Below are 57671 nucleotides of genomic sequence, written 5' to 3' on the forward strand. Positions count from 1 at the left end.
GCCGTTATCAATAATGCCGATAATCCTAACAGCGCGGTAGCTGTTTCTACCCCAAATGTTGGCCAGGTTCATTATTACAGGTTTAATGAAGCCGGCGGAACCAAAATCCTCGATTCCTGGAGCGCCGTGCATGGCAGTATGGCAACTGCGGCAGTAAGACAGGCCGGTTATATTGATCAGTCGCTTTATTTAAATGGTACTTCAACCGCCTACGCTACGCTGCCTGCGGGGTTTGTAAGTACCCTGAACAACTTTACTATAGCGGCATGGGTAAAAATGGATGCCCTTTCAAACTGGATGCGGGTATTTGACTTTGGTTCAAGCACCACTAATTATATGTTTTTAACCGTGCAAACAGGCGTTACCGGTGGCAAATCAATTGTGGGGTACGGTATAAAAAACGGCGCACCGGCCGAATTGAACCTGAGGTATAACTATACTTTCCCGTTAAATACCTGGACACACCTTGCCGTTACGCAATCCGGCAACACGCTTAGTATGTTCATTAACGGCGCGCTTGTGGCAACAAGTACCACAATCACCATCAAACCCGCCGACCTGGGCAATACAACCCAGAACTACCTGGGCAAATCGCAGTTTAACGACCCGATGTTTAAAGGGGCTATTGACGATTTCAGGATTTACGGCCGCGCATTAAGTACAGCCGAAATAGCCGGTTTAACCGGAAAAGACCAGTCCATTACCTTTGCTGCCATGCCGGTCAAATTTGTTGGCGATGCGGATTTTGACCCTGCCGCCACGGCTTCTTCCGGCCTGCCGGTTTTGTATACCAGTTCTGATACTTCGGTAGTTTCGGTAGTTAACGGAAAGTTACATATCATCAAGGCCGATACTGTCAGCATAACGGCTTCCCAGGCTGGTTTTGATCTTTTCCGTCCGGCTGTACCGGTTTCCCAAACGTTAATCGTCAGTAAAAAAACGCAGCAAATCACTTTTAATCCAATCAGTGTTAAGCGCCTTGGCGACGCTGATTTTACCGTAACAGCATCATCCACCTCTTCGCTTCCGGTTACTTTTATCAGCTCAAATCCTGGGGTGGCTGCTGTTAACAATGGGCTTGTACACCTTGTGGGGCCTGGTACTGTTACTATTACCGCCATGCAGCAGGGTAATTTTCAATATGATTCGGCCGCGGTAAGTCAGCAGTTTAAGGTATTGCCTGTTCAATTAAAAGTATTATATAAAGACGGCGAAAACGGACAACTAACAAATAACACCATCAAGCCTTATTTGATGATAGCCAGCACAGATAGCCTTGGCGTAGCTTACAGCGAGCTAACCGCCCGGTACTGGATAACCGCCGAAAATTACGCGGGAATAAATTTTTACGTGGATTACGCGCAAATGGGTGCCAGCAAAATTAAGGGCCGGTATGTTCCACTTACCCAGCCAAGGAATAACGCTTTTGGGTATATTGAATATTCGTTTGATAATGGTACGGCTATGCTTTCACCGCAAACCAATACCGGGGCTATCCAAACACGGGTGGCCAATTCAGATTGGTCGTTATTTGATGAAAGTAATGATTATTCATATCAGCCGGGCACAGCTTATGCCGAGAATAGCAAGTTTACCCTGTACCGAAACAATGTTTTAATTTGGGGCACCGAACCTTCGCTCATTCAGCCTTCAACAGCCGTTACCGTTTTTACACAAAGTATAGCAGCAGGCAGCAGCACCATAAGTACTTATTTAAGGATTGATAATACCGGCAACACAGCCTTAAGCTACAAGGATATTAAGGTCCGCTATTTTTTCACAAAGGATTCTAACGCCGGCCTTAACTATTTTATCGATTATGCTAAACTGGGCGCCACAAAGATCAGCGGACAGTTTTATGGCCTCAGCCCATCCTATAGCACCGCCGATTCGGAACTGGAACTGAAGATAGATTCAACGGCCGGGCAGCTGTACCCGCTCACCAGTTCGGGAAATATCCAGTACCGGATAGCAAAGACAGATTGGTCGGCGCTTAACCAGGCTAATGATTACTCGTACCAAACAGGCGCAATGAGCGCCAATAACCACGTTTGCGTTTACTATAAAGGCAGCTTGATATACGGAACCGAGCCGGGCAATTACCAGCCGGCATCATTTGCCCTGAGTTTGGCCGGGAATAATGCTATGGAATTCCAAAAGCCGGTTACGGAGAATCCCGGTTTTGTAACCTATCCAAACCCGGTGGTAAACGGACATTTCACCGTACGTACAACGCCAATTATTCCGGATGGTAATGTGCAGCTTACCATCACCGATTTTTATGGTAAGGTGGTATACAAAAAATCTGCAACAAAATCCGGGAACATATTGCCCGTACAATTGAATACAAACATACCTTCAGGTAATTATATCTTGCAACTAAATAACCAGTACGCCGTAAAAATCATTATCAACTGATTTTGATAATGACTACTGGCGATTTATGCGGCGTTACATGAAAATAAGGTATTAACCCGGATGGGGTGCATGTTTGCGCCCCATTTTTGCTTTAAGACAGATAACGGGCAGATAAAATAAGTGTTAAAAAAACAATCATTTATTGGAGATAAAAAATTTAATAATTGCTAAATTAGTACACCATTAATAAATCGCCTTAAACAGGTAAATTCTGTCGCTAAAAATAGCACCATAGCCTGCAGCATTTTATGAAGAAATTGCTTTTTATAACCGCGTTTTTACTGTTAAAGTATAATGCAGATTCGGCCCCGCTTCCCATGTCGTACCTGGGGATTGAGCAGGGCCTGTCAAACAATACCGTAACCACCATTTTTAAAGATAAATTTGGGTTTATGTGGTTTGGTACCCTCGACGGCCTTAACAGGTTTGACGGCTATACCTTTAAAAAATTCAGGAACAAAATAAATGACCCGGCAAGTTTGCCCGAAAACACCATCACCGCCCTGGAGCAGGACCAGCTGGACCAGATTTGGGTTGGCACGCGTTTGGGCATCGGAATATTAGATAGTAAAACGCTTCATTTTTCGCAGATAACCTACAAATCCGGCCCGGCGGGCACTTTGGCACCCATGCCGGTTGATAAAGTGATTAACGTGTTGAAAAAGGATTTGTCGGGCAATATGATGATCGGGGCAACAGATGCCGGTTTAATGATCTATTATAAAAATGCGGCTTTTGCTGTTGAGGTACCCTTGTTAAATGCCGAAAAAAAACAGCAATGGAAATACACTGTAACCGCGCTTGCAATCCTTAACGACCGCAGTATTTGGCTGGTTGTTGATAATATTGGTTTATGCAGGTTTTTACCCGGCAAAAATATAGTGGCGCCGGTTAGCGGCCCGCTTCCGCTGGCTAACCGCATGAAGCAAGGGCCCGATGGTAACCTTTGGATAAGCACAAACGGGGGCATGTTTTCTTTTAATACTGCAACCAGCCAGCTTAAGCACCAGGTTTTTGGTAACAAGGCGCTTGATAATATCAAAGTATTTGATTTTTACTTTGATAAATCTAAAAGCCTATGGCTGGCAACTGATGGTTTGGGTGTGGGCACTGTAAACGTATTTGGCGGGGGCCAGTGCACCCTTATCCAGCAGCAGGATGCCGGCACGCTTTCAAGTAACTCGGTTTATTCCCTTTACGAGGATAACCAAAGCCGTAAATGGATTGGCACGTTAAGGGGAGGGATTAGTGTTATCGACCCAAAGAAAAACCAGTTCATAACCGTTGTTCATCAGCCTTATAATAAAAACAGCCTGGTATCTAATTTTACATTTTCGTTTGGTGAGGATGCAGGCCATAACATCTGGATTGGCACAGATGGTTCGGGTATTAGTGTATGGAACAGGGGCAAAAATACATTCACTACCTTCCAGCACGATGATAATAATCCGAGATCGCTAAGCAGTAACCGGGTTTCATCAATTATTAAAGATAAACAAAACCAGGTATGGGTAGCCACATTTGGGGGCGGGGTTGATATTTATGATCCGGGCGCTCATTTGTTTAAAAACGTACCGTTTCAAAAAAGTGCGAACAGCAGGAAATCCGTTTGGAAAATTTACCAGGATGCCGGCGACAAAATTTGGGCTACGCTTTTAAGGGGCGAAAAAGCAGGGGTTGAGCGCGAAAGGCTTTTTTATTTTGATAAGGCAGCCGGAGAATTTGTTTCGGCAGGTTTTGATGTTAAAGACGACGTGCTGTCGATGACCGATGACGGTGAGGGCAATTTGTGGCTGGGCAGTTTTAAAAACCTGGTGCGGGTTAATAAACAAACCGGGCAGTCGGTGGTAATACAGTCAAATATTGCAGTACGCAGTTTGCTTGTTGCCCATGGCACCTTATTTATTGGTACCCACGGCAAAGGTTTAATGACATATGAACTGGCTACCGGGAAAATAGCCTTTTATAATGAAAACAACGGGCTGCCCAACAACACGATATTAAACATCGAAAACGATGCAAAGGGAAATATATGGATGAGCACCTTCAACGGCTTATCAAAATTAAAGCTCGCGACAAAAAAATTCGAAAATTACTATGGGTCAGACGGGCTGCAATCCAGCCAGTTTTATTTTAATGCATCCGGAAAATTGGCGTCGGGCGAGTTGCTTTTTGGCGGGATAAAAGGGTTTAATATTTTTCACCCGGATAGCATCAGGCGTTTTTACAACTTTCCGGATTTGCTGATAACGCAGGTTAATATTGAAAATGAAAACGTTAACGCCAATAATGCCTATATAAAAAACGCGGTTAATATTTACGATATCGATAAAATACAGTTACCGTATGATAAAGCCGTACTTTCTATGGAGTATGTGGCCCTGGAGTATTCGCTTCCCGAAAAAATACAGTATGCCTATTACCTGCAAGGCTGGGATAAAAGTTGGAACTACGTTAATAACGCGCGGGTTTTAAATTATTCAAGATTAAGCGAAGGCAATTACACCCTGCATATTAAAGCCACCAACGGCTATGGGGTATGGAATACAAAAGAAAAAATAGTATCCATTACCGTACTGCCGCCATGGTTCAGGAGCTGGTGGGCTTATTTGCTTTATATGGGTATGATATCCGCATCGGTTTACGGGTACATTTATTACCACAAAAAGGAAAACCAGCTGCACTATGAAGTTAAACTGGCCAACCTGAAGGTAGAACAGGAAAAGGAGCTTAATGAAAAGAAGATAGCTTTTTTTACCAATATTTCGCACGAATTCCGCACCCCGCTCACACTTATTGCCAACCCGATAAAGGAATTACTACAAAATAACGGCAAAAACATCGACTTGATAGACCTGAGTTCGGTATACCGGAATGCCAGGAGGCTGCTGGGCCTTGTAGACCGGTTGCTGCTTTTCCGGTCGACAGATAATGAACTAACCGAATTGAAAAAAGAATGGGTAAGCCTGTCGGACATTGCCCGCGAGGTCTTTTCGTGCTTTAACAACCAGGCTAAGGCAAAGCATCTTGATTATCAATTGCATATAGACCAGGAGATACTGGCCTGCATCGACAGGGAAAAAATTGAGATTGTGTTATTTAACTTACTTTCCAACGCCCTGAAATTCACGCCCGATCATGGTAACGTGGCCATGTATATCCGGGAGGTAAATGATAAGGTTGAAATAGAGGTACGTGACAGCGGGCACGGAATTTCTGCAGAAACAGGCGACCGCCTTTTTGAAAAGTTTTACCGCGAGGAAGCAACGGACAGGGCCAACCAAAGCGGATTTGGTATCGGTTTATTCCTTGCCAAAAAATATGTTGATATTCATAACGGCCATTTATCATACACCAGCACGCCGGGGGATGGAACAGTTTTCAAAATTGAGTTGCCAGGGGCAGATGCGATAACAAAACCCCTCGAGGTGACTAAACCGGTTTTTCATTCATCGGCGTTTGAGATCCTGAACGAAGCCATCATAGATCATGAACCCGGACTGCTAAAAGAGCCGGAAAAACCAGATCATGTAAGCGAATTGATGGAAAGCATTGTAAAGGACAAGCCATCGGTACTGATTATTGATGATGACGGCGATATCCGCCAGTACCTTCGCAAGCTGCTTAAAGATTCCTACAACGTTTATGAAGCAAAAGATACTGTTGAGGGACTTGAGATTGTAATGCAGGCAGATCCTGACATCATTGTTTGCGATGTGGTAATCAAGGAATTCAGCGGGATTGAGTTTTGTTCTAAATTAAAAGACTCACCCTCGTTTAGCCATATCCCGGTAATCCTTTTAACCGGCAGCTCTTCGCCCGAAATAAAGTTAAAGGGTGTTGAATGCGGTGCTGATGATTATATCACTAAGCCCTTTGAAAACGACCTGCTGGTAGCCCGTATTAAGAGTATTTTAAAAGGCAGGAATACACTTAAGCAGTTTTTCCTGAACGAAGTGACGTTGAAGAGTAACAACCTGAAAATTCCGGAGGAATACAGCTATTTTTTAACAAAGTGTATTTCTTTGATCGAAAAACATTTGGATGATGAAAACTTTTCGGTATCCGTGTTCACCAGGGAAATGGGAATGAGCAGGTCTAATTTGTTCCGGAAGGTAAAGGCGATATCTGGTTTAAATATTTCCGAATTTATCAGGCATATCAAGCTCAGGAAAGCTGCCGAACTGATGATCCAAAGCGATTTGCAAATTAAAGAGGTGGCCTACAAAATTGGTTTCCAGGATGTAAGGTATTTCAGGGAACAATTTTGCAAGCTTTTTGAAATGAATCCGTCAGATTTTATCCGCAAATACCGGAAAACCTTTGTTAAAAGTTACAACCTGGGCGCCGGAATGGCGCCCGAAAATACGAGGTAGGCTGGCAGGCGGCCCAATGTACAAAGCGCCTGTATTTCAATCTAACCCGGTTTAGGAACTGCTTCCTGGCCGGGTTTTTATTTAAAATGTTTTTTGCCGCGCCCGGTAAAACGGCGGCAATCCGGCCAATTGCTTTAATTGGCGTTTTATAGCCCTTTTTGAGCTTAAATATGCAAATCTACCGCCGTTGTTTGGCCGTTTAGCCGCCTCCAAAAGATCGGTTTTCAATCGAGATTAGCACTCGAAATCCTGTCAGCACCCAATTTGGCCGGACCGAAATCCAATTATTTAAACTTTTAAATCCAAAATTATGAGAGATTTTACTTTCCGTATCCGATGGCTGCTAACCATCATTTTTTTGTGTTTTTTTACCGCGCTTGCCAGCGCCCAGGACAAGCTGGTTTCTGGTAAAGTTGTCGACGCCGGGAACGGAACCCCACTGGTTGGCGTATCGGTAATGGTTACTGGCACAGCAAACGGTGTTGCTACCGATGCCGATGGCAAATTTACTATCAGCGTACCCCAAAAGGCAATTTTAAGGTTCCAGAGCATGGGTTATGCCGCCGTTAATATGGCGGCCGATTTTAGCGGCCCTATGGTAGTTAAAATGGCGTCGGCCGGTAAAACCCTTGATGAAGTGGTTGTGGTAGGGTACGGCGTTCAGCGTAAATCAGACCTTACAGGCTCGGTAACAAGCATTAAGGCGGCCGATATTACCAAAATTGGCGGTAGCAATGCTGCCGAAGCTTTACAAGGCAAGGCGCCAGGCGTACAAATACTAAACCAGGGCGGCCCGGGCACGGCCCCATCTGTATTTATCAGGGGCTTAGGTACCAACGGTGATGCAAGCCCGCTTTATGTTGTTGATGGTATGATGGTGGCCAACATTACTTTCCTGGCGCCCGGAGATATAGAATCGATGGAAATATTAAAGGATGCTTCGTCTACGGCCATCTATGGTTCGCGCGGCGCAAACGGTGTTATCCTGGTTACTACCAAAAAAGGCAAAACAGGTAAACCGGTCATTAACTTTACTACCTCTCATGGCTTCCAGTTTCTGACACGTAAATACGATGTTGCCAACGGTAAAGAGTACGCGCAGCTGGTAAACCTGTTTAAAACCAATTCCGGCGCATCCCCGGTTTATAATAACCTGGATACCATTGGTGCCGGTACCGATTGGATTAAAGAGGTAACCCAAAAAGGAATGGTGAGCGATTATGGCCTTTCGGTAGGCGGCGGTAACGAAAATGTAAATTATAATATCAGCGCCAGCTACCACAAAGAAGAAGGTGTTTTAAAATACACCGATTATAACCGCCTTACCCTGCGGGCCGATAACGGGTATAAATTGAGCAACAGGTTGTCTATAGGGCACAACCTTTCACTGGCCAGCAGCAACTATAATGGCGATGGTGTTTCAAACACCGGCCGCGGAATAAACTCTATTTCCCGCATCTCGCCATTGTTACCGGTTTATAACCGCGACGGGTCTTTTTCAAAAGGACAGGATATTGATATTGTAAACCCTTTTGCCGAGTTGTATTATCATAAAGATAATAAAGTACATCCCTTGCAATTTGTAGGCAACGGTTACCTGAACTACAATTTGCTTGATGGCCTGGTATTCCGCAGCAGTTACGGGGTAGATTATACACAAAACAAAATAAACAAGTATACGCCATCTTACAATTTGGGGGCAAATCAGTCAAACCAAACCACTATCGAAAACGGGTATACAACCGTGTCATCGTGGTTATGGGAAAATACCCTTACTTACAACAAGCAAATTGGCAAACACCATATTAATTTGTTGGGTGGCTACACAGCGCAAAATACCAATTACGGCGGGGTTGATGTAACCGCCAGCGGACCGCTAACCACAACCGACCCCAATTACCGCTACATTCAGGTGTATCCAACCACCAGCATCAATTCATTAGGTGCATTGCCTTCCAGCGAATCAATTCTGTCCTATCTTTTCAGGGCAAATTATAGCTTCATGGACCGTTACCTGCTAACGGCTTCATTCAGGAGTGATGGTTCTTCAAAATTTGCTGATGGCAACAGATGGGGATATTTCCCTTCGGTAGCATTGGGCTGGCGGGTATCCCAGGAAAAATTCATGGAAAATGTAACCTGGATCAGTAATCTTAAACTCCGCGGCAGCTGGGGGCAAACAGGAAGCAATAAAATTGCCAACTATCAAACCTATAGCACACTTAACCAGGAAACAACTTACGATGGCGTTTTTAACGGGGTATTTTATCCAATGGCAACCATAATTGCCGCTGCCAACCGCGATATTACCTGGGAAGTTTCACAACAATCCGATCTTGGTTTGGAGTTTACCACGCTTAACGACCGCCTGCGGATTGAAGCCGATTACTACAGGCGCGATACCAAAAACCTGCTCCTGGTGTTACCCATCCCCGGCGGTTCTACAGGAACAAGCGCTGCTTACTCAAATGCCGGAACAGTACGCAACAGCGGCTTTGAGTTCCAGGCAAGCTGGAACGACAGGGTTGGACAGTTTAAATATGGTGTAACAGTTACCGGAAGCGCCAACAAAAATAAAATTCTTGATTTTAAAGGGTTAACATCTTACGCTTCAGATTTTATGGTGCCATCTACCCACATATCTAAACAGGGTTTTCCAATTGGCGATTTTTACGGATATAAATCGGCAGGGATAGTTCAAAGCCAGGCGCAAATTGATCAGTTAAATGCTGATGCGGCTACCAAAAGTGGTGTCGCCGGCAAACAATACTGGTCGGGCCTTAAACCGGGCGACCTGCTATTTAAAGATATCAATGGCGATGGCTTTATTGATGGCAACGACAAAACAGATATCGGCTCGCCCTATGCAAAATTTGTTGGCGGTATTTCAATAACAGCTGCCTACAAAGGGTTTGATATCGCCATTGATATGATGGGTAGCTTTGGCGGGAAGATTTATAACGATTCGCGTAACCAGTTTGTAAGCTCGGGCCTTTCTAACCTTAATGTAGAGTGGCTTGACTCCTGGACCCCGACACATACCAATACCAGCATTCCCCGTTATGCCGTAAATACTTCAACAACACAATCGTCTGATTTCAACATTTTCGATGGTACTTACATTAAAGCGCGGTACATGGAATTAGGGTATACTTTTGGTAAAGCGGTAGTAAGCAAGCTGGGCATTTCAAGCCTGCGGATATACGTTAATGCAACCAATCCTTTTTATATCACAAAATACAAAGGGTTTTCGCCCGAGGTATCCAACGCTTACGGAGTATCAACCATCGGCGACGACTTCCGCACGTATCCTGTTTCGGGAACTGCAAGGCTGGGTATAAACTTAAATTTTTAAAAGCTTTCAGAATTTGAATTATGAAAAATATAGTAAAGATATTAATGCTGCTCAACCTGCTGGCTTTATGGTCGTGCAAAAAAAGCTTTCTTGATAAGCAGCCTTTAGGAGTGCTTTCCAGCGCTACCTTCTCTTCAGATACAACTACGCTTGGGTTGGCTGTTAACCGGCTGTACGGCTCAATTGCCTGGCGCGAATTCAGGATAGGCCAGCACCAGTATTCAACCAAAGAGATGTGCGGTGATGATTTTATAGTAGGCACCAACGCCGATTTTAGCGTATTCCAGAATTATAGTTTTTTAGCCGATAACTATATGATTGAAAGGTATTGGGGCAGGGCGTATGAAAATATTCACTATTGTAATGTGGTTATTGACCGTACGCCTACATTTGCCGCCCGCTATTCGGCCGAGTTGTATGAGGCGCAGGCTAAATATTTCCGCGCGTATTACAATTTTGATTTAACCAATGTTTTTGGCGATGCCCCTTTACGTGATCACGACCCGGTAACCCCTGCGGAGTACAACATTCCAAAAAGCTCGCATGCCGATATTATTAAACTGGTGATATCCGATTTAAAATATGCCATAGCTCATTTGCCCACCCGTTCACAATGGGGAACTGCCAACCTGGGCCGTGTTACCAAAGGTACGGCGCAAGGTTTATTGGCCAAAGTGTACCTGTATGATCAGGACTACGCCAATGCCAAAACTTATGCAGAGATGGTTATAAACGGCGGCGAATACAGCCTGTATAACGATTACCGGAATTTATTCAGCCCCGACCACTTGTACTCATCTGAAAACATGATGCCGGGCGGCCTGATTTATAACGCGTCGTTGCCTGCGGGCCGTCAGTATGCACCTTACCTGCAATACCAGGGTTTGCCTTCGTTGGGTGCAAATGGTGCTATATATCCATCGCCAAACCTGGCCAGCAATTACGAAAGCGGCGATCCGCGTTTTGCCGCCACGTTTTTTACCCGGACGGATATTATCCCCGGCTACAATAACAACCAGCCTGTGGTTTTCCCGTCAAATACCGATTACGCTAATAAAAAAGTAATATGGCCTTTTGCCTATTGGAATGCCGGAAACTTTAATTTTCAAAGTGTTAATCCGATGTACCTGCGCTATGCCGATATTATTTTAATAGATGCAGAAGCAAGCAACGAATTGGGTAACACTGCCGATGCGCTGAAATATTTAGAAATGATAAGGTACCGGGCCCGCGGTAATAAAACCTTTGCCGCATCGATAGCTGCCGGCGATAACGGCGGCGCCGGGATACTGCCTCAAATTATAACAACCGATAAAACAGCCCTGCGTTTAGCAATCTGGCATGAACGGCGTATTGAGCTGGCGCTGGAATTTAACAGGTGGTATGATTTGGTACGTTACAATAAAGTAGCCGCCGCAAACGGAAGCAGCGGAACGGGTTACACCGAAAACCTGCTGAAGAACGTTTATGGAAGAACAAACTTTAACTACACCAAGTTTAGCCATTTCCCAATACCGCAAACTTTTATAACCTCATCAAACGGTGTGCTTACCCAAAATAGCGCATGGTAAAAGTTAGGATGTAAAACATTAATATCCAATAAAAAAGCGGGGCCGCCAATAAAGGTAACCCCGCTTTTTTTATTACTGGGTGTATTAACTCAGCATGACGTGTTTCGGTATTATCCAAACATTGGCTTTGAACGCTGACTAAGACTCACCCGGCCGACGCTGCGCTGGGCCACCCTCTCTCCGGTTGAAGCCGCAAAGAGGGTTGAAGCTCTATTCTTTTGCCCCTCTATGCGGCTTCAGCCGGAGAGAGGGGCGACGGGCGAAGCCTCGTCGGGGTGAGTCGTCTCCGCCATACGATAAACGCCATTTTGCCGGGAAATTACATCTAAAGAATTGCTTTAAAACAATTCCCCGGTATTAACTATGGCCGGTAATAATGCACTGGCCAGATCCGCTGCTGGGCAAATGAAAATAATAATTTACCCCGCCGATATTCATCGTGTAGGTTTGATTAGGTAGCAATGTATATGCGCTGCCAATCCATAAAATATATGAACTTGTATGAGGGTCGACACTTTGTGTGTTGCCTTTAAATGTAAACGGTACAGGCCCAAGAAATGGGTTGTCAACCAGCGACCAGTTGAGTGAAACCCAGGGGTTGCTGGAATCATAACCGATAGTCCAGGTATAGCCTGTCGGAAAAGTTGCGTAGGGTTTTTTAAAGGCAACTTTCGCTTTGTGCGGTTTATGTGCTTTAGGCACAACGGTACTGGCATGCAACGATGTTGCAAGCGATAAACAAAATACTGCTGCAACAGCAGTAAGGCTGAAGAATTTTTTCATATGGTTATTTTTTTAAATTTTAGCTAAAATAAATGATGCTGCTGTTGTTGCACCTCTTAGCCAAAAATGGCGCAAACGATTGTTTTATAGAAAGTTATTAACAATTTGTCTGTCAGCGGTAGTCTACCGCCGACGCGCCGGATTTTAATTGTGCGCCTGTCGGTCTGAACCTGTAGAAGATGTGCGCGGAGAGGCCTTTGCCCGCTATGGTTCCGCTACCCATTACATGTTGTGTTTTCGAAGTGCGCGGCCTGTCACCCTGACTTGGGAAATTTTGCGGATTCTGAAGGTGGGAATGATATTCAAAAATAAAAGACTGTCATGCTGAGGTACGAAGCAGCTATTCGCGAACTTTTCCATCGGTCATGCATAGCTGATAGATCCTTCGTGCCTCAGGATGACAGGGGAATTGAACATGTGATGGGTAGCCTGTTGAAGACCCGCGGGTGAGGCCTCTGCCTGCTATGTTCAACAAGCTCACGATGATAGCCCTTTTATGTCGTCAATCCCCGTTTCAGAACTTCCCCAATTTTCCTTTGCCCACGTGATGTGCCCGGATCCAAATGATACTGTTAGCTTTTTTTACTCGTGGCCACCCCATCCTTAACGCTCCCCGGCATTGCGATAAAATTTATGCTATAATCAAAAAAATGGCGGCAAAATGAGTATCCAACCGGTATTTCAATGTCTTTACTATACTAATTAATAGCCGGGCAATAAAAATAAACCAATGGATTAAATGGCCTAAAGCCAGCATTAAATCAAAATTATGAACAATAAAACCAACACTTTATGAATGTTTTTTACCAAACAAAACACCATGTACTACGGCTGTTTGCTGTACTCGTGTTAATTGCCTGCTGGGCGACAGCATCGGCCCAAAACAAGGCCGTTACCGGTAAAATTATCGACGCCGGCACCGGCGAAGCCGTCATAGGCGCAACCGTACTGGCCGTAGGTACATCAAATGGGGTAGCCGCCGATTTGAACGGAACTTTTAAAATTGTAGTGCCCGCTAATGCATCGCTGCAGTTCAAGAGCATTGGCTATACATCAGTTACCGTGGCAGCCGATTTTGATAAGCCAATGATCATTAAACTGGAGCCATCAAACAAAGGCCTGGAAGAGGTGGTTGTGGTAGGGTACGGCCAGCAAAAACGTGCTACCGTTTCCGGAGCCGTTGCAACCGTATCCTCAAAGGTTTTCCAGGACAGGGGGCCTATAAACAACCCGCTTGAATCATTGCAGGGCCAGGTTCCGGGTGTTGTGGTTACCCGCACGTCTGCCCAGCCGGGCCGCGAAAACTGGAACTTCCAGATCCGCGGGGCCACATCAACCAACACGCAGGATCCGCTTATTGTGCTGGATGGTGTAGCGCTGGTTAACAATGCCGAACTGAACTCCATCAACCCGAATGATATTGATAATATATCTTTCCTGAAAGATGCCGCCGCATCTATTTACGGTGCACGCGCGGCTTTTGGCGTAGTGCTTATCACCACCAAAAAAGCAAAGGCCGGCAAAATGGATGTTCAATATCTTTCTACCATATCGCAAAAGCGACTTGGCCTTCAGCCTATTTTGATCAATAACCGGCAGTGGGGCCAAAGTTTAAAAGAGGCCTTAACTAACGATAACTATGGCGTGGCCCCTACCAACTATCTTTGGTACCAACTGGCCGACCTGGCCACCCATCCGCCTGATTCCCTGTACATCGATATTACCAAATTACCAGGCTACGCCGGATCAGCCAATGGTGTTTTATATAACGGCACGCCGCTGCCATCGTTTGGCGATGTTAAGGACTTTACCTTTTTTGATACCAACATGCAAAAAATGTTATGGGGAAATGCTACATCAACCCAGCAGGACCTAAGCTTTTCGGGATCGGGCGATCGTGGCGGTTACCGCGTATCTTTAGGCTACCTTAACGATGGAAGCCAGTTAAAATGGGGATTAAATGGAAACCAGCGTTATAACCTGCGTTTAAACCATAGCTATAAGTTTAGCGACAGGGTAAACCTGGAAACCAACATATCCCTTGAAAGGAATAATATACAGCAGCCTACACTATACAGCTATGGGGGCTACAGTGCACTAAGTAATTACGGCCAGCCTGGCTTGCCCGCGTTTACCTCAAAAGGGCAGCCCTACGCCTGGGGAACCGTTTACAGCGCCCCGGCATTGCTTAAATATGGTGGCGATAACAAAGAGTCGAACAGCAGGGCCCTGTTAAATTCAACTTTTACTTACAATTTTGCAAAACACCTTACATTTACCGCGGTAACCGGCTATCATGTATGGTACCAGGACAGCAGGATACAGCAAAAGCAGGTACAGTTTTACAACTATGCCGGTAACCTGTTGATACAAACCAACCCTATAGCAGGCGGCAGCGGCGGCAACAGTACATTTTATAACCGCAGCAATATCACCGAGCCTTATTATAACCTTGCAGGCAGGGTATCGTACGATAACGTGTTTAACAAGGTTCACGCGGTAGGGGTAATGCTCGGAAGCTCCTATGAGCGCGATGAGTATAATTATTTTACCACGCGTACTTACAACCTGGGCAGCGATGATATCCCGTCGTTAGGTACCGGTGTTACCAGCGGTACTGCCGGCTTTGTAACCAATGGCGAAACCCAGAATCATTATGCCCTGGGATCGTATTTTGGTCGTGCAACATATACCTACAACAGCAAATATAACCTGGAGGTACAGGGCCGTTATGACGGTTCATCAAAATTTATTGCCGATAAAAGGTGGAAGATATTTGGTTCGGTACTGGGTTCATGGCTTATATCCGAAGAGTCGTTTGTTAAAAACCTTAACCTCTTCTCTACCCTTAAATTGCGGGCAAGTTACGGAACCACCGGCAGCCAGAGCGGCATTGGTTTGTATGATTACTTACAGTCGCTTAATGTAAACAGTGGCGGCGCATTACTTGGCAATAACCTGGCTACCTCTGTAACCACTACAGGAAACCTGGTTTCCCTTAACAGGACCTGGGAAACTGTTGTTAAAAAGAACCTGGCATTGGATTTCGGCATTTTAAACGACCACTTTTCGGGCTCTTTTGACATCTACAGAAATGAAAACAATAATATGCTGCTTGGCCAGCTATACCCGGGTGTACTTGGAGCCGGCGCACCGGCACAAAACATAGGAACCTTACATACCTGGGGTTATGAGGGCAGCCTTACCTGGCGGTCAAACATTGGTAAATTAACCTACTCGGTTAGCGGTACAATTACCGATAACCAAAATAAACTGGTCCATTATGGCGGGGCAAATGTTATTGGCCCGGGTTATAATTACACTGTAGAAGGGTATCCCCTGGGGTCGTATTTTGGCTTAAAATATGGAGGCAAGCTTCAAACCCAGGCCGAAGTTGATGCTTATAACGCCCAATACGCGCCTGCCGGAAGCACTAATAACGTTGGCCTTCCCATACCATCGGCGCTTGCCAATCCGGCCGGCCAGATGAGCGGCCTGCGCCCCGGCGATAATAAGTTTGTGGATGTTAACGGTGACGGTAAATTGAGTATAGGCGGCACTACAGCCGATAAGGGCGACCTTGTTTACCTGGGATCGGATAACCCGAGGTACAGTTACGGGCTTAACCTTGGCTTGCAGTGGAATGGTTTTGATTTTTACTCCATTTTCCAGGGAGTTGGCAAACGGGCTGTATTGCGTACCGGGTCAACAGCAAATTTCAGCGTGCCTTTCCTGTCTATTTTCCAGGGTCAAACAACGTCATATTTGGGCAATGTATGGTCGCCCGAAAATCCGGACGCTTATTATCCAAACCTGCATTCGGCACAAAACAATGGTATCAACAACTATAATTATCAGCCATCAACCTGGCGTGTGCAAAACGGCGCTTATGTACGGCTTAAAAACGTGGTGCTTGGCTACACCATACCTAAAAGCCTGCTTGCACACACACATGCCATAAAAGGGCTCCGGATTTATTTTTCGGGCAGCGACCTGTGGGAAAAAACCTATATACATGACGGCTGGGACCCTGAAGTTACCCGGACAGTGGCCGGTAACGAAAGGTACCCCTTTTACCGTTACATCACCCTTGGCGTAAACGTGACTTTTTAATTTAAAAAACGATATCAAATGAAGACGAAATATATCAAGTTCATGTCGGTTATAGGGGTTGCCTTTGGCTTTACTATAATGTCATGTAATAAAACGCTCAACTTAAAGCCGCTTGACCAATTATCAGATGCGGCCTACTTTAAATCACCAACAGATTATAAAACTTTTGCCAACCAGTATTACGGTTATCTTAAAAACTTTACCACCATTAATGGCTTGTCTGACAATCCACATTCCGACGGACGATCGGACCTGTTTGGCGGCGGTGGCGTGTACGGCTCGGGAACCAACATTGTACCGGTTACCGAAGCAAATTTTGGAAATGCCGGAAACTGGAACGTAGACTATGGCCGGATAAGGGCTACCAATTACCTGCTGGATAAGGCCGCATCATACCCAAGGCCAGCCGAAATAGCCCAATATGTGGCTGAAGCAAAATTCTTCCGCGCCTATATCTATTTTGATCTTTTGCAGCAATATGGTGGTGTGCCACTGATTACCAAACCGCTTGACCTTACCTCGCCGGAGTTGTTCGGCGCCAGGGCCACCCGCGATCAGATAGCCGATTTGATTATAGCCGATCTGCAGGCCGCCATACCAGACCTACCGGTTTCGCTACCGGCCAACTCGGCAAATTTTGGCCGTGTAACCCAGATGGCAGCCCAGGCATTTTTAAGTCGCGTTGCACTTTATGAAGGTACGTGGCAAAAATTCAGGTCGGGCGATGCGGCACGGTATAATGCCTTGCTTGATAAATCTATAGCAGCAAGCACCGCCGTTATGGCCAGTAACCAGTATGCATTGTTTGGCACGGCAGCTTCAAACGCGCTTGGCGGCAACAGCACCATACTGGGCGACTCCTGCCTGAAATATTTATTTATACTTGAAAACATCAAATCAAACCCGGCCGGTATAACCAAAACCGCTAACCATGAATACATACTTTCGACCAGGTACGATGACGTGCTGAAGCCGATTAACGTATTTGTGAGCCGTAGCAGTACGGCAACCGGTGTGGGGCAAAAATTTGTAAATATGTTTTTGTGTAACGATGGCCTGCCGGTTGAAAAATCGCCGCAATTTGGCGGCTTTCAAACCTATTTATCAGAATTCCAGAACCGCGATAACCGTTTAAAATACACCATTAAAATTACTTACCAGTATTACTGGTACAGCATAAATGGTCGCGTTAACTGGACCGGAGATGCGGCCGACAGGGCAAATTCGCTGGGGCCGGCAAAACCTTACGGCTATGGCAATCAAAAATGGATATCAGAAAGACAATTGGTAGATGGTCAGGAATCGGAAGATTACCCGGTAATCCGCTACGCCGAAGTATTGCTTAACTATGCCGAAGCGGTATATGAGCGAAACGGAATGATTTCTGATGCTGACCTCAACAAATCTGTAAACCTTGTCCGCCTGCGCTGCAACTCCACCAACGGCATGCCGGGGCTTAGCAACGCCCTGGTAAATGCCAATAACCTGGATATGCGTACCGAAATAAGAAGAGAGCGTACGATAGAACTTTATGACGAAGATTTTAGGTTTGACGATATTAAGCGCTGGCACAGCGGCACAACGGACCTGGTAACCAACATAGGCGGTACCGCTTATGACAATGCTGCCGGTTTTGTAAGCCCATGGCCGGTATCGTATAAATACACAGGCACCCAGGCACAATTAGGCCCTGATGCTGTAAAACCAGTACCCACAAACGCCAAAGACGCCAATGGCAACCTGATCATCGATCAAACGGCCAGGTTATTTGCCGAAAAAAATTATTTATACCCCCTTCCATCCCAACAAATTACGTTAAACCCCCAACTAACCCAAAATCCGGGTTGGTAACTGAGTTGCGGGGGCCCTGCCCCCGCAATTTTTTTTAATGACAGGTGATGCAGGTTTACTGTGATTATATAAAACCGGTTAATTAATTTAATGGATGATGCTATTTATTAAACAGAATATCAGGATATTAGCGTAAGTTTTGTACAGGCCGATATTAAAAACAAACACCATAGAATAATAAAGGTTAAACCCGGTTTCCGGGTAAGCTATTTAGGGGCCTAAAAATATTTTAAGATGGAGAAAAAGAAACCTGACGAATTTGAACCAGCTTTCCATATCAGGAAACCCGAGGTTAGCCAGCTCCGGATTAAGCGGCACTGGGAGTCAATTTTACCCTTGCTTAAACAAAAAAAAGATCCGCCTGCACCAAAAGGGAAGCCCTGAGCTGCTCCTGATTTTATATGCCATCCGCTGCCCCATAGTCTGCGCCTCTCCATGCCCTTCCCCAATAGTTTGATGCTTTGCCAATTATCATAACAAGGCCGCTGATTGCCTTGTGCGCTAAGTTAAGGCTGAATTGTACCCCTGATATCAAAAAAATGCTTCTAAACCGGTTTTTTAGGCTTTTTTGGCTGGTTTACGTATGTCGATTGGTTATTTTATAGCCTTTCTATCGCCCAAAATCCACTCATATTAGCTACTGTAAACCAATTATACGACAATCGAAAAATGCCCGGGCCTATTTTTTTTCAGCCTGATTTTATGTGGCCGTTTTCCGGGAGTTGCAGGAACTAATATCAATTATAACCAAGCATTTTTATGAACAAGAATGACCAGTTAGCAATACGTTGGGAAAAAACCCGGCAGGGTGATGTCAGTGAATTCGGGGCTATTCACCATGAGTTGTACCCGCTGCTTTATCATTACCTGCTGAAAATTACCCGCGACGAAATTGTATCAGAAGACCTGCTGCAGGAACTGTTTATAAAAATGTGGGAACGTAAAGAAAGGCTTGGCCCCATACATAATGTGAAGGTGTACTTTTTTAAGGCGGCGCGGTCGCTCGCACTCAATTATTTTAAGCGTCAAAAGAATCATTTATCAATAACCGACGATCAGCGCGAAATTGATCTTGCTTTTTCCCAGGAAGAAATTTGGGTGAACAGCGAAAATGACCTTGAATTTAACAGGCTGCTCGCCCTTGCCCTGAATGCTTTGCCCAAAAGGCAAAAAGAAATGGTGTTTTTAAAATATTTTGACGGCTGGACCTACGAACAGATAGCCGAAGTAACCGGTATAAATTACCAATCGGTAGTAAACCACATACACCGGGCTATGCAGCAGCTGCGCAATAACCTGGTGTATGATAAACGGGTACAATCCTGTCGTGTAGCAGTTTAAACGCTGCCGTTAGGTGCGATAACTGCAAGTTCCTGTCCCCGCGGGGTCTCTTTGAAAAAGGCCCCAGCGGTTGTACAAAGCCGGTCATAATCCTGAAGCCACGTTGATGTAAGATGATCGGGTACCTCAGGGCCCTCTACCGAGAAATCCTGAGGGGACGGTGAAGGCGAGGGGAACGCTTATTCTTTTGCTTTTTCGTTTCCGCAGGATACCATACATGTACCAGGAACTCATTTATCCGCAGCGCTGCGATTTTCATTTTATCCCCCTTTAAACTTAACTATTGATTAATCTGTAACCTCTTTTTGGTTAATCATCCCCCTTCCGCAGAAGTTTATATAACAGAGATTTGTAATCAGTTACTAACCATCTGCCATTATAAACCGAAGCCTGCCCTGTTTGCAGGAAGTATTTAATTGTGCAACAACACAGTTAAGCTGTGCTATGGCAGCTGGTGCTTACATGCAATTAATTAAACCAATAATACTTAACCATTTATTATGAAATCAAAATTGCTATTACTGTTTTGTTTTTTTTGCCTGCTTCCTTTCTGGAGCTGCAGGAAATCAGCAAATCCTGCCGCAACTATTGCAGACAGTGTTAAAACCGGGAAATCGTCAAAATTAAAGGTAGCTGCCATCAGCCCTTTTGTTCATCCGGGCCTGCTGCACACCGAGGCCGATTTTATCCGCATGCAAACCATGGTATCGGCGGGTACCGAACCCTGGCTTTCGGGCTGGAACAAGCTTACCGCAAACTCCCACTCCTCATCAACTTATGTGATGAAAGGGCCGGTAGATACCGTATACAGGGGTTCCGGCTCGCCCGAAAATTATTCTAAACTATACAATGATGTGGCGGCAGCGTATCAAAACGCCCTGCGTTGGAAAATTAACGGCGATGTGGCCTGTGGCAATAATGCCGTGGCTATTATGAATGCCTGGTCATCTACGCTCAAGGCCATATCGGGCAGTGCCGATAGGTGGCTTGCCGCCGGTATTTATGGCTATGAGTTTGCCAACGCCGCCGAAATTATGCGCTCGTACAGCGGGTGGGCGGCGGCCGACTTTACCCGGTTTCAAACCATGATGCTTACGGTGTTTTACCCCATGAACCACGATTTCCTGGTGAACCATAACGGTGCCTGCATTACCAATTACTGGGCAAACTGGGACCTTTGCAGCATGGCCTCCATCTTGTCTATCGGCATCCTGTGCGATGATGCCGCCAAGTACAATGAGGCCGTTACTTATTTTAAAACCGGTGCAGGCAATGGCGCTATTGATCATGCAGTACCTTTCTTATACACAGGCGGCCTTGGCCAGGGCCAGGAAAGTGGCCGCGACCAGGGCCACCAGTGCCTTGATATTGCCCTGCTTGGCCCGTTTTGCCAAATGGCCTTTAACCAGGGCGATGACCTGTTTGGTTACGAAAGCAACAAGACACTGGCGGTAAGCGAATATACAGCCAGCTATAACCTGGGCAATACCGTGCCGTTTACAACCTACAACTGGGGTAGTGGCACTACCTGCGCGGCAAATTCGCAAACGGTAATTTCCGAGTCGGGGAGGGGCAATATCCGGCCGTCGTGGGAGTTGATTTATAACCATTTTGCCAATGTAGCCGGGGTTACGGCCACCTATAGTGCCCAATATGCCACCAACATGAGGCCCGAAGGCGGGGGCGGTGATTATGGCAGCACAAGCGGCGGCTATGATCAGCTCGGGTTTGGCACCCTTACTTTTACAACAACCACACAGCCGGTTGCCAATGGTACCTATCACCTCCTGAACCGGGCAAGCGGCAAATACCTGGATAACCTGGGCGCCACCACCAATGCTGCAAATGTAGGGCAGTGGGCCAGCAGCACTTCCGGTAATCAAAAATGGGCGCTATCCTATAGCGGCGGATATTACAAGCTTACCTGCGTATCCAGCAGTAAATGTTTGGATAGCAATGCCAATACTGCCGATGGCTCAAATGTTACCCAATGGTCAAGCGGTACGTCGCCAAACCAGCAATGGGTAATTGTACCGGTAGGGTCATACTACAAAGTTGTAAACCGTACCAACGGCAAATGCCTTGATACCGGCGGCGGTACCGCCAATGGCTCCATTATGCAGTTTTGGGGCAGCAACAGCAGTCTTAACCAGCAGTGGTCTATTGTGCCGTAAGTGGTGAGAAGTGAGTGGTGAGTGGTGAGTAGTGAGTGGTGAGTAGTGAGTGAATGAGTGGTGAGTGTTGAGTGGTGGGTGAATGAGTGTCTGAAGTTCTGAGTCTCAAGTTCTAAGTCTGAAGCAGGGTTTGCCCTTTTTTTAACTTAGGGCTTCTGGCTTAGGACTTCAGACTTTAAGCATGATTTATTGAGTATTAAAACCGCGGTTGGTTGTCATTGCATCAGGTAGTTTAACTTTTAAACCGGTTAACCATTGTAACCTGCTATTAAACCTGATGAAAAAATTAGTTATAAAAGATATTGCCGAACAATTGCAGGTGTCAAAATCAACCATTTCATTTGTTTTGAACGGTAAAGCCCGGCAGCATGGCATTAGTATTAAGCTGGAAAATAAAATATTAAAGTATGTTGAAAAGGTAGGCTACCAGCCAAGCCGGATTGCCGTGGGGCTTAGTACCGGCAAAAGCAAAACAATAGGTATGCTTGTTGAAGATATTTCGGACCCGTTTTTCTCTTCAATCGCCCGCGTTGTTGAACGGTCGGCCCTCTCGTCGGGTTACCGGGTTATTTATGGCAGTACCGAAAACGATACCGTACAGGCTATCGACCTGTTGCAGGCTTTTCGTAACCATAACGTAGATGGCTATATTATTGCGCCGCCGCCCGGGATAGAAAATTACATCCAGGAACTGATAACCGATGGCTTTCCCGTTGTTGTATTTGACCGCGACCTGCCCGGCCTTAACTGCGATAAGGTGCTGATTGATAATTTCGACGGTGCTTTGCAGGCTGTAGAACACCTGGTGGCCCGGCAGTTTAAAAATATTGCCATGGTTACCCTGTTATCGAGGCAAAACCAGATGGAAGAGCGCACCAACGGCTATTTAAAGACGATAGATGATGCGGGACTGGCTAAAAAGATTAAACAAATTCCCTACGACCTGGAAAAGCCAAAATGTGTCGAGGTTATCAGGAAGTTTTTAGCGGGCCAAAAAACTATCGATGCGGTTTTTTTTTCCACCAACTACCTTGCCCTGAGTGGCATAGAAGCCATCAGGCAGCTTGGGCTGCGGGTTGCCGAAGATATAGGCATTATTGTTTTTGATGATAACACCAATTTCGAATTATTCAGCCCGTCCATTTCGGCTGTTGCCCAGCCTGTAAAACAAATAGGGGAGCAGGTAACCCAAATAATGCTTAACCGCCTGCAAGCAAACACCCAGGCCGGTTTTGAGCGGGTGGTTTTAAAAACCACATTAATAGCCAGGGAATCGACGGTGAATGAGGTGCCGGCACTCGTTAAATAGCATTGGCAGGAGAAAATGCCCGTCGTTACCAAATCCCTTACCGCGTTAACAGGCATTTTTTTTGACTTTTGACTTTTAACTTAAACCATGGCGTACGCCGCCGATAGAGGCGGCGCCAGGCTTTTTGTTCATACTGCACAGGCCTTATTCACATTGGCCGGTATCCACGCCAATCCTTTACGCGAACTGCCGGGTATACAAAAAACTCCCGGATGCAATTAAACATCCGGGAGTTTTGTCCTCCCGATAGGCAGCGGCAAAAAAGTAGTTATAAACTGCAGGCATAGCCGCCGGGGATTTGCTTTTTTTTCTGATTTCTGTTAGCTTTAACCTACTGCCTGAACTATCATAAAAAAAGTATCATGAAAAAAATTTTAATGAGCGCGGTTGCCTTAACGGTTTTCTCGCTGTCGATCATCTTATTTCAAATAAGTTGTAAAAAAGATGTCCTTGCCGATGTAACGCCAGGTTCGTCGTCTATCAAGGGACTGTGGATTGGCACTTATACCACTGATACACATCCCGACCTTGGCGAGCAATATTTTAGCTTGATTATTAAGCCTGACGGCACCATGATTGCCGATACCAAGGGCGAGGCACAGCAGCATTTAGCCCCCGGTACCTGGACATTAAAAGGCGACACCCTTACCTGTACCTTTACATGTGTTTATGGAATTGCCTCCAATATCGGGATAACCGAAACTGCCGTTGCCGTTTGGGATAAAACCACCAAATTACACGGCATATGGAAAAGTTCTCCTACCCCTATCGGATCAGGAATTATTACTTTGACTAAGGTTGACTAAGGGTAGATGCGAGATTCTTTGATCCTGGTTAAAAATGGCGTAGGCCCGCAACGAAGTTAATTCTTTATCAGGTAGTCCGTCTTAAACTACGTAAAACTACCTACGTAAATACCGTATTTTAACGGGCATAACCGGTAAAAATATTATTGATATTTATTAAAACATTTAATACGTATCGTCATAACCTTAAACCAGATTAACATGCCCGCATTACCTCTTATCAAACTGAACAGCAAAGGCCAGGCTGTAGAAAACTGGCAGGATTTTTTAATTGGCCAGGATTTATTAGATGAACCTTCCGACGGGGATTTCGGCCCTTTAACTTTAGCTGCTACCATCGCGTTTCAAAAAATGGCAGGCCTGCAGCCTGATGGCGTGGTTGGTAATAAAACCTACGGCGCAGCCATGCAAATGGGCTTTAATGGCGTACAGGACGATAGGACAGGCAAGGAAGGCGCCAACTGGCCGCCAAAACCCGATTTTAAGCCATTAGTAAGCAATGCCGAGCGCCAGGCTGTTTTTGGTGAGTTTAAATTTGTGGCCGATCCGCAACCGGGCGACAAAGAACATATCAGGGTAACGGATAACTGGGCAAAGGATAATATTATTATGGTGCCGGTGCCGCAATTAAAAAACATTAGCGGCGGTTCGCATATCCAGTTTCATCAACTGGGGGCCAAACAGCTCATGAAACTCTGGGCAGATTGGGAACGGGCAGGTTTGCTCCACCTGATCCTTATTTGGGACGGATCATATAACCCAAGGTTCGTTAGGGGTAGCACCAAAACTTTAAGTAACCATGCATTTGGGTCGGCGTTTGATATCAATGCAAAATGGAACGCGTTCGGTTCGCAACCTGCATTGGTAGGCCAAAAAGGATGCGTGAGGGAGTTAGTAACCATAGCCAATGACAACGGTTTTTATTGGGGAGGACATTTTACCAGACCAGACGGAATGCATTTTGAAGTGGCCCGTATCCTGCCGTAGTTGCTCTTTAGCCTTTTCAGGGCAGTATTTAACCTAAACCACTGCCTTTAGTACATGCCTTGTGCCGGCTCATTTTTGCTGCACAAACCCTGGCTCAAGGGAAGGCCTAAAAAAGCTGTCGCTTACCGGCGACAGCTTTTTTGCTTGGCAAAAATGTGCTTAAGCTTCAATAAAAGCCAAAAGGTCTTTATTAATGGTGTCGGCTTCTGTGGCCGGCATACCGTGAGGGAAACCCGGATATGAAATCAATGTGCCGTTTTTCAATAATTTAGCTGCCTTTGCACCCGAAATAGGGAAGGGGACAATCTGGTCGTCTTCGCCATGCAAAACCAAAACAGGGATGTCTACGCTTTTAAGGTCTTCGGTAAAATCTGTTTCAGAGAAAGCTTTGATGCCGTCGTGCTGTGCCTTTACGCCGCCCATCATGCCCTGGCGCCACCAGTTGTCTTGTATGCCCGGTTTTATATTGGCGCCTTCGCGGTTATAGCCATAAAACGGTACGGTAAAATCTTTAAAGTATTGGGCGCGGTTAAATGCTGTGCCCTGGCGTATCTCATCAAATATTGCCATCGGAACGCCGTCTGGGTTGCTGTCAGTTTGAACCATCAGTGGCGTAACCGCGCTGATGAGTACTACTTTGGCCACACGGCCTTTGCCCAGGTTGGCTGCATAATGGATAGCTTCGCCGCCACCTGTTGAATGGCCTATGTGTACGGCATCTTTTAAATCAAGGGCCTCGGTAAGTGCGGCCACATCGGCTGCATAGGTGTCCATATCATGTCCGCCGGCAACCTGGGTAGATCTGCCGTGACCGCGGCGGTCATGGGCAATTACCCGGTAGCCTTTTTTAAGGAAAAACATCATCTGCGCATCCCAGTCATCGCCAGATAATGGCCAGCCATGATGAAATACCAGTGGTTTTCCTGTACCCCAGTCTTTGTAATAAATTTCGGTTCCGTCTTTTGTGGTGATAGTGCTCATGTTTTCAATTTTTAAGTGATGTATTTGTTTTGTGATACAAATGTGCAGCTTTTTGGGTTTAGCTGCACTTGATATAGATTAAGAAATGAAAATTTGTGTGCGAAATTCATCCTGTATTTAGCGTAAGGCTTGAGTGCCGGAAATGTGCGATGGCAGACTTATGAGGGGAAATTTGCATCTGAGTATCTAAGAACCTGTCTAAATTTGATTTAGATTATTTATGTATCCTATAAAAATCATTGCCGTTGACTTTAGTCAACGGAATAATGACTAAAAGGCGAATGGCTTTAGCCAAATTCCACTGAATAATTTGGCTAAAGCCAGCAGCGATACTATCTATTACCGTTGACTAAAGTCAACGGCAATAAATAAATCTCGTTTTTAAACAGCTTCTAAGGTTCGTTTCATTTCTATGACATTGTGATTAAATAAGCTAAATTTATTGCTTTAAATATATAATTATGGCCTTATCCAAAAGTCGGTGTTATTGGTTGAAAGGAACATGTGTCTTAAACCTATTCGTTTTTTTACTCGGCATATGTTGTTTATTCGGCTATTTATCCTGCAAAAAAAACACTGCCGATTCCTCTTCTCCAGATAAAAAACCAGTAATACCATCAATACTTGCTATAACCAGCCTAAGTAATAGTTCAGGGCCGTTCAACACCGTTGTGACCATAAGAGGCACCGGATTCGGCAAAGACACAACGCAGAATAAGGTTACTTTTAACGGTAAGCCCGGAAAAATATTAAAAGTAACCGACACAGCCATTACCGTAACAGTGCCCAAGGGCGCAGGCACAGGAGTGGTGGCTGTAGTGTTAAAAAATTCAAAGGCAACAGGGCCGGTATTTACTTATCAATATACAATAACTAATGTATACACTTTTGTAGGGAATAGCAGCGACGTATCGGTTGACGGGACAGGAACAAATGCTTCATTCCATGGCTTTAGAAGTATCACAGCCGACAAGCTCGGGAATATTTACATAAGCGATCCATCAGACCATATCATCCGCAAAATCACCGCAAACGCGGTGGTAACTACTTTAGCGGGCAGTGGTAAAGCTGGATTTGCTAATGGAAAAGGACGACTGGCTTCGTTTAGTACGCCCTCTGGTATCGTAGCCGACAGTATAGGCAATGTGTTTGTTAATGACTTGGGCAATCGCCTTATCAGGAAAATCGCCCCGGACGGCACCGTAACAACCCTTGCTGGCAGCATTACTAATCCTGTTGTCGATGGAAAGGGGCCGGCGGCCGGGTTTTCAGGACAATTAAATGCAATCACCATTGATCAATACAATAACTTGTATGTGCTGGACGACAATAACTTCCGTAAAATAACCTCGGAGGGCGTGGTTACCACCTTACCGCCAAAGTTTCCGGGAAACGCAGTAACCGGTCTTGCTATTGATAAAAACGGAGTGTTTTACATGAGCGCTGGCCATACTATCATTAAAATTTTGCCTTCGGACCCGGTAAGCCTTTTTGCAGGTACCGACCTGCAAGGTGCGCGAAACGGCCCGGGCCTGCAGGCCGCATTTTATTTTCCAACAGGTATCGCCTTTGACAAAGCAGGCAATCTCATGGTAGCAGATACAGACAACTGGATGATCCGGATGATAAGCCCTTCGGCCTATGTGACCACTTTAACCGGCAGACCGAACAGTGGCTACCCAACCGTAGACGGCCCGGCAGACGTTGCAACCTTTTATGCACCGTTTACAATAGCTTTCGATGCATCTGGTAACCTCTTTATTGCTGACCAGGATCACCGAATAAAGAAGGCTGTGTTTGAATAACTAAAACAAAGTATACAGGGTATCTGAATCGCAAGGAACATATTACAGAGCTGGTAAAAAAGGCATGGCTTTACCGAAAGGTTTTAGGCTTAATGACACTCATCATGTTTTTCTGAAGAACGTCACAAGTCCGCCGTCACTCACCTCCACTACGCAGGGCGTGCGCCGAGGGTGATTAGCCTGTCGTCTTGTTCATTTCCATTTTGCTACACGCTAAAGGACAATGGTATTAATTAAGAAGAACAGAAAAACAAAAAAGGAGAGGCTTACCTACCCCTCCTTTTAATTTTTATTAATAACCCGGATTTTGGTACATCTTAACAGGGTTAAGTTTATACTCATCAAACGGAATAGGATAATAACGGTCTTTTGTACTAAAGTTGGCTACCTGGGCCAAACCGAAGTCGGTTTGTTTTTTGGCTTTAAAGTAAGCTACCAACTCATCGGTAGTAAATGTACGCAGCAAATCAAACCAGCGGTGGTGCTCAAAGGCCAGCTCAACACGGCGCTCGTGTAAAATAGCCAGCTTAAGCGTAGGGTATCTTGAAGCATAATCGCTATTTGTCATTGATACGGCATAGGTTGGCATGCCTGCGCGGGTACGTACCTGGTCTAAGAATCCGGTTGCAGTTGCTGCATCACCAAGATAGTTGTTTACTTCGGCAAGCGACAGGATTACATCGGCATAGCGCATCAAAATCCAGTCGTTACCACCATAGCCATTAACACCGGCAGCGTTGCTAACATCCCTGAATTTGGTAACAAACCAATCTTTAACAATAGGGTCGTTAGCGTATTTAACAGAAAAGGTCATTCGTGGATCGTTAGTTTCGTACTCATTTATCAAATCGTGGGTGACATTATAGCCCGCGCCAGATGATGGTTTTTGCGAGTTGATAGTTTCGCCTTTCGCCTGGAAATTGGCAGCTATTGCTGAACTGTAGTTAAGATCACCCTGGATGTTCACAATCTGGAAGATCAGCTCCGGGCAGGTTGTTTTCTTACTTACATCAAAAACATCGGTATAAGGTATGCTGTTTAAATCGCCAAAATTACGCATGTTGTAAGCAGCCATTAAGGCAGCTTTGGCGTTGTTTAAATTAGTGGTTCGGTTAGCCTGATCTAAAGTGGTAGCCATGGTAAGGTATGCCTGGCCCAACAGGAAATTAGCGGCCGCTTTTGATACCCTGCCGGTTGACGCTTGCAGGTTTGGAAGCGGGCTGTTAACAACGTCAGTTAAATCGGCTATTATTTGCTGGTAAACTGCATCCTGTTTTACCCTGAAAGTTGAGGCGGCCACATCGGCGGCAGATGATAGTTGTTTGGTTACCAAAGGTACATCACCCCAAAGGCGCACCAGTTCAAAATAAGTAAATGCACGCAAGAATTTGGCCTCGGCAGCATACTTCAACTTTAAGTTATTATCTGGAAAGCTAACCTGGTCGATGTGCGATAACACCACATTGGCGCGGCTAACAGTGGTATACAATGATACCCAGTGGGCTTTTAAATAGGTATTGCTTGGCAGGATAGAAAAGTTGTTGAACTGGAAGGGCTCGCCGGCGTTTGACTGGTTATCGTTAGTGCCGGTATCATCCGAACGCTGATCTGTCCACAAATCACTTCCCTCGCCAACATTGTTACCGCTGCGCATTGATTGATAAATGCCGTTTACAGCCAGCAACACGTCGTTGGGTGTTTTGTAGCTTGCGTCAACGGTTACGGCGTTGGGGTCGCTTTCATTTAAAAAGTCTTTTTTACAAGACGGGCTTATGGCCACAACCGCAGCAAGGCAGGCGATGGCTAAAAATTTCTTATTCATTTTTATATCTCTTAAAAAAATTATCAAAAAGTAACGTTTACACCTAAGTTGTATGACCTAACCAGCGGATAGGTACCATAATCGATACCAGGTGCAAGGTTGGCTGGTTGCGTGTTGTTTGATGCGGCACCAGAGTAGTTATAATCTACATCGGGGTTATAGCCTTTATATTTGGTTATAGTAAACGCGTTAACTACGCTTGCAAAAACACGTGCCTTGGTAAGGCCCAAAGTGTTTTGCAAAAAGCCCGGCAGGGTGTAACCTAATGTTAAGTTGGTACAACGCAGGTACGAGCCGCTTTGCAGGTAAAAGGTTGATAAACGGGTACTGTTACTTTGCGTACCGGCACGTGAAGCGCGGTAAAACGAGCCATCGCCCGGGTTTTCTGCATTCCTGTACCTGTTGGCTACGTTGGCGTATTGATTGCCCGAGCCTTCACCATTATACAGGTAATAGTCCTGTCCGTCCAAAATCTGGTTGCCGTATGATCCGTTGAAGGCAGCGCTTAAATCAAAATGTTTATAAGTACTGTTCAATGCAAAGCCGTAAGTAAATTTGGCATATGGCGAACCGATAATGCCTTTATCGGCATCGTTTACAATACCATCGTGATTGGTATCAACAAACCAGAGGTCGCCTATTTTAGCAGGGTTGGTTTGTGAGGCAGACGGTGCGGTTTTACCTAAATTATCGGCAGTAATTATACCACCAACTTTAAAGCCATAAAACATCCCAATTGGCTGCCCTTGTGTAGTGATGCTGGTAAGGTATGATCGCTCGGCACCGTTTATGATCAGGGTGTTGTTTGATGGTAGTTTAACAACTTTATTCCGGTTTAATGAAATATTACCGCTTGCACCAAAAGTGAAATCCTTATTGTTAATGATCTTTCCGTCTACCTGGAAATCAAAACCGCTGTTACGGATTTTGGAATCGCGCAGGTTGGTTAGTATCGTTGTACTGCCCGATATTGCCGAAATTGGCTGGTTATACAACAGGTTGTATGAATAACTCAGGTAATAGTTGGCAATAATTGAAAGGCGACCTTTGAACAGGGAGATATCGGTACCAAAGTTATACTGCGAGGTAGTTTCCCAGCTTAAGGTATTATCTTTTATCCCACCCGGATAGGTTGCTGTTACAGCGCTGTTACCATCAAGCACAGTGCCTGTAGGTGTTGCCAAAGTTTGTTGTATGGCGTAGTTAGGGATATTGAAGTTACCGCTTTTGCCCCAGCTTGCGCGGATTTTAACAGTTGATTGATCGCCAAGGAAGTTATGGTAAAAATCTTCGTCGGACAAATTCCAGCCGGCAGCAACCGATGGGAAGTAGCCATACTTATTTGCCGGCCCAAAACGTGATGAACCATCGGCACGGAACGATGCGGTTAAAAAGTATTTACCTGCGTAGTTATAGTTAGCACGGCCAAGGTATGATAACAGCGTATATTCACTCTTATAAGCAGAGTTTAAAGCAAAGTTAGCTGCAAGGGCGCCCCTGTTTGATATTTCGGGAATCGCATCATTTTGGAAACCGTTTGCTTTTACGCTGATATAATCGGCAGAGGTAATTTGCGCGGTGTAACCAGCCAGGGCGTCAAAGTGGTGCCTGCCAATTTGCTTGTTGTAATTTAAGGTAAACTCGGCAAGCCTGTCAACAGTTACCAGGTTTGAAGCCTGCGCATTAGCGGCCAAAATTGATTGTTGTGATCCCGGAGGGAAAGCACCACTGCTTAACGTGGTTGGATAATAATAATCATACTTCTCGGTATAGGTTTCGGTACCCAGGTTTGTTTTAAAATCAAGGCCATTCAATATGTGGTAAGTTGCTGCCGCGTTATAATGGCCGCGGTAGCCTTTCCTGTTAATTTTAATACGCTCGGCAAGTGCCACCGGGTTTTCAATGCCCTGGTAACCATACTGGGTTGAACCGGCAACTTCGGCATTGGTGGCCAATGAGCCATCGGCATTATAAGCAGGCAGGTAAGGCATGTAAATAAGCGCGCCAAGAATTGGGCTGTGGTCAAAACGACCTTCCTGTGTTTCCTGGTTGGTATTTTGGGTGTAAGCTACATTGGCCGCAATGTGGATGCGCTTGCTTACATCGCCATCAATATTTGCGCGGAAGTTATAGCGCTGCTGGCCGGTACTTTGAATAATACCCGGCTGGTTTTGGTATGAACCGCTCACATAGTAACGGATATCACTTGATGCGCCCGAAAACGACAGCGTATGCTTTTGCATAAAAGTATTGCGGTACAACTCATCCTGCCAATCGGTATTTACGGCTTGTTTAATAGGGGTTTGCGTAGCGAAATTATACAAGCCATCGGGGATACTTACGCTGCCGGTGTTACCAACATTGGCTACACGGGTTGCATTCGGGTCAGAATACATGGCATCATTCCAGGTGTGGCCGGTGTTAACCCAAAGGTCATGATAGGCGTTGTTGCGACCATCTATTACCAGAAGTGCAGCCTGGTCGGCATTCAATAGTTTTACTTTATGGGCCAGCTGGTCAATTCCGGTTTGCACATCGTATTCAAAACGGCCTTTGCCCTGTTTACCTTTTTTGGTAGTGATTAATACCACGCCGCCGGATGCGCGCGAACCGTAAATAGCGGCCGATGCAGCATCTTTTAATACGTCGATACTTTCCACATCTTCCGGATTAATGTAGATGTCATTTGATGGGTAACCGTCGATAACGTACAAAGGATCAGAACTGGCATTGAAGGAGCCGATGCCCCTAACCCTGATTTTGGGGCTGGTATATGGCGCACCGCCTGTTTGCGATACCTGTACACCCGATACCTTGCCAACAAGCGCCTGCCCCAATGAAGGAGAAGAAAGATTTAAATCGCTTGATTTTACGCTGGCAACCGAACCGGTAACATCGCTTTTACGGATGGTTTGGTAACCAATGGCTACAACCTCATTAAGCATGTTGGCCTGTGGCACCAGTTTAACATTTATATTGGCCTGGTTGCCAACGGTTATTTCCTTTGGCAGGTACCCAATAAATTTAAAAACCAGCACGGCTCCCGGCTCTGCAGCAATGCTATATTTTCCGCTCACATCTGTTGATGTACCTTTATTGGTGTTTTTGATCATTATTGATACACCAGGCAGGGGTTGGTTGGTTTCGTCGGTTACGGTACCGGATACTTGAGTTGCCTGGTTAACCGCAATTTTAATAAGGGTTGCAGCGTTTGAGTTAAACGCGGTTGCCATGATCATGAGGCAGGTAAAAGGTTTTAGCAAAAACCTTCCAAAAAGATCACGGATAATCTTTTTATTCATATTTTTAAAAGTTGATTGTTAGGAAATGACAGTAAAGCTTTCGACCGCTTTTTTAGTTTTTTGACAATTATTCCGGGAGCCGTGTGAATGTTAGCGCATTCACCGGTTTCTATGTTTTATCGCCGGCTATCGATGTTAAGTTTAAATTAATGTTACATAGGCATTTAAATTAAAATACATGGCAGATTTTAATATTATCACAATAATTATTGCCTTGTGATAATATAATATTAATTATAGATTATTAATATTGAAGTAATGGCAACAAAATTAAACCAGCTATCTTAACACCGGGCTACTTAAACGTTAAGTTTGTGTTAATAAAAAAGGCAACCGGGTGTACGCCGGCGCCTGTAAGCTGGCACATTTCGCCGGTTTTTACCAGCTTGTTTTAGTGAAATTTACATTGCCTTTTCGTGATGATGTTACCGCAATTCCCTTTTCATCGTTGCCAATAAATGAAAATCCTTCCAGCTCATCGGCCCGGTTAATATCATCAACCTGGCTAAGTACCACCTGCTTACCGGCTTCTATCGATTTTTTGAGGTCGACGTAGGTAAAACGCCATTGCCGTCCCTCAATTTTATTTTGGATAAGCACCAGCACGCCTTTATCGGCTATCCAGTGCAGGTTTTGCACCCAGGGCGTGCACGTAAATTTTTTGTAAAGTACACCCGCCTCTTTTGTGTTTGCTGCTTTTGCCAGCTTCTGCGGATCATATAATCTTACCTCGTTTCCATGGTCGCCATAATCGGCGGTGGCCACATACCACTTATTATTATATTTAACATACTCGGGGCGCGTGCCTTGTATACAGGCGTCATCATCAATGGTATTGAGCAGGCTGGCATCAAGCGTACCGGTGCTCAACAGTGCTTTCCAATCAACACAATAAATAACGGCTCGCCATTTGGTGCCTTCGGCGTTAAGGCGGATGGAGTTACCAATAAAAGTTGGGCCAACGCCGTTATAGGCTATCCCGGTAGGGTGGTTAATTACATCCTGCCCGTTTTTGGTAAGCTTTACTTCTTTATGCTGATAAACCAGGCTATCGCCCTCCATTGTAAACTCGCGGATCATGCCTGTCTCCCGGTCTCCGTATAAAAATATCCGGCCGTTTTGGTACGATATCCCCTGGCAAGCGCCCAACGAATCGATAGTGATTGAGCGTTGGAGCTGATGATCAATATTGCCGGTTGTCAGGCTCCCGATACCTAATATTACAGCGACTATGGTTAAAGTAATTTTTTGCATATGTTGAATGTTTATCGTGGGTCAAGTGGCTCGTCGGGATCGATTTGTTTGGCATCTTCAACCGGGTAGTATTCAACCTCGGTTTCCGAGTTACGTTTGGCCAGTTTGTAAGGCACGTAGTTCAGTTCCTTTTGACAGCGGGCATCCATCGTCATAATAAAATCGGTTTGCGATTTATCTGTTACCACAATACCGGGCTTATTGGCCGGGATGCCGTATTTATAGATAAGCCTGGCGCTGTTACGCATGTTGGTAGTAGTATGGCGCGCATGCGGCTCAATGATGATGGCATTTTCGGGGATGTGCAGGGTTTTCACCAGGTAAACCTTCATCTCTTCGGCTTCGTTATATTTTGTTTTGAATGGATGCACTTTGCCGCCGGATACGATGATGAACGGAGCCTTACCCAATTTATATTGCTGAACGGCCAGCCTGCAGCGCAGCATCCCTTCGCCGCTTAAAGGCGATGTTAAATTGTCGGGCCCTGCACCGGGCACCAGGATGTTTGAGTACGGATAACCGGCCCATTTAATGCTTTTTATCCTGTTGACTGCAGCCTTATTCACCCCAAATTCCATAGGCTCGTAGTTGGCAGGATTCTGCCGCTCATTTATCTGCAGATAAAGCAATGCAGCCTGCATCGACGGCTCAAAAAACAAACGCATGTTTTTAACGTCGCCAATTAAGGTAGCAGTAACATCGTACATTAAAGTGCGATAAGCCTTTGCATGAACATTGTAACTGATAGAATCTATTTGCGGATAATTAGGTTTTTTCCCTTCGGCGTATACCGCAATGGTATAATTAACACTGCCGGCATCCTGCTCCCAGGCCTTCTGCAAGAGTTCGACATTGGGCAGTTTTTTATATAAACTATACGCGCCGGATGGAATCAGCTTTGTTTTTACCAACTTGTCCAAAGCGTTGCCTGGTTTATAAAGCGCGGTAAGGCGCCCGGTTACTAACCGGATCTCTTCATCGGTGAGTTTAACAGCGGCGGTTAAGCACGATGCATCGCCGCAATCGGTAAGAGATGTATTAAGCCTGCTTAGTTTTTGTTGCGCCAGCTGCGCCAGTTGGGCATCGTTTTTAAGTAATAAACTTACCTGGTTATCCTGCTCAAAAAGGGAAAGCAAGTAGTAATTTTTAACCTCCACGTAGTCGGTTGATGCTCTTTTAATACCGGCTGTCAAAGGTGCCTGGGCATAATTGCTTAACCAGCTGAGACACAACAGCGATAATACTATAAATTTTTTCATAGGCGTTTTTTACAAAGCGTAAAGAAACCCCTCCTAATTAAACTTAAGATTAACTCCAGGTAACAATCTCATAGATGGTTTGGGTACTGGGAGCAAGTAAAGTATTACGAATGTAAATAGTTCGCCAGGTTTGGAGTGGTCGCGTTGTGATTTGCTTTCATTGTCTGCTACACCCTCACAAACCACTTGCCGTTAAACTTATAAACAACCCGCTTGCTGCCAACCTTCCCATCATCCGATACTACCGGCATCGAAATGGTGCCCGAGGCTTTATCATAATCTATGCTGAATTTCTGCTCGCCGTTCAGCTCGTCGACCTTACCGCATATCAACACGTTTTCAAACGTTTTGCCTGTTTGTAACAGTTTGATGTTATCGTTAACCCCGCCGTTCTCTATTGCCATAAACCGGAGGCTGTACTCGGTAAGCAGGCCGCCAAAGGCGACGCGTTGGGCTATGTAGTAGGTTTTGCCGCCTGCAGCCAGGGTGTTAATTTTGTAAATGGTATAATCGGGCACCAATTGGTGCGGAGGCTTCACGTGCCTGGCCAGTACCTTGCCATTAGCCCTGTACTGGTACACATTATTAAACCAGGGCATCGACCGCCTCCTGTTCCTGTCGTACGAGTAAATGCGCAGGTTGCTATCGTCCGAGGTTGAGATATATACCGCGCTCGTTTCGCTCAAATTTTTAAACGGGTAACTTATCGTTTTGGGCAGCTGCCGGGTATATTTCATCAACAGCCTTTCAAAAAGTTCCATCCTGGCTTCTTTTTGGTCGTCAGTGTACCGCTCCGGCACATTTTCGTAAACATCGGCCAGCTTCTTGTCCACAGCGCTCAGCGTCTGGCCAAGGCAACGCGTTAATGTAAGCAGGAGCAGTAAGGTTAGGGGTAATCTCATGGGTTTATTGGTGATGTTAATAAACGCATTTGTAGAGGAAATATTTTGAGGCGGCAAGGGAGGAGTTTGCTGGAAATTATGTTTGAGCTGTTATTAACGGCATTTTCGTGTTTTATTTGTCCGTCCCCGCGGGGGGCTCTCGAAGAAGACCCAGCGGTCGTACAAAGCCGGTTGCAATCCCAAAGCCGCGTTTATGCGAGGGCACAGTGTTAAGGATTAGTTTAAAAGTTTCGCCCATCGCTCCATCCCATCGCTCCATCCCATCGCTCATCTCCATTATAAAGCAATTATAACTACCTTAATATTAACGATAACCGCTACCGTTTAATTGGGGCTTTGCGAATACTTTATCTTCCACGTTGTACCATCTGTAAACGATACCTCTGTAGGCCAGGCAATCTTTATTTTTTTCGCGTCTCTACTAAGTACGCTCCAGGTACCATCGTCAGAATGTCCGGGCTTTAATGCATCGTCGGTAAAGCCTCCTCCAAAACCCGCGGCATATGAATTCCCAAGATCAGCAGGTTCATTAAAGGCATTGACGCCGTACCAGTTAAACTTAATTGCAGCAATTGTTTTACCAGATACATTCTTGTATTTGAGATGTACATTTCGATACGATGAATACTCCTCTTTAACGATTTTTGCGCTTAATACTTTAACAGGTGCTTTATAGAGGCCGATGGTATCAAGCAAAGCTTTAGCCATTGTAGCATCAACCATCTTTTTCACGTGTTCATCGGAACTTTCGCCATATTTAGCTTTTGAAAAGCTATCTAATTCCATCTTCTTTTGAAGTTCTGTTTTGGGTGTTGCTTGCTCACAAGAAGTAAGTATGAATAGCAGTGCAATAGTTGAAATTAATGCGGAAAGTTTCATGTTGTGATTGATTTGGTCATAATAGGCTAAAGTTATACAACAATGCTGAAATTACAACTGAAATACAAGTGGAAGACGTAAGGTTAATTAAGCCGATAAATCCGTGCGGAATAAGAATAGTTCCCGTCCCGAGGGGCTCTCGTAGAGGACCCGGCGGTTGTACAAAGCCGGTTGTAGACCCAAAGCCGCGTTGATGCGAGGGGGGCGGGTACCTCAGGGGCTCTACCGAGAGATGCGAGGGGACTGAAAGCATGGCCGATGCTACCTTTTGATGATCCTCCTTGCAATTAACAATCCCCCTGCGATAATTATCAACCCTCCAACAAATACTCCAATCGCCAGCCTTTGGCGTTCCGTAAAAGCGAAAATAAAGATGAGTACAAGCGCCAAAAATGAAAGAGAAACCAGGACGACATTAAAAATTGACCAATCGGATGTTTTAACAATTAAATATATTTTGGCGATTAAAAAGAATGGGATAAAAATGACAAACCCCACCAGGAGTTGAAAAACTAATTTTGATTCTAAAATATCACTCATTTTTATTTAAGATTTAATTTAATTTTTTTGTCCCCGGTGACGTTTCCTGCCCGTCCCCGAAGGGGCTCTCGTAGAGGGGCTGGCGGGTGTACAAAGCCGGTTGTAATCCCAAAGCCGCGTTTATGGAGGGTGTTCGGGTAATTAGTTTAAAAGTTTATCGGTTTCATCAAATTCGTATCTGTCCAAAAGTCGCGATAATCTGTTATCTTCACAAAATCATGCGGTTTTTTTAAAGTAATAGAATAAGAATAGCCGGTGCCTGAATGTTGCCGGTAGCTAAATCGATTTTTAGCTGCTCCTATAATTTACCACGATGTTGTGTTATAACCGTTTTCGCGTTAAGGACTGCAATGGATACCGGCCGCGGGAGAGGGCCTGAGTGTCGGACGCGCCTAATGCCTTGTGCGCGTATGAATGCAAGGCCTGGCCCCAACTTCTACCGGTTGGGGAAACGCCCGTAGTTTTTTTGTATGATTTTTTGCAAAATACTAAGTAAAAAATTGATCTTTTTACCTGTTTTTGTGCAGTAATTTGATGTTTTTACCATCATTCCCGCATAGGAGAATGAAAAAACAAAAGTGTTCGGGGAAGAGATTTGTAGTTGATTTTTTCGCTCCCCGAACACCCGAACAGGCTCGCCCAAAAGCGAACACCTGTACAAGCCGTTTTATTATTTTACACGCTCGATATATTCGCCGGTGCGGGTATCAACTTTTACTTTATCGCCCTGGTTGATGAACAATGGTACTTTTATTTCCACACCATTTTCGGTAGTGGCCGCTTTTAATGCCCCTGATGAAGTATCGCCTTTAACGGCCGGCTCGGAGTAAGTAATTTCCAGCTCAACAAAGTTGGGCGCCTGGGCCATAATGGGTTCTTCGCTCTCGATAGAAACGATAACATTCATCCCCTCCTTTAAAAACCTTGCTGATGGGCCAAATAACGATTTGGGGATGCTTAGCTGATCGTAAGTGGTATTGTCCATGATCACCATATAATCGCCTTCCTCGTAAAGGTATTGGTAATCATTGGTTTCTACACGGCAAATTTCAACCTGTTCGTCGGTTGCTAAACGGGCCTCTACAATTTTTCCGGTTTTTATGTTACGAAATTTATCCAAGTAGAAAGCTCCGCCTTTACCCGGTGTACGATGCAGTACTTCGGTAACTGTTACCAATTCGCCGTTGTAGCGTAAAATGTTTCCTACTTTAATTTCAGATGCCTTTGCCATGAAAATATAATTATAAAATTTGTGCGCAAAGATATACGCTTTTTTGGGTTTCGCTGTTTCTTAATTTTTGCATAGGTAATTGCGATATATAAAATACCCAATCGCGCCCTTATTACACAATAATAGTAGAAGTATTTCCACAAGCTGTTGCGTAAATAAAATTAAAGTGCTGTTTTATTTATTTTAATCAACATGTAACTTTTGGTACTGTAATTGAGTATAAATTAATATCCTTCTCAAAGGATTGTTTTTCATAGGTAGATGTAGGGCCGATCAAAAAACTGCGAGAGTTTTTCGGCCCTTTTTTATGAAACAAGGTTTTTGAAAGGATATCGGCCGAATTGTTTCTAACTATTTGACTGTATTAACGCCGTCACGGCAGCCCGGTAAGCTTCGCCTATAGGAATCTCTTTTTCGTTAATAATAACCGCCGTTTTATTGATAGCTTCAATTTTTTGCGCGTTAATAAAAAAAGATTTGTGAATGCGCATGAAATGCGATGGCCATTTCTGCTCTACATTTTTAAAGCTGAGCCGCACAATGGCCGGTTTTTTATGGCCTGTAAAGTATATTTTAACATAATCCCGCAAACCTTCCAGGTATAGCACTTCATCAAATGTAATTTTAACAACCGTGTACCCGGCATTTATATAAGTGTAGTTTAAGGCAGGCGGGCTTAATGCATATTTTAACGCCTTAAGTTCGGCAAGCTCTTTTGCTTTGTTACAGGCCTGCATAAACCTATCCATGGGGACTGGTTTGGTAAGGTAATCAACCACATTTAACGCAAAGCCATCTAAAGCATATTGCTTGTAGGCCGATACAATGATAACCAACGGTTTTTTAATTAGGCTGTTTATAAACTGAAGCCCCGTCATTCCGGGCATCTGGATATCTACAAATATTAAATCGATGTCGTTTTCCTGCATGGCTTTATTGGCCGAAAATCCATCGTCGCAGGCGGCTTGCAGGTTTAAAAACGGAATTTTGCTTATGTTATCCGCAAGTAAACTTAAGGCAAGCGGCTCATCATCAATTGCAATACAATTTATCATGCATCTAATTTTAGTATCAGGTTAACCTCAAAGCAATTGTTTTCGCTTTTGATGCTTAACTGATGTTTGTTTTCATACAACAGGTTTATTCTGCGGCTCACGTTGGCTATGCCTATGCCCGACGATTCGTCTTTCGGCGCGGTATTGAAAGCATTATATTTGTTGATAACGGTAAAATTTAAAAATCGTTCATCGGTAACTAACTCAATTATAATACGCGGGTCATCAATGGAACCAACCCCATGCTTAAAGGCATTTTCAACAAACGGGATTAACAGCATCGGTTCAATCAGCTGGTTTTTATTCAGGATGGTAAATGAAGTCTCTACCTTAACTTTTTTGCCAAACCGCTGCTTTTGCAAATCAATATAATGGTTAAGGTATTCTTCTTCAACCTTAATGTTCACTTTCTCTTCATCGGTATGGTAAAGCATGTATTTCATTAATCCCGAAAGTTTCATTACCGTAGGCTCCAGCTCGGTGCTATTTAACCTTACCAGCGATACGATGTTGTTAAGTACATTAAATATAAAGTGGGGGCTTATTTGCGACCGTAAGAAAGACAACTCGGTTTTTAATTTCTCTTTATCCTTTTCGCGCAGCTTTTCCTGATAGTCAAGCAAGCCGTTTATGGTAGTGTAGGCCAGGCTTGCCGCCATGGTGAGTAAAAACGCGGGCAGCCGCAGCCAGCTGGTGCGCAGCAGCCCATAAGGCAGGTCTATCTCCAGCCAGTTATAAATATGATGGTATACAAACAGGTAAATGGCATAAATTGAAAGTACAGCCAGCACATAGTAAGGGTATTTACCCTTCATGAACAAATGAGGGATAAGAATTAAGCTGTTGAAATAAAAAGCGGCTATCCAATAAATATAACCCACATAATCAAGCTTAATAAACCCGCTCATTTCTTTGCCTGTAAACGTGCGGGAAGGCAATACGTTGATTGAATGCATGATGTATGGTAAAGCCATCAGAACAAGCCAAACGCATACATGCGCCCAAATCCTGAATTTTTTATTGTACAAATTCAAACCTATTATATTGTTTTTATCATGCATGGCTAAAGTACATTTATAAAAGGTTTAATGAAATTATATACATAAATGCAGTATTATTTTTACAATACAAATAGTAACAAACAGGGGACAATCGATTGTTGATGTTTAAACATGTGATTGCCTGGCTGGTACATACTAATTCATTGCGAAATATCCACGCAAAAGCTGTTATTTTTAAAATTGTCCAGATTTTATACGTGAAACTGGTTTTAAATCGGTTTTATGGCAGTCTTTTAAACTCTTGCTAATATATAATATCCCCGCAAGTTCTGCTATTCCGGCGCGTCAAAAAGCGAAAATATTTTTGTCGCATTATTTACCTGTTTGGTCTTACAACAGGTATGTTTTGTCGATTTATTAAAATCTATAATTCTATTATTTTATTATTTGTGAACAATTATAATAAACCGGGGCATTTACCTGGGGCGCGCAAATCGTGTGGCCTCTTTTACATAAGTAAACATTTTTAACAGGCGCCTTTTGTGCTCCTGGTGATCGGGATAAGGAATTAGCGATACACGTGTATTGACGAACTGATTTTACGGTTTTGCGCAGCTAAAACTGTAAATCAACAAGGTTGATAATATCGGTATCTGAAGAGCTTAAATGATTTAGTAAACGTGTCATTTGAGAATTAGTTGATCAATATCACTTGAGAAATGATATTGGATTTGCGTTCCGGGGTGAGATCCGGAACGCATTATTTAACAGCTGATTAATAGGTGATTACGCGTTCTGTTTGCAATCAATAAATAACCAAATATATATCAATTAAATCTCAAATTCATGTTTAAAAGTTTACTCCTAAAAGGGAGATTCCTGGGTGTGCTGTTATGCTGCCTGGTTTCTTCGGTGGTAGTTACTGCCCAAACAAAGTACAAGGGAAAGGTTATCGCCAGCGATGACAAATTACCTATCATTGGCGCCTCGGTACGGGTAAAAGGCGCCGCAACCGGTGCCATTACCGACGTTAACGGCGATTTTACCCTCTCGTTAAGTCCGGGTAACACGCTGGTCATATCCTATATAGGCTATGTTACTAAAGAAATAACCGTTGGTGCTGATGTTAATTTGAACATTACCCTGATTGCCGGTAACAATACCTTAAACGAGGTGGTAGTAACAGGTTACGGCAGCCAGCGAAAAAAAGACCTGGTAGGTGCGGTAGCCGTAGTTGATGTAGCCGCCGCCAACAGGCAGCCAACATCATCAGTAGAAAACCAGTTGCAGGGCCAGGCAGCGGGTGTAACCGTTATTGCATCGGGGCAGCCGGGCGAAAACCCTTCAGTAAAAATTCGTGGCGCCAATACGTTTGGCAACAACCAGCCGCTGTATGTTGTTGATGGTGTACCCACTACAAACGTAAGCGACATTAACCCCAATGATGTGGCCAGCATGCAGGTATTAAAAGATGCAAGTTCGGCATCAATATACGGTGCGCGCGCTGCCAATGGTGTAATTGTTATCACCACTAAAAAAGGTACCGGTAAGGTAAGCGTATCTTATGATGCTTATTACGGCACCCAGGTACCTAAAGGCGGCAATGTGTTTAACTTGTTAAATCCGCAGGAAATGACCAGCCTCAGAACGCTGGCCATTCAAAATACCGCTGCTTTAAAAGGAATACCGGTTGATTTAAGCAGCAACCTGTATGGCCCCAACGGCAATGTATTGCCCGATTATATTAGCGCGGGTAGTACAGGCCCTTATGGCGTACATGACGGCGATCCGGCTGTCGATCCATCAAAGTATTACGTTAACCCGTTTTATACCTCCGGCGATCCATCTGGCTTTTACCGTATTACAAAGGCCAACAAAGCAGGCACCGACTGGTATCATGAAATATTTAAATCGGCCCCTATACAAAGCCATAACCTGGCTTTAAGCGGCAGTTCAGACCTGGCCACTTACTTGTTCTCCATGAACTATTACAACCAGAAGGGCACCCTGATAGATACTTATGATAAGCGTTATACCGTAAGGGCAAATACCAGCTTTAATGTATCTAAACACATCAGGGTAGGCGAAAACTTATCATACTCGGTAACAGAAAATCCGCTGATCAATGAAAATGACGAGGGTTCTGGTATTGGTATGGCTTTCCGCGAGCAGCCTATTATTCCTGTATATGATATTGCAGGTAACTATGCCGGCTCAAATACAGCAAACTTAGGTAACGCCCGTAACCCGGTGGCTGTACAACAACGTACCGGCAATAATTATGGAGCTTATAACCGGCTGTTTGGTAATGCCTTTGCCGAGGTTGATTTCCTGAAATACTTTACCTTACGCACCCAGTTTGGCGGCGAGTATTATTCTGATTATAACCACTCGTTTACTTTCCCTGAATACGAGAACTCTGAAAACAACACAACCAACTCATACTCAGAGAACTCATTTAACGGGTACAATTACACCTGGACAAATACTTTAACCTATCACCAAACCATTCGTAAACACGATATTAAATTACTGGTAGGTACAGAGAACTATAAAAACCGGTACGAAACCCTGGGTGCTACCAATACCGGTTACTTTACTTTTGATAAAAATTATACCACTATAACAACAGGTACCGGTACGCCAACTGCTTATAGCACCATCCAAAGAGATAAGCTACAATCGCTGATTGCGCGTTTAGATTATACTTTTAATGATGAGTTCCTGTTAAATGCAACACTCCGTCGTGATGGTTCATCAAGGTTTTTAACTTACCAATATGGCTGGTTCCCGGCAGTAAGCGTGGGCTGGCGCATATCGCAGGAGAGTTTCCTGAAAAAAGCGGCATGGATAAGTGATTTGAAGATCCGCGGTGGATACGGTGTAATGGGTAACCAGATCAATGTGGACCCATCCAACGCCTTTACCACATTTGGCGCAATCAAAACCAATTCATACTATGATATTGCCGGTACATCAACCAGTACTGTTGCCGGTTTTACCCAAACCAGGATAGGTAACCCCGATGCTAAATGGGAGCTTGATAAAAACTTAAATATTGGTTTTGATGGTTCGTTTTTTAACCAGAAATGGGATATATCTGCCGATTATTACAAAAAGATCATCACCGGCTTGCTATTCAATCCAAACCTGCCAGGTACCGCAGGCTCTGCAACAGCGCCATACAGCAACGTTGGGGCTATGAATAATACGGGTTTGGATATTGCCATTGGCACGCATCAAACCCTGGGTCATGATCTGAAAATGAACGCTTCATTAACGTTTACTACTTATCATAATGTTATTAAGGCCGTTACGGTAGGTCAGCCTTACTTTGACCAAAACTCGGGCCGTTTTAATGGCAGCTCCATTATACGTAACCAGGTAGGTGGCCCTGTGGGCGGTTTCTTCGGTTACAAAACTGATGGTTTCTGGAATTCGCAGGCCGAAATTGATGCAGCCAATACAAAAGCAGGGGGTACTTATCAAACCGATGCCGCTGTTGGCCGCTTTAAATATGCCGATGTAAACGGCGATGGTAAAGTAGATGCCAGTGACCGTACATTGCTTGGAAATCCTAACCCTAAATTTACGGGCGGTTTAAATCTCGATTTTACCTATAAAAACTTCGATCTGAATATGTTCTGGTATGGCTCGTACGGCAACAAGATTTGGAATGATGTAAGATGGTGGACAGATTTTTACGCCAATTTTGCGGGTGCAAAAAGCAAAACAGCTTTGTATGATTCATGGACGCCTACCCATATGAATGCCAAAGCACCTATCCAGGAAATTGATGGCTCATTTAGTACCAATACTGTACCCAACTCTTATTATGTAGAAAACGGCTCATATCTGCGTTTAAAAAACCTGCAGATAGGTTACAAGTTTGCACCTAACCTGATCAAATCAATTGGTTTAAGCAGCGCACGTATTTACTTATCAGGAGCTAATTTAATTACCATAACCAAGTACTCCGGCGTTGATCCCGAGATTGTGGGTGGCGGTACCACCAGTAACACCAATAGCAGCACCAACTTTGGTGTTGATAGGGGTAACTACTCGCCAAGCCGTACTTATTTATTAGGTGTACAAGTTAAATTTTAATTAAAGATTTTATGAAAAATATCATACGTTTATCAGTTTGTACTTTAGTTATAGCTGGTATAGTTCAAAGTTCATGCAAAAAGTCGTCTCTTGACCAGCCTGCATTGGGTGCGTTAAGTACGGCGCAAATAACAACGGCGGCAGGTGTAGATGGCCTTTTGATTGGCGCATATTCGGCGCTCGATGGCCAAAAAGGCGGCAACGTTGCTTTTGGTGGCGGTAATCCCTGGGAAGCATCACCCGATAACTGGATATATGGCAGCGTGGCCGGTGGTGATGCTCACAAAGGCAGTTCCGGTATCGATCAGCCTGCTATCAACTCGATAGCAACATTTACGGTTGATGCCAGTAACGGTTTTTTAAATACCAAATGGATTGCCGATTATGAAGGTGTAACAAGGGCAAACAATGTGTTAAAAGCAGTAGCCGCTGTGGCAAGCATATCCGCCGCCGATAAAGCAAATATTATTGGCCAGGCCAGGTTTTTACGCGGTCATTATTATTTCGACTTGAAAAAGATGTTTGGCAACGTGCCCTATATCGATGAAACCACAACCAATTTTGTGCAGCCCAATACCACAGATATATGGCCAAAAATAGTTGCCGATTTTGCATTTGCCTACGCAAACTTACCGGCAACGCAAACACAGGTTGGCAGGGTGAACAAATGGGCAGCAGGTGCTTACCTGGCTAAAACCTATCTGTACCAAAAAGACTATACTAATGCCGATAAAACATTTACCGAAGTTATTACTGGTGGAACAAACTCGGCAGGTGTTGCTTATGGTTTAACGGATAATTACGAGGATAACTTTAACGCAGCAACCAAAAACAATAAGGAAACCGTTTTTGCTATTCAACAGGCGGCAAACGATGGTACCGGAACTATCAGCGAAGCCAATAACGGCGATATGCTGAACTACCCGTACAACAGCCCTTTTGGATGCTGCGGATTTTTTCAGCCTACCGAAGATCTGGCTAACTCGTTCCGTACCGATGCTACCGGCTTACCTTATTTAGATGACTACAACAGCCACGCTGTAGTTAACGACCAGGGCATTGCATCAACTGCTGCTTTTACACTTGATGCCGGCAACCTTGACCCACGTTTAGACTGGACAGTTGGCCGCCGTGGTATTCCGTATCTTGACTGGGGTAATCACCCTGGTCAAAACTGGATTCGCGAACAAAGCTCGGCTGGTCCGTACTCGCCTAAAAAGAATGTTTATTACCAGGCTACGAAGGGTACTTTAGGCGATAGCCATACCTGGGCGCCGGGTAATGCAAACCAGGTTAATATTATCCGCTTTGCCGATGTATTGTTAATGGCGGCCGAAGCCAAAGCACAATTGGGCACCGGCGATTTGGGTTTATCATACGTAAACCTGGTACGTGCAAGGGCAGCTAAACCGGCAAGCATAGTGTACACTTATAAAGATGCAGCCAACCCAATGGGCGGCTATACTACCACACCGGCTGCAAAGTATGTAGTAAGCCAGTACCCTGCCGGTTATTTCTCGGGCAAAGCAGTGGCATTAAAAGCTATTTATTTTGAACGGAAGCTGGAGTTAGGTATGGAAGGCCATCGGTTTTTTGATATCGTTCGCTGGGGTACAGCCCAGCAGTCGTTGGCAACTTATTTTGGCTACGATGGCAAAAACATAACCGATGTTACCGGCGCACATTTCACAGTTGGCAAAAACGAGGTTTATCCAATTCCGCAGGCACAAATCGACCTGGAATCAACCGGATCATCATCTGCCCTGAAACAAAACCCTGGTTATTAATATTGTTTATTTTTGATAAAACAGAAAGAGGTGGCATTAGCTGCCTCTTTTTGTATATAAAAATACAGGCACATTCATCAACAAACTTTAGCAGCCGGTTATGAGGTTTAGCAAACATTACATTTTAACATCAACCTTATTTTTATTTACAGCAGTAGTTTGCTTCGTCTCTTCTAATTGTAACAGCCCCCAACCGCATGTGGTTGCAACAGATGGAAAAAGTTTGTCGGCTACCTATTGTAAAAACTGCCATCAATATCCCGAACCACGGCTGCTTGACCAGGAAACCTGGACAAAACACGTACTGCCCGCAATGGCCCCCCGTTTGGGCATAAAAGTTTATGCCGATGACCAATACGTAAACGACCTGTCGGCAAAATCGGCGGTATCCTATGACGATTGGTTAAAAATTGTTGATTACTATACCAAAGGATCACCAAAGAAATTGATGCCCGCAAGGGTTCCTGTTCTCCCGTTAAAAGACTGGGCCAATTTCAGTTTAATAAAGCCTGCCCACGATGTGCCTTTAGCAACAACTACCCTGGTGGCATTTGATACCGCGGGGCAGCGTATTTATACCAGCGACAGGATGAATAGCAGTATTTTCCAGTGGTCAAACCAGCTGAAGCTATTATCAACGGTTAAATACCCTTCGCCCGCGGTTGATGTGCAATTTGGTAAAGATGATAAAGGCGGCGGGCAAAGCGTTTTTACTTTCATCGGTTCGATGGATGCCGTTGATATAGCCAATGGTTTTGTAAAACAAGTGGATTTAAAATCAATAAACTATCAACGGGAAATACAGATTGCCGATAAATTGCCAAGGCCAATAGAATCCGTACCGGGCGATATTAACAAAGACGGTTTGCAGGATTGGGTGGTATGCGGGTTTGGCCATAGTTTGGGTGGCTTGTACTGGTATAAGCAATTGGCCGGAAACCAGTTTGAAAAACACATCATCAGCAACATGCCCGGTGCCGAGCATGCCGTTATTGGTGATTTTAACCACGATGGCTGGCCCGATGTAGCGTGTTTATTTGCGCAGGCTGATGAAGGTGTGTGGCTGTTTTTGAATAACCATAAAGGAGGGTTTACAGGTAGGAATATCCTGAGGTTTCCGCCTATGTATGGCTCAAGCAGTTTTCAGCTGGTCGATTTTAATAACGACGGGTTACCGGACGTTTTATACACAAGCGGCGATAACAGCGATTATTCAAAAATATTGAAACCCTTCCACGGCGTTTACATATTCCTTAACCAGGGCAATTTTAAATTTAAGCAAGCTTATTTTTATCCCGTAAACGGAGCCACCAAAGCCATAGCTGCCGATTTTAACGGTGATGGCAAGCTGGATATAGCGCTGATTGCCTTTTTCTCAGACCTGAAGAAGAACCCCGGCGAAGGTTTTACCTATTTTGAGCAGGACAGCCCCATGCATTTTATACCCCACAACCTGCCTATATTCAACCGGGGGCGCTGGATTTGTATGGATGTTAAAGATTACAATGGCGATGGCAGTCCGGATATTATTTTAGGCAATTTTTCGATGGGTTTTATTAATGATGCAACTGTAAACCCAAGTTGGAATATTCACACACCGTTTGTTGTATTAAAAAACAATAATAAATTTTTAAACAGACATTAGTACAACTTGTCTGTTGTTCTTATGTAAAATGATTGATTCTTAAACAGCTTCAATCACCCTAACCCCATCCTCCCCGGCAATAATAGCTTTGGTAGCCATTCCATAAAACAAAGAATGCTCAACAATACCCGGTATCATTTTTACCTTGATGTTTAACTCATTCAGCGGTAAAAGTTTCGCAAAAAATATATCAACCAGCATATTACCGTTATCTGATACCACTGCGCCATCCTTTTGGCTGCTAATACGCTGATTAATTTTAGCACCCGGAAAATCTGCGGCGAGTCGTTTTAATACGATTTGCAACGCGGCGGGCAAAACTTCGATAACCATGGGGTAGGTGGTATCCAGTCTATCCGTATATTTTCCCGCATCGCCAATCAGTATAAACTCATCGGCCATTGATGCCAGGATCTTTTCGGTAGTGTGAATGCCGCCGCCGCTTTTAAGAGCGTTCAGTTGTTTATCAAACTGATCGCACCCGTCAAAATAAATATCAAGGCGGTTTAACAGTGCCGGTGCCATTACCCTTAAACCGTTTTTGGCAAGCATGGCCGTAGTTTTAAAAGATGACGATGTGAAGGTAACTGATGCTGCAAGTTCATCATCAGCGGCTACCAGTGTAACGAGGTGGGCAATGGTACTGCCCGCTCCTAAACCTATGGTTTGGTGTGGTTTAATAAATTTTACGGCTGCTTTTGCCGCCTCAAGTTTTAAATCGTTCATAAGTGTAAGCTAAACAGAGATTTTGAATTAAAAAAAATATATTTGGATCGCTTTCCAAAGCTTTAATATATCCTTAAATTTAAATTAATATCATTGGCGTTACTTTACCCCTATAAAAAAGGCTTGTGAAACAGTATTCGGATGCTCAACTTTTATTGGAACTGCAAAGCGGGAATGATTGTGCATTTCAGGAAATTTATGAGCGTTACGCCGATAAACTGATAGCCTTCGCCCTTAAAAAAACGCAGAATGAAGATGAGGCGATGGATATGGTGCAGGAACTTTTCCTATCGGTATGGAAAAACCGCTACACCATACAGGTAAACGGCCCGCTGGAGGCTTACCTGATTGTATCGGTAAATTACATGGCCTACAAGTGGTTCAAAAAGCAAAGTAAACAACCACAATCATTAAATGATTTTATGGAGTTGCCGGATATGGCCGAGGACAGTACCGCCCAAAAATTGTCATTTGCTGAGCTAAGCTTTTTAATAAACCGCGAAATTGCCGATATGCCCGAAAAAATGCGCCAGGTATACCTGTGCAGCCGCGAACAGGATATGAACGGGCAGCAAATAGCTGCAGAATTAGGCATATCGCACCAAACCGTGCGTAACCAGATTAGCAGCGCCCTTGGCCGGTTAAAAAAAGCAGTTCACCATTATTATAACGTCATCCCGCCCGATAAGCTCAGCGAATTTTTGCTGCTGATAATTTTTTTGCGTTTGCTATAGTACAAACGTCGTCCTGCTGTCACTTGGTAAGTATAAAGGCTTATAAGTGAAAGAAAAGGAAATCAAAAAACTACTTGATAAATTTAACGAAGGCAAATGCACCGACGAAGAGTTAGCGTATTTGCAAATGCTGATGCAGGATTTAAACCGCCGGCAGGATACGCCGCAACCTGTGGGGCGTTTAAAGCAGGCCCTTTGGGATAAAATACAAGCGCAAACCGTTAACCAGCCCCGCATAACCCGTTTAAACACTGCCTGGTTAAAAGTAGCCGCGGTTATTCTAATAGCCCTTTTTGCGGGCATTTTGGGTTACCGCATGTTTACAGGCCCTAAACCAGCTGAGGTAATTGCCTACCAGGTGATCACCGCGCCTAAAGGTCAAATGAAAAAAGTATTGCTGCCCGATAATACCCTTGTGCAACTAAACGCGGGCAGCGCCATCAGGTGCCCGGTTAAATTCGGCGCTGCTGTAAGGGAGGTAACTTTGCTAAACGGCGAAGCCTTTTTTGATGTAAAGCACGATGCCACAAAACCTTTCCTGGTTCACACGGCGGGTGTTACCACACAGGTGTTGGGTACCTCATTTAACGTTAAGTTTTACCGCGAGCTGCCAACCATACAAGTGTTTGTAAACAGCGGTAAGGTTGAAGTGCATGACAGACAGCATACCTTAGGGATGTATACACCGCAGCAGCAGGTAACCTACAACAAACAAAACCAAAATTTTTCAAGACAAACCATTATTGGCGACCACGCCCTAAGCTGGATGCATGACGACCTGATTTTAGATAACGTTGAGTTTAAAGAGGTGACCGTTTACCTGCAAAACAGGTACAACGTCAATTTTAAATACGCGGGTAAAAGGTTGAGCAGGCAACATTATTCGGTTAGGTTTTCAAATAAGTTAACCATTAACCAGGTGCTTGATATTTTGCAGTTTATTGATGGCCGTAAATACCGGCTTAACGGGGATGTAGTAACTATTAAATAATAGATATAAAAGAAAACCAATGCCTGCTACTAACAAGCACTGGCTTATTAAGTGTAACTGCCCAGACTAAACCCAGACAGGCGGTTACTAATCACTTTTAAAAACAAATGTATGGAAAAATCTTTATCCCAGATTTCAAGAAAGTTAATGACCGCAATTTTATTGCTCTTAACAATTTTCGCAACGTTGATGCCGGGACAATCCCTGGCCGAGCGTAAAGCATCATTGATTGACCAGCCGGTAACTGTAAAGTTTGCCGATGAGACGATGGATGCATCGCTCGAAAAATTAAAAAAGGCCATGAACAACGTGGCCTTCAATTACAAATTAGATGATGTGGCGGCAGTTAAAGTAAAAGCGAGCACTTTTATAGGCAAGCCACTAAAAGATGTATTAAATGCTTTAACCAGCAACACCCAACTGGAGTACCGCGAGAAGTATAACACCATCATTATTTCGCGTAAAAAAGTGGTAAAAGTGCCGGCAAAAGTAGTGATAACCGGTACCGTGAGCGACAAAGACGGTCCTCTTGCAGGTGTTGCCATCCGCAGCAAAACATCGCAGGCCGGCACCTCAACAGATGTTAACGGTGCTTTTAAAATATCGGTTGAGCAGGGCGAGGTACTGGTTTTTTCTTTTATCGGCTACAAAACCCAGGAGGTAGTTGCCGATCATTCACCGCTTGATGTTATTTTAAGTGCAGATATAACCGGGTTATCGGCGGTAGTGGTGGTAGGTTATGGTACGCAAAAAAAATCGGATGTAACCGGTGCTATAGGCTCATTAAAAGTATCAAATGTTAAGGATCGTTCGGTAGGTTCGGTTACCGAAATGCTGCAGGGGCAAATAGCCGGTGTTACCGTTTTAAATGAAGGTGGCGACCCAACATCCGGGCCTAGCATCAGGTTACGTGGACGAAGTTCAGTAAATAGCGAAGGTCCTTTAACCGTAGTTGATGGTACCATTTATAACGGTGGACCTATTGATCCTAATGATATCGAATCTATCGATGTTTTGAAAGATTCGTATGCCGCTATTTATGGTGCCCAGGCAGCGGGCGGTGTAATTTTAATAACTACCAAACGCGGTAAACAAGGCAAAACCAATCTGGATATTTCGGTAAAGGGAGGTGAACAAAATGCACTTAAAATATTGCAGGCTTTAAATGCTGCCGAGTATGCCGACGCTATAAATACGGCATATGACAATGCTGGTAAAACGCGTCTGCCGGCTTTTGATGCCACTGTAAACCCCGATTCGCGCATCACCCGCACAAACTGGACTGATGCATTGTTCAGGACCGGCCATGTACAGGATTATAGCCTTAATATCAGTGGAGGTAACGAAAAATCAACATTCTTTGTGTCTGGAGGGTATCGTAAAAACGATGCAATTCTTTTAAACACTAATTCGCTGCGCTACAATTTCAGGGTGAATTCTGATCACCAGATAAAAGACTGGCTTAAAATGGGCGAAAGCATGTCGTTCTCCTACAATAACGGCCAGGGGGCCAATACAACAAGCGCTTATACAGGTGCTATATTATCAGCCATATTTTATCCGCCCAACGCCTCAATTTATAATGCCGATGGCAGCTTTGGTGGTGTGCCTGCTGCTTATGCAGGTTCATATGGTGATGTTATAAATCCGGTTGCTTACTTAAAACGCCTGGATAACAGCGATGCGGTTACCAGCTTTACCATAAACCCGTATATAGAAGTAAGCATAATTAAAGGGTTAAAATTCCGCTCGAACCTGGCAGTTACCAAAAACATGGAGACTATCAAAAACTTCAGCACCAGGATACTGGAGCCGGGAAAAAAGTTTTTTGATAACTTCCTTTTCCAGGAACAAAATAATTCAAGGACGATACTTGCCGAGCAAACCTTAAACTTTGACAGGACATTTGGCCGTGATCACCACGTAACTGCTTTGGCAGGTTATACTTACCAGGATGATACGCAGGATTTTTTTAGTGTAAATACTGATAATTATTTGAGCGAAGATCCGGCATACCGGTACATTATAAATGGGACATTGAATCCAACAGGTGTTCCTTTGCAGGGCAATAAAAACGAAACGGCCCTCATCTCTTATTTAGGTAGGGTAGGGTACGATTATAAAGGAAAATACTTTGTGAGCGGCATCATAAGGCGCGATGCTACTTCGAAGTTGAGCAGTAAAAACCGTACAGAAACGTACCCTGGAATATCTGCAGGATGGTTGATTAGTAAGGAATCATTTTTTCCGGCCGATGGTTTAGTGTCATTTGCAAAATTGCGGGCAAGTTATGGCCAGTCAGGTAATCTTGCTGGTTTGCCTTACTTTCCTACGTCGGTATCCTTAACCAAAACTGCGGGCTATTTGGGCAGCCCTGCCGCGGCAATAACAGGATCAGCAATTGATGGCCTGGCCAACCTTGACCTCAAATGGGAAAAAGCAACCCAAACAGATATCGGTTTCGATTTAGGTTTGTTAAACGGCCAGCTAAATGTTACCGGCGATGTATTTGTGAAAAAAAACACTCAATTTTTATTTCAACCACCGGTAGCGGCCGTTTTTGGTGTATCTAACCCGCCATTTGTAAACGGCGGCGAAATTCAGAATAAAGGTATCGAGTTATCGGTTAAGTACCAGAACAGTATTGGCCAATTGCATTATAACCTTGCCGCCAACGGATCATATATAAAGAACAAGATCCAGGATATTTTACCAGGCCAGCAAACAATTTTATCAAGTCCAACGGTGAGGGATAACCTGGTTCCGGTTCAATTGCAGCAGGGATACTCGCTGTACTCTTTCTTCGGTTACAAAACAGCCGGTTTGTTCCAAACCCAGGATGAGGTAAACAACTATAAAGGTTCGTCGGGTGCACTTATCCAGCCAAATGCAAAACCGGGCGATATTAAATTTCTTGATTTAAATGGCGATGGTAAGCTTAGCGATGCCGATAAAACCTATTTAGGCACGCCGTTTCCTAAATTCAACTACGGCTTTACAGCCAACTTTAACTATGGCAACTTTGACCTGAGCGTGTTTTTACAGGGTATTGCCGGCAATAAAATTTTCAACGCCGTTAAATACACAGGTTTAAACGCATCAATCCAAAACTATAACCTGCTGGCCGATGCCAAAAATGCCTGGAGCCCTACACATACCAACACCAGCATACCAAGGCTTTCGGCAAGTGATGCCAATGGCAACTTTGGTAACGTATCTGATTTTTATGTCGAAAATGGCTCTTACATGCGCATCAAAAATGTAACACTTGGTTACACCCTGCCAAAAACATTGATGACCAAAATAGGGGTACGTAGTGCAAGGGTTTTTGCCAACGCGCAAAACCTGGCCACATTTACCAAATACTCGGGCCTTGACCCGGAAGTTGGTATCAACCAAAACGGGGTCGATTTAGGTTTGTACCCACAATCGAGGATCATTTTAATAGGTATTAACGTAGGCTTATAACAACAAGGTATTAGAGAATTAAGGAGACAATTAAGATGAAATTTAAAAATATAGTTAAAGGCTTGTTAGGTGTAATGGTAATTATACTTGCGCAAAGCTGTAAAAAAAGCACGTTAGATAATATTAAGCCTACAGGTACGCCAACAAGCACCAACTTTTGGAAAAACGCAAGTGATGCCCAGGCGGCAGCTAATGGTCTTTACGAAAAACAGAGCAACAGCGAGGATCTGTATGGCCGAGGTTTCTTTTGGTTTATAAACGCCAGTGATGATATGGTAGTTGGCCGTACATCTGCCGATAGAGAAAATATCAAAAACTTTGTTTGTACCGGTAACGAAAACAGCATTTATGCGCCATGGTCGTTACATTTTGTGGTAATGAAAAGGGCAAATGATGTTATAGCTAATGTGCCCGGCATCACCATGGATCAGGCTACCAAAAACTTTATATTGGGGCAGGCCTACTTTGTACACGCGGTTATGCACCTGGAAATTGCCGATTTATATGGTACCGATAAACAGGGAGCTCCCCTTCAAAACCGGGCTAATCCAATCGCGTTTCCTGTACAATTGGCTTCAGTTAAAGATAATTACGCTTACATAGAAGCCGATTTAAAGAAAGCGGCATCGCTGTTACCTTATTTTGATCAGCTTGCTGCCGCTGATAAGGGTAGGGCGCACAAAACAGCCGCATGGGCATACCTGGCCAAAACCTACTTGCACGCTAAGGATTATGCCAATGCCGAAAAATATGCCGATTCAGTTATTCTAAGTGGCAAACATGCTTTGTTAGCTAATTATGCCGATGTATTTAAAATAACCAATAACTATAGTTCCGAGTACATTTGGTCAGTAGCCAGCAATTTAAACGGGCAAAGCATTTTGCCTGGTGCTATGCTGGAGAATAAAGGCTGGGGTTTATACAATGGTTTTGGCTACTATCAGCCCACAAAGGAATTGGTTGACGAATTTGAAACCGGTGATAAAAGGCTGGCAACAACTATTCTTAAAAACGGTGATACTTTCCAGTATTTTGGACAAACGTATACTTACCCAATTGGTGGCAAAAGCAACAGCTTAACCGGTTACCAGTTTAATAAATACATGGAGCCGTTTAGCTATGCCGGCGGCATTCACGTAAGCCCTAATGGCGATGAGCCGTCGACAGATTTAAACGTTCCGTTATTACGCTATGCCGAAATTTTGCTCATTAAAGCCGAGGCTCAAATTATGCAGGGTAAAAACGGAGATGCAGCTTTAAACCTGGTACGTGTAAGGGCTGGGCTGGCACCAAAATCGGGTGCTACCATGGCTGATTTAAAACACGAACGCCGTGTAGAACTGGCAGGTGAGTGGAGCGACCGCAACTTTGACCTGGTGCGTTGGGGCGATGCACAGGCTACTTACGCCAAACCATTGCATGGAGCTAATGGATCTGTAGTTTGGAAAGCGCGTAATTTTGACCCGGCAAGGGATAATGTATGGCCTATACCGCCAAAAGATATCCAGATAAGCCAGGGACAGCTAAAACAAAATGCAGGCTGGTAAATAAATTTATACCTTTAAAACCGGGCAACGCCCGGTTTTTTACATTGAACTAAAAAATGAAAAACAGTACTACAATTATCTTGCTTACCGCTTTGCTGCTTGGTATAAACTTGTGCGTGAGCGCACAAATTAAAGAGTATACCGTTGCCGATGCACACTCCCACAATGATTACAAAAACAACATTCCATTTTATCGGGCCTATGAAAAAGGTTTTGGGTCAATTGAGGCCGATGTGTATGCGGTAAACGGCCAACTGATGGTGGCGCATGATAAAAAGGAGATCAGCGCCAAACGCTCGTTGAAAATCCTCTATATCGATCCGCTAATCGAGAAACTTAACCGCGATCCGCAAAGACACCTGCGGCTGCTTATCGAAATAAAAGAAGATTATAAAGCGATATTGCCCTTGGTGATCAGCGAACTTAAACCGTTAGAAAAATATTTTGCCTATGATGGGCATCCCGGCAGGTTATCTATCGTAATGACGGGGGCGGTACCTCCGGCAGCTGTAATGCCAAACTACCCGGATTGGATATCTTTTGATGTTGATCATTTAGATGGGTTTACGCCAGCTCAATGGAAAAAAATTGGATTGGTGAGTTTCCCGCTAAGCAAATATGTGCATTGGAATGGTAAAGGCGTATTTAATGCCGATGAAATTAAAAGAATAAAAGGTGGCATCGACAGCGTTCATCATGCCGGCAAAAAAATACGTTTTTACGAAACTCCCGATACCAAAAGCAGCTGGCTGGCTATGTTGCGCTTGGGCGTTGATGTTATAGGAACCGATGACATAGAAGGGCTCGGCAATTTTTTAAACAGGAAAGAGAAATCTGAATACATTGCTCCAGAACCTTACGTTATTTATCACCCAACTTATAAATCAGATGGTGAGGTAAAAAAGGTTAAAAATATCATTTTATGTATAGGCGATGGCATGGGCTTATCGCAACTATACGCCACTTATAGTGCCAACAGGGGGCAGCTTAATATATTCCAGATGCTTAACATGGGCTTTTCGGTTACTTACTCGGCCGATGCCTACATCACTGATTCAGCTGCCGGCGCGACAGCTTTTGCGTCGGGACAAAAAACAAATGATAGGGCAGTGGGGGTTGATCCGGAAGGTAAGCCATTAAAATCGTTGGCCGATTACAGCGCCGAAGCAGGAAAAAAAACGGCCGACATTGTGGTATGCGAACTTACCGATGCAACACCCGCAGCCTTTTACGCTCATAATGCCGAAAGGAGTAATGCCACCGATATTGCCGGTCAAATAGTATCATCGCCGGTTGATATATTTTTAGGGTCGGCTTATAAAGATTTTATCCAGCCGGTAAATGGACAAACGCCCATCGATAAAATGAAACAACGCGGGTATACCATTATCCGCACTTTTGATGAGTTTTTAAATACGCCTGCAACAAAAATCCTTGCGTTAATGGACGATAGCGTAACCAGGCCCAAAATGGATGGCCGGGGAAACTATTTGCCGCTTGCATTTAAAAAAGTAACCCAAACTTTTAAAAATGCACCAAACGGGTTTTTTA

The 57671-nt window shown here is 44.4% G+C and carries 35 protein-coding genes (2 of these 35 only partly in view); 22 read left to right on the plus strand and 13 right to left on the minus strand.

Going from position 1 to position 57671, the window contains the following annotated elements:
* The 4 genes from ACFGVS_RS28170 to ACFGVS_RS28185 form a co-directional block, all read left to right on the plus strand.
* On the plus strand, window positions 1-2418 hold the 3' end of the coding sequence (locus ACFGVS_RS28170; RefSeq protein ID WP_439696494.1) for a cellulose binding domain-containing protein. It extends 4518 nt beyond the left edge of the window; the window shows 2418 of its 6936 coding nt (coding positions 4519-6936); its start codon lies off the left edge, out of view; it ends in the stop codon at window positions 2416-2418.
* Window positions 2419-2666: 248 nt separating this feature from the next.
* On the plus strand, window positions 2667-6794 hold the full coding sequence (locus ACFGVS_RS28175) for a two-component regulator propeller domain-containing protein (RefSeq protein ID WP_439696495.1): 4128 nt from the start codon (window positions 2667-2669) through the stop codon (window positions 6792-6794).
* Window positions 6795-7104: 310 nt separating this feature from the next.
* Entirely contained in the window at window positions 7105-10149 is a 3045-nt protein-coding gene (locus tag ACFGVS_RS28180; protein ID WP_439696496.1) for a SusC/RagA family TonB-linked outer membrane protein, read from the plus strand.
* Window positions 10150-10169: 20 nt separating this feature from the next.
* On the plus strand, window positions 10170-11720 hold the full coding sequence (locus ACFGVS_RS28185) for a RagB/SusD family nutrient uptake outer membrane protein (protein WP_090648141.1): 1551 nt from the start codon (window positions 10170-10172) through the stop codon (window positions 11718-11720).
* A gap of 357 nt (window positions 11721-12077) precedes the next feature.
* Here ACFGVS_RS28185 and ACFGVS_RS28190 read toward each other — a convergent pair whose 3' ends face one another.
* Window positions 12078-12503, minus strand: coding sequence for a hypothetical protein (locus ACFGVS_RS28190; protein ID WP_090648145.1), 426 nt, complete (start codon window positions 12501-12503; stop codon window positions 12078-12080).
* Window positions 12504-13295: 792 nt separating this feature from the next.
* On the opposite strand from ACFGVS_RS28190, the gene ACFGVS_RS28195 reads away from it, so the two are divergent.
* The 9 genes from ACFGVS_RS28195 (at window position 13296) to ACFGVS_RS28235 (ending at window position 25084) form a co-directional block, all read left to right on the plus strand.
* Window positions 13296-16616 carry a SusC/RagA family TonB-linked outer membrane protein gene (locus ACFGVS_RS28195; protein ID WP_439696497.1) on the plus strand — a complete coding sequence of 1107 codons (3321 nt, stop codon included), beginning with the start codon at window positions 13296-13298 and terminating at the stop codon, window positions 16614-16616.
* Between the two features lie 18 nt (window positions 16617-16634).
* Window positions 16635-18467, plus strand: coding sequence for a RagB/SusD family nutrient uptake outer membrane protein (locus tag ACFGVS_RS28200; RefSeq protein WP_090648153.1), 1833 nt, complete (start codon window positions 16635-16637; stop codon window positions 18465-18467).
* 234 nt (window positions 18468-18701) lie between these two features.
* A complete protein-coding gene (locus ACFGVS_RS28205; protein ID WP_274209243.1) occupies window positions 18702-18851 on the plus strand; it encodes a hypothetical protein in 150 nt (49 codons plus the stop codon).
* A 375-nt stretch (window positions 18852-19226) separates the two neighbouring features.
* A complete protein-coding gene (locus ACFGVS_RS28210; RefSeq protein WP_439696498.1) occupies window positions 19227-19808 on the plus strand; it encodes an RNA polymerase sigma factor in 582 nt (193 codons plus the stop codon).
* Between the two features lie 500 nt (window positions 19809-20308).
* Window positions 20309-21982 (plus strand): RICIN domain-containing protein, encoded by a 1674-nt coding sequence (locus ACFGVS_RS28215; RefSeq protein WP_439696499.1) that lies wholly within the window; start codon window positions 20309-20311, stop codon window positions 21980-21982.
* A 277-nt stretch (window positions 21983-22259) separates the two neighbouring features.
* Window positions 22260-23291, plus strand: coding sequence for a LacI family DNA-binding transcriptional regulator (locus ACFGVS_RS28220; protein ID WP_439696500.1), 1032 nt, complete (start codon window positions 22260-22262; stop codon window positions 23289-23291).
* An 87-nt stretch (window positions 23292-23378) separates the two neighbouring features.
* A complete protein-coding gene (locus ACFGVS_RS28225; RefSeq protein WP_274209240.1) occupies window positions 23379-23513 on the plus strand; it encodes a hypothetical protein in 135 nt (44 codons plus the stop codon).
* Window positions 23514-23653: 140 nt separating this feature from the next.
* Window positions 23654-24097 carry a hypothetical protein gene (locus ACFGVS_RS28230; protein WP_439696501.1) on the plus strand — a complete coding sequence of 148 codons (444 nt, stop codon included), beginning with the start codon at window positions 23654-23656 and terminating at the stop codon, window positions 24095-24097.
* Window positions 24098-24298: 201 nt separating this feature from the next.
* Complete coding sequence (locus tag ACFGVS_RS28235) at window positions 24299-25084, plus strand: M15 family metallopeptidase (protein ID WP_090648180.1); 786 nt, start codon at window positions 24299-24301, stop codon at window positions 25082-25084.
* Between the two features lie 159 nt (window positions 25085-25243).
* On the opposite strand, the gene ACFGVS_RS28240 is transcribed toward ACFGVS_RS28235, so the two are convergent.
* On the minus strand, window positions 25244-26065 hold the full coding sequence (locus ACFGVS_RS28240; protein ID WP_090648185.1) for an alpha/beta fold hydrolase: 822 nt from the start codon (window positions 26063-26065) through the stop codon (window positions 25244-25246).
* 461 nt (window positions 26066-26526) lie between these two features.
* On the opposite strand from ACFGVS_RS28240, the gene ACFGVS_RS28245 reads away from it, so the two are divergent.
* Entirely contained in the window at window positions 26527-27870 is a 1344-nt protein-coding gene (locus ACFGVS_RS28245) for an IPT/TIG domain-containing protein (RefSeq protein ID WP_439696502.1), read from the plus strand.
* A 292-nt stretch (window positions 27871-28162) separates the two neighbouring features.
* Here the strand turns inward: ACFGVS_RS28245 and ACFGVS_RS28250 are convergent, their stop codons facing one another.
* From ACFGVS_RS28250 to ACFGVS_RS28295, 10 genes are all read right to left on the minus strand, one after another.
* Entirely contained in the window at window positions 28163-29692 is a 1530-nt protein-coding gene (locus ACFGVS_RS28250; RefSeq protein WP_439696503.1) for a RagB/SusD family nutrient uptake outer membrane protein, read from the minus strand.
* A 23-nt stretch (window positions 29693-29715) separates the two neighbouring features.
* Complete coding sequence (locus ACFGVS_RS28255; RefSeq protein ID WP_439696504.1) at window positions 29716-32994, minus strand: SusC/RagA family TonB-linked outer membrane protein; 3279 nt, start codon at window positions 32992-32994, stop codon at window positions 29716-29718.
* Between the two features lie 378 nt (window positions 32995-33372).
* Window positions 33373-34248 carry a hypothetical protein gene (locus tag ACFGVS_RS28260; protein WP_439696505.1) on the minus strand — a complete coding sequence of 292 codons (876 nt, stop codon included), beginning with the start codon at window positions 34246-34248 and terminating at the stop codon, window positions 33373-33375.
* 11 nt (window positions 34249-34259) lie between these two features.
* Complete coding sequence (locus ACFGVS_RS28265) at window positions 34260-35507, minus strand: YdcF family protein (protein WP_439696506.1); 1248 nt, start codon at window positions 35505-35507, stop codon at window positions 34260-34262.
* A gap of 167 nt (window positions 35508-35674) precedes the next feature.
* On the minus strand, window positions 35675-36409 hold the full coding sequence (locus ACFGVS_RS28270; RefSeq protein WP_439696507.1) for a hypothetical protein: 735 nt from the start codon (window positions 36407-36409) through the stop codon (window positions 35675-35677).
* Window positions 36410-36733: 324 nt separating this feature from the next.
* Window positions 36734-37288, minus strand: a complete 555-nt coding sequence (locus ACFGVS_RS28275; protein WP_439696508.1) for a hypothetical protein — start codon at window positions 37286-37288, stop codon at window positions 36734-36736.
* A gap of 261 nt (window positions 37289-37549) precedes the next feature.
* On the minus strand, window positions 37550-37828 hold the full coding sequence (locus ACFGVS_RS28280; protein ID WP_439696509.1) for a hypothetical protein: 279 nt from the start codon (window positions 37826-37828) through the stop codon (window positions 37550-37552).
* A gap of 670 nt (window positions 37829-38498) precedes the next feature.
* A complete protein-coding gene (gene efp, locus ACFGVS_RS28285; protein WP_090648241.1) occupies window positions 38499-39059 on the minus strand; it encodes an elongation factor P in 561 nt (186 codons plus the stop codon).
* Window positions 39060-39406: 347 nt separating this feature from the next.
* Entirely contained in the window at window positions 39407-40114 is a 708-nt protein-coding gene (locus ACFGVS_RS28290; protein ID WP_439696510.1) for a LytR/AlgR family response regulator transcription factor, read from the minus strand.
* Window positions 40111-41070: a sensor histidine kinase gene (locus ACFGVS_RS28295; RefSeq protein ID WP_439696511.1), complete on the minus strand. Its 960-nt coding sequence runs from the start codon at window positions 41068-41070 to the stop codon at window positions 40111-40113. The genes ACFGVS_RS28290 and ACFGVS_RS28295 overlap by 4 nt, the downstream gene beginning before the upstream one ends.
* A gap of 891 nt (window positions 41071-41961) precedes the next feature.
* Here ACFGVS_RS28295 and ACFGVS_RS28300 point away from each other — a divergent pair.
* The 3 genes from ACFGVS_RS28300 (at window position 41962) to ACFGVS_RS28310 (ending at window position 48654) form a co-directional block, all read left to right on the plus strand.
* Window positions 41962-45222, plus strand: a complete 3261-nt coding sequence (locus tag ACFGVS_RS28300) for a SusC/RagA family TonB-linked outer membrane protein (RefSeq protein WP_439696512.1) — start codon at window positions 41962-41964, stop codon at window positions 45220-45222.
* Between the two features lie 11 nt (window positions 45223-45233).
* The gene (locus ACFGVS_RS28305) at window positions 45234-47009 is read left to right on the plus strand and encodes a RagB/SusD family nutrient uptake outer membrane protein (RefSeq protein WP_439696513.1); all 1776 of its coding nucleotides are present in this window, start codon (window positions 45234-45236) and stop codon (window positions 47007-47009) included.
* A gap of 100 nt (window positions 47010-47109) precedes the next feature.
* Window positions 47110-48654, plus strand: a complete 1545-nt coding sequence (locus ACFGVS_RS28310; protein ID WP_439696514.1) for an FG-GAP repeat domain-containing protein — start codon at window positions 47110-47112, stop codon at window positions 48652-48654.
* 39 nt (window positions 48655-48693) lie between these two features.
* On the opposite strand, the gene rpiA is transcribed toward ACFGVS_RS28310, so the two are convergent.
* Window positions 48694-49380 (minus strand): ribose 5-phosphate isomerase A, encoded by a 687-nt coding sequence (gene rpiA / locus ACFGVS_RS28315; RefSeq protein WP_439696515.1) that lies wholly within the window; start codon window positions 49378-49380, stop codon window positions 48694-48696.
* 125 nt (window positions 49381-49505) lie between these two features.
* On the opposite strand from rpiA, the gene ACFGVS_RS28320 reads away from it, so the two are divergent.
* The 5 genes from ACFGVS_RS28320 to ACFGVS_RS28340 form a co-directional block, all read left to right on the plus strand.
* Complete coding sequence (locus ACFGVS_RS28320; protein WP_090648271.1) at window positions 49506-50114, plus strand: RNA polymerase sigma factor; 609 nt, start codon at window positions 49506-49508, stop codon at window positions 50112-50114.
* Window positions 50115-50160: 46 nt separating this feature from the next.
* Window positions 50161-51105, plus strand: a complete 945-nt coding sequence (locus ACFGVS_RS28325; protein WP_439696516.1) for a FecR family protein — start codon at window positions 50161-50163, stop codon at window positions 51103-51105.
* A gap of 189 nt (window positions 51106-51294) precedes the next feature.
* Window positions 51295-54573 (plus strand): SusC/RagA family TonB-linked outer membrane protein, encoded by a 3279-nt coding sequence (locus tag ACFGVS_RS28330; protein WP_439696517.1) that lies wholly within the window; start codon window positions 51295-51297, stop codon window positions 54571-54573.
* Between the two features lie 35 nt (window positions 54574-54608).
* Window positions 54609-56120 carry a RagB/SusD family nutrient uptake outer membrane protein gene (locus tag ACFGVS_RS28335; protein WP_439696518.1) on the plus strand — a complete coding sequence of 504 codons (1512 nt, stop codon included), beginning with the start codon at window positions 54609-54611 and terminating at the stop codon, window positions 56118-56120.
* Window positions 56121-56176: 56 nt separating this feature from the next.
* A protein-coding gene (locus ACFGVS_RS28340; RefSeq protein WP_439696519.1) for an alkaline phosphatase crosses the window boundary here: on the plus strand, window positions 56177-57671 show its 5' portion. It continues 341 nt past the right edge of the window; only the first 1495 of its 1836 coding nucleotides appear in the window; its start codon is at window positions 56177-56179; its stop codon lies off the right edge, out of view.

The organism is Mucilaginibacter sediminis (genome assembly GCF_051903035.1).
In the GTDB taxonomy this organism is placed as follows: Bacteria; Bacteroidota; Bacteroidia; order Sphingobacteriales; family Sphingobacteriaceae; genus Mucilaginibacter.

Coding starts and splice junctions, on each gene's coding strand:
- ACFGVS_RS28245 (WP_439696502.1), top strand. CDS start 26,527: ATGGCCTTATCCAAAAGTCGGTGTTATTGGTTGAAAGGAACATGTGTC.
- ACFGVS_RS28180 (WP_439696496.1), top strand. CDS start 7,105: ATGAGAGATTTTACTTTCCGTATCCGATGGCTGCTAACCATCATTTTT.
- ACFGVS_RS28235 (WP_090648180.1), top strand. CDS start 24,299: ATGCCCGCATTACCTCTTATCAAACTGAACAGCAAAGGCCAGGCTGTA.
- ACFGVS_RS28175 (WP_439696495.1), top strand. CDS start 2,667: ATGAAGAAATTGCTTTTTATAACCGCGTTTTTACTGTTAAAGTATAAT.
- ACFGVS_RS28260 (WP_439696505.1), bottom strand. CDS start 34,248: ATGCAAAAAATTACTTTAACCATAGTCGCTGTAATATTAGGTATCGGG.
- ACFGVS_RS28250 (WP_439696503.1), bottom strand. CDS start 29,692: ATGAATAAGAAATTTTTAGCCATCGCCTGCCTTGCTGCGGTTGTGGCC.
- ACFGVS_RS28275 (WP_439696508.1), bottom strand. CDS start 37,288: ATGAAACTTTCCGCATTAATTTCAACTATTGCACTGCTATTCATACTT.
- ACFGVS_RS28270 (WP_439696507.1), bottom strand. CDS start 36,409: ATGAGATTACCCCTAACCTTACTGCTCCTGCTTACATTAACGCGTTGC.
- ACFGVS_RS28205 (WP_274209243.1), top strand. CDS start 18,702: ATGGAGAAAAAGAAACCTGACGAATTTGAACCAGCTTTCCATATCAGG.
- ACFGVS_RS28215 (WP_439696499.1), top strand. CDS start 20,309: ATGAAATCAAAATTGCTATTACTGTTTTGTTTTTTTTGCCTGCTTCCT.
- ACFGVS_RS28195 (WP_439696497.1), top strand. CDS start 13,296: ATGAATGTTTTTTACCAAACAAAACACCATGTACTACGGCTGTTTGCT.
- ACFGVS_RS28225 (WP_274209240.1), top strand. CDS start 23,379: ATGGCGTACGCCGCCGATAGAGGCGGCGCCAGGCTTTTTGTTCATACT.
- ACFGVS_RS28305 (WP_439696513.1), top strand. CDS start 45,234: ATGAAAAATATCATACGTTTATCAGTTTGTACTTTAGTTATAGCTGGT.
- ACFGVS_RS28295 (WP_439696511.1), bottom strand. CDS start 41,070: ATGCATTCAATCAACGTATTGCCTTCCCGCACGTTTACAGGCAAAGAA.
- ACFGVS_RS28185 (WP_090648141.1), top strand. CDS start 10,170: ATGAAAAATATAGTAAAGATATTAATGCTGCTCAACCTGCTGGCTTTA.
- ACFGVS_RS28190 (WP_090648145.1), bottom strand. CDS start 12,503: ATGAAAAAATTCTTCAGCCTTACTGCTGTTGCAGCAGTATTTTGTTTA.
- ACFGVS_RS28255 (WP_439696504.1), bottom strand. CDS start 32,994: ATGAATAAAAAGATTATCCGTGATCTTTTTGGAAGGTTTTTGCTAAAA.
- ACFGVS_RS28240 (WP_090648185.1), bottom strand. CDS start 26,065: ATGAGCACTATCACCACAAAAGACGGAACCGAAATTTATTACAAAGAC.
- rpiA (WP_439696515.1), bottom strand. CDS start 49,380: ATGAACGATTTAAAACTTGAGGCGGCAAAAGCAGCCGTAAAATTTATT.
- ACFGVS_RS28265 (WP_439696506.1), bottom strand. CDS start 35,507: ATGAAAAAATTTATAGTATTATCGCTGTTGTGTCTCAGCTGGTTAAGC.
- ACFGVS_RS28230 (WP_439696501.1), top strand. CDS start 23,654: ATGAAAAAAATTTTAATGAGCGCGGTTGCCTTAACGGTTTTCTCGCTG.
- ACFGVS_RS28330 (WP_439696517.1), top strand. CDS start 51,295: ATGCCGGGACAATCCCTGGCCGAGCGTAAAGCATCATTGATTGACCAG.
- ACFGVS_RS28210 (WP_439696498.1), top strand. CDS start 19,227: ATGAACAAGAATGACCAGTTAGCAATACGTTGGGAAAAAACCCGGCAG.
- ACFGVS_RS28300 (WP_439696512.1), top strand. CDS start 41,962: ATGTTTAAAAGTTTACTCCTAAAAGGGAGATTCCTGGGTGTGCTGTTA.
- ACFGVS_RS28335 (WP_439696518.1), top strand. CDS start 54,609: ATGAAATTTAAAAATATAGTTAAAGGCTTGTTAGGTGTAATGGTAATT.
- ACFGVS_RS28220 (WP_439696500.1), top strand. CDS start 22,260: ATGAAAAAATTAGTTATAAAAGATATTGCCGAACAATTGCAGGTGTCA.
- efp (WP_090648241.1), bottom strand. CDS start 39,059: ATGGCAAAGGCATCTGAAATTAAAGTAGGAAACATTTTACGCTACAAC.
- ACFGVS_RS28310 (WP_439696514.1), top strand. CDS start 47,110: ATGAGGTTTAGCAAACATTACATTTTAACATCAACCTTATTTTTATTT.
- ACFGVS_RS28290 (WP_439696510.1), bottom strand. CDS start 40,114: ATGATAAATTGTATTGCAATTGATGATGAGCCGCTTGCCTTAAGTTTA.
- ACFGVS_RS28280 (WP_439696509.1), bottom strand. CDS start 37,828: ATGAGTGATATTTTAGAATCAAAATTAGTTTTTCAACTCCTGGTGGGG.
- ACFGVS_RS28200 (WP_090648153.1), top strand. CDS start 16,635: ATGAAGACGAAATATATCAAGTTCATGTCGGTTATAGGGGTTGCCTTT.